The following is a 57671-nucleotide window of genomic DNA, read 5'->3' as shown; positions in this document are numbered from 1 at the left end:
TAGGCGCCTATGGCATGTTTTATGAAACACATGATGGCGGAAAGCAATGGCAGAAACGCTTTTTAGATACATTATTATTTGAAGATGATCGTGATTACTTGAATGATCTAAAAGAATCGGATCCACAGGCTTATGAAGCTGAAACCGCTTCAATTTTACCGCATTTTAATCGTATTGTTGCCACTAATGAAAAGCTTGTTTTAGTAGGGGAGATGGGTCTACTTGCTCATAGCCTTGATAATGGTCAAACTTGGCAACGCGATGATGAAATTTATCCAGGGTCTTTCTTTGCTTATGGCATTAATGAACAAAACGAAGAGTTAGTTGCAGGATTGCGTGGCAATATATTTAGCCGTCATGGGGATGTAATGTGGCAGCCTATCGAAAATATTAAAACGGCTACAGTTAATAGTATTATCCATGATGATAAGGGTAACTGGTTGTTATTGGCTAATAGTGGTGTCATTTTTCATTATAAAGACAGCCAGTTACAAGTAGAACAATTGCCGGATGGTAAAGCCATTTTAGATGCCGTGATTTTTGAGCAACAATTAGTTATGGCCTCAGAAAATGGTATTAAAGTGAAGAGGATAACTCCGTAATGCACAGTATTTTAGATTTTTTAGAGAAGGCCGTTTTTCGTCACCGTTTGGTTATGCTTATCAGCTTTATTTTGATAACGTGCTTTTTAGCTTTCAAAGCGACTAACATCCAATTAGATGCCTCATTTAATAAAAATATTCCGCTTAATCACGACTATATGAAAGTGTATACCAAACATGAAAAACAGTTTGGTGGAGCAAATAGTATTTTAATTTCTGTATGTGATGATAGCGGTAATATATTTAACCCTGAATTTTTTACGCAGTTAAAAGCAGTGCATGATCAGCTATATTTTATACCGGGAATTAATCGACCTCTAGTAAACTCAATTTTTTCACCAAGTGCACGTTTTGTTGAAGTTGTTGAAGATGGTTTTGCAGGCGGGCCAATTATCCCTGCAAATTTCAAAGCAGATGAGCGTGGGCTGGCAGTTGTAAAAGAAAATATTGAGAAGGCTAAAGTTGTAGGTCGTATGATCGCATCCGATTACTCATGTGCAATGGTGAGTGCTCAACTATTGGAAACTGATCCGCAAACTCAAGAAAAATTGGATACCCTGGCATTCGCTCAAAAATTAGAAACTGAAATTCGTCAACCGCTAAGCACTGAAACTGTCAGCATTCATATAATTGGCTTTGCTAAAATGGCTGGCGATATTGCTGAAGGTGCGAAAGGTGTTGTTTTATTCTTTGCAATCGCAATCGCCTTTACTTTCATCATGGTTTGGTTATTTTGTGGTAGCTTAAAGCTCACAATACTGCCGATTGCATGTTCAATTATTGCGGTGATTTGGCAATTAGGGATTTTATCTAGCCTTGGTTTTGGTCTTGATCCAATGTCTATTTTAGTACCATTTTTGGTTTTCGCTATTGGTGTTAGTCATGGCGTGCAAATGATTAATGCGATTGGTAAAAAGGTACTCGAAGGTGCGAGCACACGTTTATGTTGTCAATCAAGTTTTCGCTCCTTGTTAGTTCCTGGTGGGATTGCACTGCTTTCAGATACTGTTGGCTTTTTAACGCTTCTCACTATTGATATTGGTATTATCCGCGAGTTAGCTATAACAGCAAGTTTAGGTGTTGCAGTCATTATTTTCACTAATTTAATCTTACTGCCTGTTTGGGCATCCTATATGCATTTTGAAAACTCAGTTAAAATTCAAAAAGGTAATACAAATAAACCAAACATACTTGACTCAATTCGTGAGGTTTTAGTAAAAGCGACAGATCCAAAGTGGGCTAAGCTTATTATTGTATTTACCTTGGTATTATTTGCATTGGGTTACTGGCAAGCAGATAAAATGCGTATTGGCGATTTACATGCAGGTGCACCTTCGCTTCATCAAGATGCACGTTACAACCAAGACACCTTCTTAATATCGGATAAATACACTATTTCGTCTGACATATTAAAAGTGTTAGTTGAGGCCTATCCAGCAGCGTGTACAGATCATGATGTGATGGAGCGTATTAGTCGCTTTCAGTATAAAGTTGAAAATCTGGCAGGTGTACAGTCAGCTGTAAGCTTGAGTTCAGTCGCTCAATCAGTTAATGCAGGTTACAACGAAGGTAATCTTAAATGGCAAACATTGCCTCGCAATACGGCTAGCTTAGTCCAGTCTACGGCTCGTGTTGAAACCAGTACTGGGTTACTTAATGGTGATTGTTCAGTAATGCCTGTAATCATCTTTTTAGATGACCATAAAGCAGAGACTATTGATAATGTAATTGCAAGTGTGAAGCAGTTTGCCATTGAGGAGCAAACAGATACCTTACAATTCAAATTAGCATCTGGGCCTGTTGGTGTAATGGCGGCAACGAATGAGTCGGTTTCAGCTGCTCAATTGCCTATGATGCTTTATGTTTATGGTGCGGTTATCATTTTATGCTTGATAAGCTTTAAAAGTGTTAAAGCTACTATTGCTGTTGTACTTCCGTTATATATTGTATCAACCCTTGCACAAGCCCTAATGGTGCAATTAGAAATAGGGTTGACCGTTTCAACATTGCCTGTGATCGCGTTAGGAGTGGGTATAGGTGTTGATTACGGAATTTATATTTTGTCCTCGATGATGGGCCAATTAAAGCAGGGGGTTGCGTTACCTATTGCGTATCGAAATGCACTAGTTGAACGTGGCAGCGCTGTTTTATTTACAGGTATTACACTTGCAATTGGTGTGAGCACATGGATTTTCTCTGATTTGAAGTTTCAGGTGGATATGGGAATTTTGTTAACCTTTATGTTTTTGGTCAATATGCTAGGTGCAGTACTGCTTTTACCTGCAATAGGTAGTTTACTCTGGACTGACCAGAAAAAATAATGTGAATAATTGTGCTTCTAAATGGTCAGTAATGGCCATTTATATCTATAATTTGTGAATAGATGACCAAATAGCTGAAATGCTTAAAATGTTTTCATCGAAAGGGCTGTTTATTAATTTTAAAAGGGTTAGAATTTGCCTGACTCCACACAATTAAATTGCTGTACAAATTTCCCATCTAATTTAGATGGTATAGATTTAAGGAACATGTAATGACACGAAATGAAGGGCAAGCCTCGGTTATCTTAGATAATGTCTGTAAGCTGATCCAGAAAAAAGTTCACGCTGATAATGTGTTACTCGTTGAGAAATTCGCCAAATCCTTGTACAGCAATATGTCTAAAGAAGATTTGGCACATCGCAATGATAGTGACTTATATGGCGCTGCACTTAGCCTATGGAACTCGCTGGAAAAAAATACCTCTGATGATGCGGTTATTCGCGTTTTCAATCCTGAAGTAGCAAAAGATGGCTGGCAGTCATCGCATACAATCGTCGAAATTATCGCTAAAGATATGCCATTTTTAGTTGATTCCGTACGTATGGCGATGACCCGCGAAAACATCGCATCTCACTTGCTACTACATAGCCCACTTAAAATTCAACGCGATAAAAACACTAAAATATCAGCTTTGTCTAATTTAAAAGCAGAGCAAGAATCGAGTTCAACAAAAACAGTGTTTTTTATTGAAATTGATCGCCAAACAGATTCGACAGTGATTGACTCGTTTAAAAAAGAGCTTGAGTCTGTATTAACGGATGTATCGACAGCGGTAGAAGATTGGCAGCCGATCCGTGAAAAACTAATTGCAGTCAGTAAAGATTTACCAAAACGTCACCATAATAAAAATGCAAATGAAGTAGCAGAGACAGTCGAGTTTTTAGACTGGTTGGTAAAAGATAACTTCACGTTAATGGGTTATCGTCAGTATGATTTATCTCCTGTTCAAGGTGATTATCAATTAAAAGGAATAATGGAAAGTAGTCTTGGTTTGATGAAAAATTCAACCGAAGAGCATTCACGTTTACTTTCAGAGTTACCAGAAGTTGCTCGCCAAGAAGCGCGTAGCACTAACTTACTTATTTTAACTAAAACGAACTCCGTGTCGCGTGTTCATCGTCCGGCTTATATCGATTATGTTGGTATTAAGCGTTTTGATGAGCAAGGAAATGTGATAGGTGAAGATCGTTTTATTGGTTTGTTCTCATCAAGCTTTTATAACAACAGTGCTACTGATGTTCCAGTCCTTAAAAGTAAAATAACGCGTATTATGGATATGTGTGATTTTGCAAAAGGTACGCATGCTTATAAAGCAGTTTTGAATATTCTTGAAACGTATCCACGCGATGAACTTGTTCAAGCCCGAGAAGGCGAGTTACTTGAAGTTGCAATGGGTGTTTTACAAGTGCAAGAACGTGATATGTGTCGCTTATTTGTTCGTAAAGATGCTTATGGTCGCTTTTTCTCTTGTATGGTTTATGTTCCTCGAGAGCGTTATAACACAGCGTTACGTCGCGAAACTCAAGGTATTTTAGGTAATGCATTTAATTCTGACGATAAAGTCGAATTTACTACTTTCTTCTCTGAGTCAACACTGGCGCGTACTCATTATACCGTACGTGTGACTGACAACAATATAGAATATAACGTGAAAGACATTGAAAATAATTTAATAGAAGCAGCTCGTACTTGGGAAGATAAATTACAATCAGCGCTATTAGAATCGGCTGGTGAAGCGCGTGGTAACGATTTAAATCGTAAATATGCTAATGCATTCGCGCGTTCATATAAAGATGAAGTATTACCAAGTGCTGCAGTTGTTGATATTGAGAAACTTGAATTATTGAACGATGATAATAAGCTGGAAATGCAGTTTTATCGTCCACAAGAAGAAGCAAATAGCAATATTGTACGTTTGAGCTTATTCCATAAAGATGAGCCAATCCATTTGTCAGATGTAATGCCAATGCTTGAAAATTTTGGCTTGCGCGTAATTGGTGAAACACCTTATTCAGTTAAAACCAGCGATGGTCGTATCAACTGGATCATGGACTTTTCAATGCTACTTGATAGCAAAGGGATTGCTGATTTCGATAAAATATCGGCACGTTTTCGCGCTGCATTAACAAGTGTTTGGAATAATCGTTTAGAAAATGATGGCTTTAACAGGCTTGTATTAATGGGTGGATTAACAGGGCGTGAAGCATCAATATTACGTGCGTATGCAAAATATATGCGTCAAGTCGGTGTTACTTTCTCACAAAGCTATATCGAAAGTACGCTTGCGAACTACCCACATATTGCTACGCAAATAGTTAATCTATTCGCTAAAAAGTTTTCTGTAAAAAGCCCTGCGAGTGTTAAAACACTTGATAAATTAATTGCTCAAGTATATTTAGAACTTGAAAACGTCGCTAATTTAGATGATGACCGTATTATTCGTTTATATGTTGATATGATCATTGCAACACTGCGTACTAACTACTTCCAAAAAGATGAGACTGGTCAATTTAAATCGTATGTATCGTTTAAAGTTAAACCAAGTTTGATCCCAGATATGCCATTACCATTACCGGCATTTGAAATATTCGTTTACTCACCTCGTGTTGAAGGTGTTCACTTACGTGGCGGTAAAGTTGCTCGTGGAGGATTACGTTGGTCTGACCGTCGCGAAGATTTCAGAACAGAAGTCCTTGGTTTAGTAAAAGCGCAACAAGTAAAGAATACAGTAATCGTTCCTGTAGGCTCTAAAGGTGGCTTTGTGTGTAAGCAATTGCCAGCTGAGCGTGATGCATTCTTTAAAGAAGGCCAAGAATGTTACAAAATCTTTATTCGTGGTTTATTAGACGTTACCGATAACATTGTTCAGGGTGAGATTGTCCCACCGCAAAATGTTGTTCGCCATGATGAAGATGATGCTTACTTAGTAGTTGCAGCCGATAAAGGTACTGCGACGTTCTCTGATATTGCTAATGGAATTGCAAACGAATATAACTTCTGGCTGGGCGATGCATTTGCTTCAGGTGGTTCAGTAGGTTATGACCATAAGAAGATGGGTATTACAGCAAAAGGTGCGTGGGAATCAGTTAAACGTCATTTCCGTGAAATGGATATTGACTGCCAGACAACTGATTTCACTGTAGTGGCAATAGGGGATATGGCGGGAGATGTATTCGGTAACGGTATGCTGTTATCTAAACATATTCGTTTACAAGTAGCATTTAACCACTTGCATATCTTTATTGATCCAACGCCAGATTCAGCAACATCATACCCTGAACGTGAGCGTTTATTTAATTTACCACGCTCTTCATGGGAAGATTACAATAAAGAATTAATCTCAGCCGGTGGGGGTGTTTTCTCTCGCGCAGCGAAATCAATCACACTAAGCCCAGAGATGAAAAAAATGTTGGGTACTAAAAAAGCCAGCATGACACCAAATGAATTGATCAAAGCAGTCTTGATGATGGAATTTGATCTACTGTGGAATGGTGGCATCGGTACTTACATTAAGAGCAGTAAAGAAAGTGATGCAGATGTAGGCGATCGTGCTAACGATGCATTGCGCATTAATGGTGCAATGCTTGGTGCGAAAGTACTTGGCGAAGGTGGTAACTTAGGTGCTACGCAGTTAGGCCGTATTGAATTCGGGGCTAAAGGCGGTCGCGTTAATACTGACTTTATCGATAATGTGGGTGGGGTTGCATGTTCAGATAATGAAGTGAACATTAAAATCCTTCTTAATGGGTTGGTAACGTCAGGTGATTTAACACGTAAACAACGTGATGAACTGCTGTACTCAATGACTGATGAAGTTTCTGAATTGGTGTTGAAAGATTGTTATCGTCAAACGCATACGCTGTCAATTACTCAATCTAAGGGTTCATCAACGCTTAAAGAAAAAATACGCTTTATTCATGCGCTTGAAAAAGATGGTAAGCTAAATCGTGCCATTGAATTTATTCCAAGTGATGAAGAATTGGCTGAACGTGCTGCCGCGGGTAAAGATTTGACTCGTCCAGAGTTATCTGTGTTGGTATCGTACGCAAAAATGGTTCTTAAAGAGTCATTAGTTACTGATGACATTACAGAGAATCCGTATTATCGTCAGTTATTGGTGAAGTCATTCCCATTACCATTACGTGAAAAATTTAACGGTGCGATGGATAATCACCCACTGCGTAAAGAAATTATTGCGACCAAACTAGCTAATAATATCGTAAATGATATGGGTCTTAATTTCATGGTCCGTATGCATGAAGAGACTGGAGCAACTGAATCTGAAATTGCGTTGTGCTATTCAATCGCAACGGAAGTTTTCCAGATGCGTGATACATGGTCATCGATAGTGGAACTTGATAACAAAGTACCGGCTGCTGTTCAAACGGAAATGCTATATCAATTACGCCGAACAGTTCGTCGCACAACACGTTGGTTCTTACGTCATCGCAATAAAGCCCAAACGATTGAGCAAGCAATTGAATTCTTCACACCAACATTTGCAGATTTAAGTACTAACTTAAATACCTACATGGTTGATAAAGAAGCTGAACGTTTAGCCAAATCAGCAGAAAAGCTGGTTGATAATGGTGTGCCAGTTGCACTTGCTGATCGTATTGTCGCGCTTTCAAGCTTATTCTCAATTATGGATTTAGCTGAAGTGGCAAATAACTCAGGGCGAAGCATTGATATGGTGTCTAACACGTACTTTAAGCTTGGTGCGCGTATGGGCTTACATTGGTTCCTTGATCAAATTACAAATCAACCAGTTGCAAATCATTGGCAAGCACTTGCTCGTGCATCATATCGAGAAGAGCTTGATTGGCAACAACGTACACTTGCTGAAGTTGTGTTAAATGGCTTTGAAGGTGACAATAAGGATGTTGATGGTCAAATAGATCAGTGGATGGACACGCAAGAGCAATTATTGCAACGTTGGAAGCAAATGCTTGCAGAATTTAAAACATCACAAAGTCACGACTTTGCTAAGTTTTCTGTTGCACTTCGCGAACTTATGTTACTTAGTCATAATTGCGATACATCAGGAAAATAAACAATTAGCTTAACTTATATTTTTCTTACGTGAAAATAATGAGTTAATAGTTAAATTTGTTATACAATACCTCAGCCTAGTCTGGGGTATTTTTTTATATAGAGGATTCTTTTATGTTTTACGATCTAGCTCGCCGTTTTATGTTCACCCGTGATGCGGAATGGGCCCATGAATTCGCACTTCATAATTTACGTCGCTTTAGCAATACCCCATTTAGTGCTGCATGGTCGCAATCGGTGACAGATCATCCTGTTGAGTTTCTAGGCTTACAATTTAAAAACCCTGTTGGGCTTGCTGCTGGGCTAGATAAAGATGCGCAGTGTATTGATGCATTTGCGCAAATGGGCTTTGGTTTTTTGGAAGTTGGTACGGTTACCCCACGCCCACAAGTCGGGAATGACAAACCACGTATTTTCCGTTTGCCACAATCTAATGCAATTATTAACCGCATGGGCTTTAACAATAAAGGTGTTGATAATCTCGTTGCTAATGTTAAAGCTGCAAAATACGACGGTATTTTAGGTATCAACATTGGTAAAAATAAAGACACACCAAATGAGCAGGGTAAAGATGACTACATACATTGCATGCGTAAGGTATTTGAGCATGCCTCATACATTACCGTTAATATATCGTCGCCAAATACGCCGGGACTTCGTGATTTACAGTATGGTGCAGCGCTTGATGATTTATTGCAAAGCCTAAAGAACGAACAGCTCGATTTAATCGCAAAGCACGGTAAACAAGTTCCTATGTTGGTTAAAATTGCCCCTGACCTTGATGAGGTTCAAATTAGGCAAGTAAGTGAGTCTTTACTGAATAATAAAATAGATGGTGTAATAGCGACGAACACTACATTAGAGCGAGCTTCTGTCCATGGACAGCAATATGCTGATGAAGCGGGTGGATTATCAGGCCAACCAGTGCGGGCACGTTCAACTCATGTCGTGAAGGAACTAAAGCGACTAACAGGTGGAGCGTTACCAATTATAGGTGTTGGTGGTATTGATGATGCGCCAAGCGCGAAAGAAAAGTTAGAGGCGGGTGCCGATTTATTACAGGTTTACACTGGATTTATTTATAAAGGTCCGCAATTAGTTAAAACGATCCTTAACGACTTATAAGGATCCGTTATCTAAGCTTTTGATCGTTCATTAAATGTTCTAAGCAAACATAGTGTAAATGATCAAAAGCCGCTATACTTCATTATTCGTGTAATTAATTTCTGGGAGCTAAAGGAGAGCATGTTACAAGCATCAAAGCAATGGCAGTGGGTTGCTTGTCAAGTACGGAACCGTTTATTGGTTGATTTAGACCAAGATATGCAGCTGTGCACGCCTTATAAACTCCGTCAATTGACTGATTCTGTACTTACTCAACCTAATTTTAGTTTAGAAGATGCCGCATTTTATCAGCAAGTATATCAATATCTTGATGGTTTTAATATTTGGCAACCAGCAAAGCTATGTCAAATTGCACTCAATGCAACCGCAGCAAAATTTTATTTAAAGCCAATGCTTGCAAAAAGTTGGTTTTTTGAAACTTACACCGGAGCAGAACCGAGTGTTGAAGCTGTTATAAAGCTACAGTCGGCAGCTCAAAGTGGTGAGTTTTTGATCGTTGATCATTGTAAAGAAGCATCTTTATGCATTAGTTTGTCAGAGTGTTTTAAATTAGATGAAAATCTAAGCCTTAACCAATTTGAAGCTATTCGAGTGCTCAATAACCGTGTTTTTCCAATTTATAACCACGCCCAAAATAGTAAAACTGCCTAAGCATATTTTTTGCAGTTCCTCCCATTATCACGTGTTTGTCAGTCAACCTATGGTATAATCCTGCGCAATTAGCTATTAAGGGTTATTACTTTGCAATTTATCGCGCTTACTTCGATCGGAATCGAAAATTTATTGGTTGATGAACTTACTGAAATTGGTGCAACTGTCACCAAGCAAACAGTGGGTTCTGTGCGTTTTGACGCCGACACTACATTAGCACAAAAAGTTTGTTTAATGAGCCGCTTTGCAACGCGTGTTCTGATGTTGATCGAAGAGAAAGAAGGCGTAGATGACAAAGAGAGTCTTTACAATTTTGCTCGTTCGCAACCTTGGCAAGAATGGTTCGGCCCTACACAAACATTTGCTGTTGATTTCAATGGAACAAATGATTCATTGAAAAATACCCAGTTCTCAGGGCTTGTGATTAAAGACGCTATTGTGGATTATTTTAATGACCTTTTCGAACAGCGCCCAAATGTAGATAAACAAAATGCCAATGTGCGTGTTGTTGCACGGCTATCGCGCCAAGGCGTGGCGATGTATATTGATTATTCAGGTCCTCGTTTATCTGAGCGTGGTTATCGTGAAGGCCAAGGCAAGGCACCGATAAAAGAACATTTAGCAGCCGCACTGATTAAACGCAGTGGTTGGCTTGAAAATGTTCAACAGCCGTTATTTGATCCATGTTGTGGTGCTGGTACTATTCTAATTGAAGCTGCAGGTATGGCACGCAATGAAGCTCCGGGTTTATTCCGAGAAGGTTTTGCTTTTGAGCGCTTACCAAGCTTTCGTGTTGCTAAATACAGAGAATTAAAAGAACAACTTACCTCGCAAATTACCGATCCTAAACTATGGCTTATAGGTCATGATAATGATTCTAACGTACTTAGCAAAGCGGTGGATAATGCCCGTAGAGCTGATTTAGGCGATGTGATCAAGTTTAAACAAAGCGATGCGACCAAGTTGACCTCAGTGGCAAAATTGCCGGGTGTGGTCATTTCAAATTTACCGTATGGTGAACGTATCGGCTCTATGGCTGAGTTAGTTAGTTTACACAGTGGTTTAGGGACTGGATTTAAAAAACACTTTAATCATTGGAAACTTGCGTTATTAGGTATGGATGAGAGTTTATTTAAACTACTCAAGTTAGTAAAACTCAAACGCTATAAATTTAAAAATGGCCCGCTTGATGTGGTACTTAACTTATATCAACTTGACGATAAGCAAGTAAGCTTAACAACGGAAGATAAACCAGCATTGAACTTTGAAGGTTCAATGTCGTTTGCTAACCGCGTTAAAAAGAATAAGCAAGGTTTAAAAAATTGGCTTAAACAAAATGATATACACGCATATCGCGTGTACGACGCTGATATCCCTGAATACAATGTTGCCGTTGATATTTATGGTGATTCAGCAGTCATATTTGAATACGCTGCACCAAAAGAAATTGACGATGTGACGGCACATAAGCGTCTTCAAGACGTTATTTCATTGACCGCACAGCAGCTTAATATTGCGCCAGGAAACATTGCCGTAAAAGTCCGTAAAAAGCAAAAAGGCGAAGAACAATACACGCCAATGGCAAAGCAAAATCGTACTCAAGTTATCGAAGAATTTGGTGCTAAGTTTAAAGTTAATTTATTTGATTACTTAGATACGGGGCTGTTTTTAGATCATCGTTTAGCACGACGTTATATTCAAGAAAATTCAAAAGATAAGCGCTTCTTGAATTTATTTGCTTATACAGGTACAGCTTCTGTACATGCTGCATTAGGTGGAGCTAAAGCAATTACGACTGTGGATTTATCGAAAACCTATTTAAAATGGGGCCAAGATAACTTTGATTTAAATAATATTAGTAATACGCGATACCGCTTTGAGCAAGCTGATTGCTTGAAATGGTTAGAGCATGCAACCAGTCAATATGATTTGATATTTTTAGATCCCCCTACATTTTCCAATTCAAAACGTATGAAAGATGCCTTTGATGTGCAAAATGATCATATTAAATTACTGACATGGGTTAAAAAAATCCTCAGTCCATCAGGGACGTTGATTTTCTCGAACAATATGCGTGGCTTTACAATGGATGAAGTCGGTTTAATTGGCTTAGGATTAAAAGCGGTTAATATTTCTGAGAAAACGATTTCACCTGACTTTAAACGCAATAAAAGAATACATAATAGCTGGTTGATTACCCATGGCTAAATGGATTTTATATCATACAGATGGCTGCCATTTATGTGAGCAAGCACATGCTTTGCTTACGCCGTTGCCAGATGATGATTCATTACAGCTAATTGATATTATGAGCGATGAAACGCTAATTTCAAAATATCAGACCAGCATACCGGTTTTAGAAAGCGAACGAGGCCAACAATTTTTTTGGCCTTTTACTGCGCAAGATGTGCGTCAGTTTTTTACGCAAACAGAATAAGAGTAAACAGATAGTATGGATTTAATTAGAATTTCTAAAGCTCAACTCGCATATGGCACGCATCCACTTTTAGATAATGCAGACGCTGTCATTGAAACTGGCGAACGAGTGTGTGTTGTTGGCCGTAATGGTGCTGGTAAATCAACGCTTTTAAAAGTGCTTGATGGCCAAGTGATTTTAGATGATGGTGAAATAAATCAGTTAGGTAGTATCAAAATATCTCGTTTAGAGCAAGATCCACCAAAAGGAGCCAGTGGCTCGGTGTTCGATTATGTTGCTCAAGGGATGCCTGAAATTGCCAATTTATTAATTGATTTTCACCATGTTAGTACTGAGTTACAAACTGACTGTACAGACAAGTTGCTAAATAAACTTGAGCGTTTATCAAATCAATTGGAAGCCGCAGATGGTTGGCGCTTTGATAGCCGTATTCAATTAGTGCTTACACAGTTAGAGCTTTCTCCTGATGCAAAACTTGAATCACTTTCAGGTGGTTGGTTACGCAAAGTCGCCCTTGCACGTGCACTTGTCAGTGAGCCTGATTTATTATTACTCGATGAGCCTACCAACCATTTAGATATGGAAAGCGTCATGTGGCTCGAGCAATTTTTAAAAGAGTTTAAAGGCGGAATTGTCTTTATTTCTCATGACCGTGCTTTTATTCGTGCTGTTGCAACACGTATTTTAGATTTAGACCGTGGTAAATTAATTTCTTACCCAGGTGATTACGCGACTTATTTAGAACAAAAGGCGCACGATTTAAAAGTTGAAGAAACACAAAACGCATTATTTGATAAACGTTTAGCTGAAGAAGAAACGTGGATCCGCCAAGGCGTTAAAGCACGTCGAACACGTAATGAAGGACGCGTTCGAGAGTTAAAGCAATTACGTAATGAACGTAAGCAACGTGTTGATCAAGTTGGTAAAACTGATTTCAATATTGAAACGGCTGACAGATCAGGCAAATTGGTATTTGAAGCTAAGCACTTAAATCATGCGTTCAATAAAGACAAAGTAATTGCTAATGATTTCTCAACACTAGTAATGCGTGGTGACCGTATTGGACTTGTAGGGCCAAATGGTATTGGTAAGACTACCTTATTAAAACTACTATTTGGTGATATAGAAGCGGATGGAGGTATTGTTAAGCAAGGTGTTAATTTAGAGTTTGCCTATTTTGATCAATACCGTCAAAAACTTGATGAAGAGGCGACAGTGCAAGATAACGTCGCCGAAGGTAAGCAAGAAGTGATGATGAATGGTCGTTCACGTCATGTACTTGGCTATTTACAAGATTTCTTATTCCCACCGGCACGTGCTCGTACTCCAGTTAAAGCGCTATCAGGTGGTGAGAAAAATCGCTTATTATTAGCCAAGTTATTTTTAAAACCTTCAAATATTTTAGTGCTCGATGAGCCAACCAATGACTTGGATATTGAAACACTTGAATTATTAGAAGATATTATTAATCAATATCAAGGTACTGTTTTAATTGTAAGTCATGACAGAGAGTTTATTGATAATACCTGTTCGAGTGTGTGGGCATTTGAGGGGAATGGCGTTATTACCGATATCGTTGGTGGTTATAGCGACTATGAAGCTTATGTTAATTATTTAGCTGATGAGCAGAAAAAAAATACGCAACCTGTTATTAAAAAGGTAGAAGTAGCGCCTGTTACACCTGTGGTAAAAAATGATAACAAAAGTAATAAATTATCTTACAAATTAAAACTTGAACTGGAACAGTTACCTAGTAAGCTGGAAAAAATAGAAAAAGCGCTTGAAGCTCAGCAAATTGTTGTCAATGATGGTGATTTTTTTAAGCAAGATGCCAGTGAAACGACGAAACAATTGAACCATTTAGCACAACTTGAGTCTGACCTCGAAGCCGCTTTGGAGCGCTGGGAAGAACTTGAAGATTTAAAGAATCAGTAGTAAGGACTAAAATGAAATATAAATTACTCGCTGCCAGTATTTTAGCGACGATCAGCACATCGGCACTCAGTGCAACGTATAAACTAACGGAATTAGAGTCGTATGATGGAGCTAAATATAATTATGTGACAGACGTAAGTGATAGCGGCCATGTGATTGGGCTTGCTAATGCTCTTTATAAGTTACCAATAGATGTTAGTTATATTGATTTTGAAGACAATTTAATCAAGACGGCATATAGCAATACTAAGACTAACTATGAAGATATTAACAAAGAAATAACGTTTACGCTTGATGAAATAAAAAATGAGAATGCGGCTGCGCTTAACCCTGACGCCCATACTTTTATGCTTTCATTCCTTGCATCACAAGTAAATAATCCGGACTATCAAAAGCTTGGTGGTTCAATCGGTGTGAACTACTTAGAAGGTGGCACACAAGAGCAAGTATTTTTTGATATTGAATCAGTTGATTACGATGGTTTAACTCGCTCTGTAACTAACTTTTACAACTCAGTTGCAGAAGACGGTGTTTCTGTTGGTTGGGCTACAGCGCCTTACGATAAAACAACGTTTACTCCAGATGGAGAAACAGAAGAGAAAACACAGTTTACTCGTGATTTTATTGCGCGAGGCCTTATTTTCTCACCTTCTGGTGCAGAAGTCCCTTTAGTTCCTGAATTTATAGAGCATGGTGGCTATAGTCTCGCCAATGATATTGTTAAAACAAATTCGGGATACATTGTTGTTGGTCAAGTTTCTACAGGGATTTCAGCTGATCGTCAAAAAAATATTGATGATAGATGCGATGGGAAAGATGCGCCTGTTTCCGTCTGTATTGAATCTATAGATAGAGGCTCTAATGGTGAGCTATATGATAACCGTGCTGTTGCGTGGACTTTAGATGATAATCTTAATATTATAAAGACGGAAACGCTAGGATTAGGCTTAACACCAACAGATGATGAAAAGTCGGCATTGATTAGTAATGCAATTGCAGTAAATGATAAAGGCGTTGCTGCTGGTTATTCTGATGTTCGCTATTACGATAGAGCTAGCACCATTATATCATTGCCAGTGTATTATAAAGATGGCAAAGTAGTTGAGATACTTAACCAGGAAGACGGTTGGTTTGCTGGTAAAGCATTGGCGATTAATGAAAATAATACTATAGCAGGCTTTGCATCAAAACAAATTGATGGCGCGCAACGTTTCAAACTTTTTTATCATGATATAGCGAGCAACAGCACAGTGTTCCCTACGGACTACTTTAGTAGCTCAAGCTCATTCGCTAATAGTATAAATGATAATGGCTATATAGTAGGCGAAGGTGAAACGGATGTTTATAATACATCGACGCGCCGCCGAGAGGCTTTTTTATATAAAATTGGTGATGATAAAATTACTAATTTGAATGATTTATTACCTTGTTATGAACTTGATGGTGAAACAAGGTATAAATATACTGTTTCTGAAGCACGAGTTATCAATAATAATAATGAAATTTTCGGTGTTGCAACAAAAACAGTTGAAAAAACTGATTCACTAGGTGGCGTTGTCAGAGATACTAACGGGGACATTGAATACGAAAGTGTATCTGTTCCCGTTAAATTGACTCCAATTAATGGTGAAGTTGAAAGTTGTTCTGATCCTGCAACCGAGACTTACGAGCGCCAATCTGCAAGTTTCCCTTGGTATACATTATTATTGTTACCATTAGTGGGTTTACGCCGCGTATTTCGTTAAGAGAAATCTTATGTGATAAGTAATTATCACAGAGTGATTTAAACAAAAAAGCCCTCCTTTTTATAAGGAGGGCTTTTTTGTTCTATACTTTATTATTATTCAATTAACAGGATTTAAAAGAACCAAAAATTGAATATTAATAATAGTGTGTTAATAACTGTTTATAGATGAATTTATTTATGGCGATTCAACCAAGCTTTACGTACAGAGCGACGCCATAGTAAATCAACACCAAAATAGCCGAGTATTGCCGCCATACTGGCACAAATAATAGAACCAACTAAAAAGGCAGGACCTATGGTCGTCAAACTCTCAATAAACCACTGCCAAGTTGGTTCGAATGCAAAATGTTGCTCAGGATGCCCTAAAGCAATTGCTCCGACTAAATAAGAACAGTAGAAAATAGGCGGCATGGTTAAAGGATTTGTGATCCAGACTACGGCAACAGAAATCGGTAGGTTTACACGTAAAGGAATGGCTAACGCTGCAGCCAAAACCATTTGAAAAGGAACAGGGATGAATGCGAAAAATAAGCCAACTGCAAATGCACCTCGCGCAGAGCGTCGATTTAAATGCCACAAATTAGCATCATGCAATAAACGACCAAAAATTTTTAAAAATTTGTGATGTTTAACTGTATTGTGATCGGGTAAAAACCGTTGGATCGTTTTTTTAGCCATTTAAAGCAACCATTTACATCTGTGTGGTTAAGCATTGGGTTTGTTGTAGGTTGTTTAATAACCGTTTTTTATTATCAGACCCTTGTGTTTATTCTCTTCGCTTCATCTTTAACAATTGCGAGCTTGTATTTTAAGCCGTTTTTACCTGTATTGTTAGGTTTTATTTGCTCAATTTTATGTGTTTGGGTACATTTTTATAGCTTTTATTCAATTAACGCGGAACAGTTGCACGAAAATCAATCGCGACTAAGTACATTTAAAGTTGTAGAGGTAATTTCAAGACGTGATGCGTATTATTTAAAAGTTGAAATTGAATCAATTCACGAGAAAAACGTATCAAAAATTAAGCCCCCCCTGGCGTTAGTGAGTTTAAAGGTAGATGAATTGCTATCTATTGGAGATAGCATCACCACTAAGCTTAAATTGGTTCAATACCGTAGCCAGAAAAATTTTGATGTTTTTGATAAAGAGCAGCATGCTTTTAGCCAGCGTTTATTTTATAAAGCAAAGCAGATAGGCAGTGATATTCAAATTACGCGGCGGCCTAAGGCAACATTACGACAAAGCTACCGTGATTTTATTAAGCAAACTTACCAAGTGACTCAACTTAATTGGCTTTACTATGCACTATTGACTGGGGAAAGAAGTTTAATGTCGTTCGAGCAAAAAAATGAATTACAGCAGTTTGGATTGAGTCATTTACTTGCTATTTCAGGTTTACATATAGGTTTAATTTTCAGTATTGGCTTTTTTGTTAGCAAAACCTTCGTATCGTGTTTTATAAAGTTATTTAGTCAAAAACTTAATTTATCAGTGATCTATAGCTTTTGTGGGTTTAGTTTAGCATTTTGTTATGTTTATTTAAGTGATTTTTTAGTCTCAGCTACGCGTGCATTAATAATGCTAGGTTGTTATTTACTTGTTTATTATTGCTCTAAGCAAACATTAAAATGGCGGAGTATTTTGTTTGCGTTAGTGTGTGTGCTTGTAATTGATCCATTTAGCTTATTGAGTCCTGGGATATATTTTTCATTCATAGCAGTGGCTATTATCTTCTTAATATTTACTGTAAGAACACGTTTTCCAGCTAACTTTTTTACAACAATTAAAATGCTGGTTATTATACAGTTAGCATTAACAATCGGCTTGTTACCGCTATCCTTGCATTACTTTGGTGGAGTAAGCTTTATTGGCTTAGCAGTAAATTTAATAGCTATACCACTGCTTAGTATCGTTATTATGCCTTGCTTGGTTTTTATTAGCTTGCTAAGTTTTTTTGTAGAAGTACGTGAGCTTATAGCGCTATTTGATTTTTTATTGTTTGAAATGTATCAACTACTTTTAACTATCCCTGTAGATTACCGCTGGTATGACACGACAAAACCAAAACTCGCAATAGTATTAGGCTGCTACGTAAGCGCCACAATTATTTACCTATTCCCGCGGTATTTTATTATTGGGCTATTCCCTTTTTGTCTGGTGCTAGTTGATGAATTATTACAAGCTAGGGCTCGTTGGCAAGTAGATATATTCGATGTAGGGCATGGCACCATGGCACTAATAACGATACAGAATAAAGGTTTTATGTATGATCTAGGCCCTATATATTTTAATCAATTCAGTCGAATAGAAAGTACGTTAATTCCTTATCTAAAAAATAATGATATTGAGGTTGAGTATACAGTTATTAGTCATATGGATAAGGATCATGCCGGAGGACTAAATCACTGGTTAAAACATGGTTACGCGGATACGTTTAATTTATTACAACCAGAAGGAGTGGAGCAAATATGTCTTGCTGGTAGTTATGATTTTCATAGTTTAAAAATTAATGTCATTGAGAATAAAGGAAATTTTAGCTCAGATAATGATAACTCTTGTGTCATTCAAATTAGTGATGGCAATTTTAGTGTGTTATTACCTGGCGATATTTCAATAGCGCGTGAGAATGAACTGTTATCTGAAAATTTAGATCTAAAAAGTACTGTGTTATTAAGTCCGCATCACGGGAGCAATACCTCTTCAAGTGAAGAATTTATCGACGCGGTGTCGCCCGATGTTGTTATTCATTCCAGTGCGTATAAGGGGCAGTGGCAACTTCCTCATTTTGAGGTTATTGAGCGCTATAGTAACAAACAAATAAAGCAACATGTTACAGGTACGCAAGGGCAAGTACAGATCCTTTTTTATCAAAATAGTTACCGTGTTCGCGTTGCAAGGGATGAAAGTTATTGGTTTCTAAAAGATTGAGTTTAGTTTTATGTTGCTGGAGGCTACAATACCCATAGACTATGAATTAGAGAGTGTTATGGATCAAACTACATCACAAATTTATAAGCGTTTATTGACGTATGTGGGTGATTATAAAAGCGTTGCAATCTTAGCCGTGGTAGGCATGATCGGCTATTCAGCGATGGATGCTTTATTTATTCAATTAATGAAACCTTTTATTGATCAGGGACTTAATGAGCGAAATAGCGATGTTTTAAAATACGCACCTTTTGTAGTTATTGCACTCGTTATCGGACGAGGGGTTTTTAATTATATGTCATCTTATTGCTTGAGCTATGTAGGCTCTCAGGTCGTACGTTCATTACGTCAGCAATTGTTTGAACATATTCTTCATTTACCTGTGTCATTTCATGATCAAAATTCAACGGGCGATTTGATCTCAAAAATTACCTTTGATACCGAACAAGTCCAACAAGCAATAACAAAAGCATTGTTAGTCGTTGTGCGTGAAGGTGCCTTTGTGGTGTTTTTATTGGCCGTGATGTTTAATACCAGTTGGAAATTGTCTTTAATCTTTTTAGTTATTATTCCTTTGGTTGCGATTATTGTATCTGTAGTTTCAAAACGCTTTCGCCATATCTCTAAGAATATTCAATCCGCAATGGGACAAGTTACCCGTAGCTCAGAACAAATGCTAAGCGGTCATAAAGTTATTCATGGTTTTGGTGGCCAACAACAAGAAATAGCGCAGTTTGCCAAAGTTAATAATCATAATCGCCAACAACGCATTAAAATGGATGCGACTAAAGCTGTAAGTGTATCAGTTATCCAAATTTTAGCGGCCAGTGCAATGGCTGTTATTTTATGGATAGTGTCAATGCCATCAATGATTGACGCCATTACGTCTGGTGATTTTATGGTGTTGATATCTTCAATGATGATGCTTTTACGGCCATTAAAACAACTAGCTAATGTTAATAGTGACTTACAACGTGGCATTTCTGCGGCGCAAAGTATCTTTTTAGTACTGGATCAAGATATTGAGAAAGACACAGGGACAGTTACTGTAGATAAAGTACATGGGTTAATTGAAGTCAAAAATGTAACATTTAAGTATCCGACCAAAGATGAAGCTGTATTACATGATTTGTCTTTAACAATAAAAGCAGGTGAGAGGATCGCGTTAGTTGGGCGTTCTGGTTCTGGTAAGTCGACTATCTCTAACCTTTTACCACGGTATTACGATTTACAACAGCCGAGTGAAATACTATTAGATGGTGTAGCGCTTTGTGATTACAAATTGGCTGACTTGCGTAAACAGTTTGCATTGGTATCACAGCAAGTTGTGTTATTCAACGATACCATAGCGAATAATATTAGCTATGGTATTTCACGTGAATTGGCTGAGGACGAACTACTTGCTGTTGCAAAACAAGCGCATGTTTGGGAATTTGTAAAAGACTTGCCTGATGGTTTAAATACGATGGTAGGTGAGAATGGTGTGATGCTTTCAGGTGGACAACGCCAACGCATTGCCATAGCGCGTGCGATATTAAAAGATGCCCCAATTCTTATCTTAGATGAGGCGACATCAGCACTGGATACTGAATCAGAGAAATTGATTCAGCAAGCATTAGATGTGTTAATGAAAAATAAAACATCCATCGTGATTGCCCATCGCTTATCAACGATTGAACACAGTGACAGAATATATGTAATTGATAACGGGAAAGTGATTGAAAGTGGAGATCATCCGTCTTTACTTGCAAAAGATGGTACCTATGCTGCTTTATGTAAAATGCAGTTTGGTGAACACGGGTGAGTAAAATTGAACAAAGTTGGTATAAAAAATTTAGCTTAATAACATTATTGTTATTGCCTTTAAGTGGTTTATTTTGGCTTATTTCATCTTTGCGGACACTTTGTTATAAATTAGGTGTGCTTAAATCATATCAAGGGGCAGTGCCCGTTATTGTTGTTGGCAATATTAGCGTTGGCGGCAATGGTAAAACCCCTTTTGTAATTTGGCTTGTTCAGCATTTACAACAAAAAGGCTTAAAAGTTGGTGTTTTAAGTCGTGGTTATGGAGGGAAATCAGATTCTTATCCGCTGAATGTTGATAAAACGGTTACGTGTGAGCAAGCGGGTGATGAACCCGTTCTTATCCAGCGTCGATTAGGGTGTCCAGTGGTCGTTGGACCTGATCGTACACAGAATATTAAAATGCTCTGCGCGCAAAATAAATTAGACGTTATCATCTCTGATGATGGCATGCAGCATTATAAAATGGCGCGCAGTATTGAATGTTGTATTGTAGACAGCGAGCGACGTTTTGGTAATGGTTTATTAATGCCCGCGGGGCCATTGAGAGAAACACAAAAACGTTTAAACGCGGTTGATTTAGTGATTGAAAATGGAGGAGAGCATGAATTTAATTATCAACTTCAAGCGTCGCCATTATTACTTGTAGCAAACGGGAAACAAGCACAGCAACCATTACTAAAAGGGCATGCAGTCAGCGCGATAGGTAACCCTAAACGATTTGAACGCACCTTAACAGCCCAAGGTATAGAGTTACTATCAACAGTACATTATCGTGATCACTATGCATATTCGGTGACTGATTTTGAAAAATATAACGAAGAAGCCGTTTTTATGACGGAAAAAGATGCGGTAAAATGCCACACTTTTGCAAAACCAACATGGTACTTTTTACCTGTTGATGCCAAACCATCAACTGCGGTAATTAACAAACTAAACTTATTACTTAAAGAAAAAGGGATCCTTGATGGCCTTTGATACAAAATTACTTGAAATAATTGCTTGCCCTGTAGGCAAAGGAAAGTTGCGCTTAGATAAAGAAAATAATGAATTGATAAGTACAGCGGCAAAACTTGCTTACCCAATCGTTGATGACATCCCTGTATTACTTGAAAACGAAGCGCGTGAATTAAGCCAAGACGAGGTAGACAAGTGGAATTCGTAGTCGTAATACCGGCGCGTTTTGCATCTACTCGACTACCAGGCAAACCACTTGCTGATATTTGTGGAAAGCCGATGATTCAACATGTGTACGAAAAAGCGATCGCTTCGGGTGCCAGCAAAGTAATTATTGCCACCGATCATCAAAAAGTATTTGATGCAGTAAAAGCCTTTACATCTGATGTGCTTATCACACGAGAAGATCATCACTCAGGTACAGAACGCCTTGCAGAAGTGATGGATTTATTGGCATTGCCAGATGATACAATCGTTGTAAATGTGCAAGGTGATGAGCCGCTTTTAGCCCCCGAAAATGTGACACAAGTAGCTGCACTACTGGCTGATTCAATAGCACCTATGGCCACGCTCAGTGTTGCGATTGATGATATAGAGGATGTATTTAATCCCAATGCGGTTAAAGTAGTAAGTGATGTTAATAAAAATGCCTTGTATTTTTCACGTTCAAGCATACCATTTGATCGTGCAAATATGATGGATAGAGCAAACCATGACTTAATTAATACTGCAAATTACCAGCGTCATGTGGGGATTTATGCTTATCGCGCTGGGTTTATCAAAGAGTACATCAAACTGACACCTTCGCCGCTTGAGCAATTTGAGTCGTTAGAGCAGTTACGGGTGCTTTACCATGGACATCAAATAAAAATTGAGCAAGCACAAATAGCACCGCATGCAGGTGTTGACACACCTGAAGACTTAACGCGTGTAGTAAATTATTTACGAAGCAACACACATTGTGGATAAACAACATACCCCATTGCATGTTCATGCGCAACATAATGACTTTTATGTCATAGAAAAACCAGCAGGGCTTAACTTTCATAGTGAAGAGGGGCCCGGATTTGTTGTGATTGCACAGCAGCAGTTAAATGAAAAACTGTATGCAGTACATCGTTTAGATAAAGTTACATCTGGCTTAATTATTTTGGCGCGCAGTAGTGAGGCCGCAGCTGAGTTTACTCGGCAATTCACTGCTCATGAAGTAGACAAATATTATTTGGCATTGTCAGATGCAAAGCCTAAGAAAAAACAAGGCTGGGTAAAGGGTGATATGGCCAAATCTCGCCGTAGCAGCTATAAACTTTTAAATACAACAGAAAACCCGGCTATTACTCGTTTTTATTCGATGAGTGTTGCGGCTAATTTACGCGGCTTTATTTTAAAACCTTACTCAGGTAAAACTCATCAATTAAGGGTTGCTCTAAAAAGCATATCAGCGCCTATCTTAGGTGATGCGCTTTACGGTGGCACGATTGCTGAACGTACATATTTGCATGCTTATGCACTGTGCTTTCTTTGGGATAACGAGCTATATCGTTTTATTTGTGAACCTAATAGCAATACTCAATTTGCACAAATTACTAAACACGAAAACTTTCATTCATGGCAGCAGCCATGGCAATTGGATTGGTAAATGACAGACTCTGTAATAGATATTCGCTTTGGCGGTATAAAGCGCTTATACGGGCAACAACAATTTGAATGGCTACAAAATGCACACTTTTGTGTGATTGGTATTGGTGGCGTAGGTAGCTGGGCTGCTGAAGCATTAGTTAGAACGGGTGTTGGTAAACTAACGTTAATAGACCTTGATGATATTTGCGCGACGAACGTTAATCGGCAAATACATGCATTAACGGGAACTATTGGTGAAGCAAAAGTTGATGCAATGAAAGAACGGTGTCAACTGATTAACCCGGAATGCGAAATTACTGTTATCGATGATTTTATTACTTTGGATAATATTCGTGAACATATTCAAAATTTTGACTATGTCATTGATTGCATTGATGCAGTGAAAGAAAAGGCCGCATTAATTGCCCACTGTAAACGTAATAAGTTGCCGATTATTACTACTGGTGGCGCCGGTGGGCAAACTGACCCTGGTCAAATTACGTTTGGTGATGTTGCTAAGTCAACACAAGATCCGCTGCTAGCTAAAGTACGCTATATTTTACGTAAACAGTACAACTTTAGTAGCAATCCAAAACGCAAGTTTAATATCGATTGTGTTTATTCAACAGAGCAACTTGTGTATCCAGGCAGTGATGGCAGTGTTTGCCATGCAAAACAAAATGCTGATGGCTCCATGAATATGGATTGCAATAATGGCTTTGGCTCTGCGACGATGATCACAGGAAGCTTTGGCTTTTTTGTTGCAGCCAAAGCAATTCGTAAGTATTTAGATAAAAAGCAACGATTAGTTCAAGTTTAAAGCTACTTTTGTGCAGCCATTGTTTGAATTCGCTCGACAATGGCTTTAACACCATTCCCTCTAGATGGGCTTAAATGGCTAATCAAACCAAGCTTCTCAAACTCTTCAAAAGCATTAATTGATAGAATCTGCGTAGGTGTTAAACCATTATATAGTGACAAAATGAGTGCTAATAAGCCTTTGACGATCCGAGTATCAGAATCACCGACAAGTACGATGCAGCTCTCTTCAAGGTCAAAGTCTAAATACAACCATACTTTGCTCTCACAACCAGGTACAAGTGCATCGTGTGTTTTTAAAATGTCAGGCATAGACGGTAATAGTTTCCCTAGTAACATAATCTCACGGTACTTTTGTTGCCAGCCGGGTGCATTTTTCAGGGTTTGTGCTATTTCTTTAAACGTTTTATTCATTGCTTATCTACTTTTAATCTAATAAAGCGATGCATTCGTGCAGAGCATTAATGAAAATATCTATATCTTGGTGAGTATTATAAAAACAAAAACTTGCCCGTACACTGCCGTTGATACCCAGATGTACCATTAAAGGTTGGGTACAATGGTGGCCGCTACGAACGGCAACACCAAATCCATCAAGTAATGTCGCAATATCGAATGGGTGTTCGTCTTTGTAATTAAAACAAATGGTACCAATATTATGTTCTAAATTACTGTAAATTGTGATGCCATCGATTTCGTTTAATTTATTAACCGCATAGTTAAATAGCCCTTGTTCATAGTCGTAGGCTGCATTTTTATCAAGTTCAGAAAGATAATCTAATGCGGCAGAAAACCCGATTACACCTGCAATATTTGGTGTGCCTGCTTCAAACTTGGCAGGTGCATCGCGAAACGTGCTGTTGAAAAGGCTCACCGTTTCAATCATTTCTCCACCCGTTTGATAAGGCAGTAAGGCGTTTAAACGCTCATACTTACCATACAGGCCACCCACGCCAGTTGGACCAAGCATTTTGTGTGCAGAGAACACATAAAAGTCACAATCGAGTATATTTAAATCAGGCTGTAGGTGCATCGCGCCTTGAGCACCATCGACGACAGTGATGGTATTAAAACCTTTTACAGTACTAAGCAGTGGGCTTAGGTTTGTTATATTCCCCAATGCATTTGATGCATGAGTGAGCGCAAGTACGGTTGGTTTTATTTGTTTTAAAAATTCAATACAGGCTGACATATTGAATGTTGCATCCGCTTCAAGCGGTAATATATGTAATTTAGCACCAGTTTTAAGTGCTAATTGTTGCCAAGGGACGATGTTTGCATGGTGTTCAAGTGGGGTAATAACGATACTTGAATTTTTATCAAGTTGTTCAGTTAATCCACAAGCAATTAGGTTTAATGCCTCAGTAGCACCTTTAGTCCAAACAATTTCACGGCTTTGCACATTAAAATATTGGGCAACTTTATCACGCGCTTTTTCGTAGGCTGTTGTTGCTTGTTCACTGAGTGAATGACGACCTCTATGAACATTTGCATTCTGCTGTGTGTAAAAAAGCTCTGTCGCAGCAATAACTGATTGGGGTTTTTGTGATGTTGCAGCAGAATCAAGGTAAACAAGAGGTTGGTCGTTTATTTTTTGTGTTAAGAGTGGGAAATCAGCACGAATTTTTTCAACAGCAAACATAAAAAAACCAAACAGTAAAAGTTGCTGGAATTGTAATGGCTTTAAGATAATTCTCAACTGTTAATAGTAAAAATCAGCAACAAAAAAGGCCGCTAAAGCGACCTTTTTGCGATAATTTAATTATTAACGCTTATCAGTTGATACGTAGTCACGGTGTGTGTAACCCGTATATAGCTGACGTGGGCGGCTGATCTTATGACCAGGCTGAGATAGCATCTCATCCCAGTGAGTGATCCAACCAACTGTACGTGCCATTGCGAAGATCACAGTGAACATACTTGTTGGAATACCAATTGCTTTTAAGATAATACCTGAGTAGAAATCTACGTTAGGGTAAAGTTTCTTCTCTACAAAGTACGGGTCTTCAAGTGCAATTTGCTCAAGTTTCATTGCAATATCAAGCAATGGATCTTGAATATTAAGCTCTGCAAGTACTTCATGACACGTTTGACGCATTACTGTTGCGCGTGGGTCGAAGTTTTTGTAAACACGGTGTCCAAAGCCCATAAGGCGGAAAGGGTCCGCTTTATCTTTCGCTTTAGCGACGTATTCATCGATGCGGTCAACTGAACCAATTTCTTCTAACATGTTTAAACATGCTTCGTTAGCGCCGCCATGAGCAGGGCCCCAAAGAGATGCAATACCCGCTGCGATACACGCATATGGGTTAGCACCAGATGAGCCAGCTAGACGTACTGTCGACGTTGAAGCGTTTTGTTCATGATCAGCGTGAAGCATGAAGATTTTATCCATTGCTTTAGCAACAACAGGACTTACATTGTATTCTTCAGCAGGGACAGAGAACATCATATGTAAGAAATTTTCAGCATAGCTTAAGTCGTTACGTGGGTACACGAACGGTTGGCCAACGTTATATTTGTAAGCCATTGCAGCAATTGTAGGTAGCTTAGCAATAAGTTTTACAGCACTTGTTTTACGTTGTGTCGCGTCCGTAATATCAAGGTCTTCATGATAAAAAGATGACAACGCACCCACAACACCACACAGCATAGCCATTGGGTGAGCATCAAAGCGGAAACCCTGAAAGAAGTTTGCAATTTTTTCATCAAGCATAGTGCTATGAGTGATTTCTTTTGCAAATTCAGTGTATTGCTCTTTAGATGGTAACTCACCGTTCAATAGTAAGTAACATAACTCAACATAATCTGAGTCTTCAGCTAATTGCTCAATTGGGTAACCACGGTGAAGCAAGATACCTTTGCCGCCATCAATATAAGTAATTGAAGATTCGCAAGAACCAGTCGACATGAAACCTGGATCATATGTGAAATGACCGTGTGCACCTAACGTGCGTACATCGATTACATCTTGACCTGCAGTACCTTTGTAAATTGGAAGTTCGATTGGATCTAGACCATCAATATGGACTGTGGCTTTTTTATCCGCCATCTATTTATCTCCTATTAAGATAACAACTCTGATTGTTATGTTCTGAATTTGTTTAAGCACATTCTTTTCATTTTAACGTGAAAGAGGGGGTTAAAGTCAATTTTTATAAACATTATGCACAAATGTATAATAAATATTCTGAGAGGATTAAATATTATACCATTGGCTAATTCGCAAATATCTCTAATTAAACAAGAATTGTAAAAAGACCGTTGGCTATATATACTATCGAAGGTTTTATACCGTATTGTCTGTAGGTAAACGTTATTTTTACATGTGATTTTTGCAAAAATGTGAACTTTTCTTGTGTTAATAAAGTTTATTTAGATAGTTCCATCAGAAAAATTCATTTTTGGTGGGTTTAGAAAAACAAGTAGATGAGCTCCTAAGTGGGCAAGATGGGCAAGTAACTGTGAAAAAGCAAAGACCTGTAAATCTAGATCTAACAACTATATCTATGCCGGCAACGGCTAAAGCATCAATATTTCACCGCGTCACCGGTGTTGCATTATTTTTTGCTTTAACGTTTGTCATTTGGGCTTGGTCAGAGTCTCTTTCTTCAGCTGAAGGTTTTGAATTCGTCAAGGGTCTGTTTAGCGGATTCATTGCCAAATTCATAGCTTGGGGCACCATTTCTGTATTGGCGTATCACCTTATCGGCGGTATTCGTCATATCATTATGGATATGGGACATTGGGAAGAACTTGAATCAGGTAACCTCAGCGCTAAAATTGCTATGGCACTTGGCGTTGTGGCTTCCGTATTAGCAGGGGTGTGGATATGGTGTTAAATCAAGCAACTCTTAAGCGTGATGGCGTACAAGATTTCGTATCTTTACGTACCACTGCACTCGTAATTACCGCGTATGCGATTTTTATTATTGGCTATTTTTTAGCGTCGCCAGAAGTCACTTACGAAGCATGGCAAGGCCTGTTTTCAAACCTAGCAATGAAAGGGTTTACGCTAATTACCCTGGTTTGCATTATGGTTCACACCCGTATTGGCCTTTGGCAAGTACTAACAGACTATGTTAAATGCGCAAAGTTGCGTGCTGCTTTAGGGTTTGTATTAAACCTTATGGCCGCGGCGTACGTAGCTATTGGTCTAATTGTTTTATGGGGTGTTTAAGTGAAATATTCTGTTCGTGAATTTGATGCCGTCGTGATTGGCGCAGGTGGTGCGGGTATGCGCGCAGCACTTGCAATCACTGAATCAGGTAAAACCTGTGCACTTATCTCTAAAGTTTTCCCAACCCGTTCGCACACTGTGTCCGCACAAGGTGGTATTACGGTTGCGTTGGGGAACTCACATGAAGATAACTGGGAATGGCACATGTACGATACTGTTAAAGGTTCCGATTTTATCGGCGATCAAGACGCTATCGAATATATGTGTAAAACAGGACCTGAAGCCATTACTGAATTAGAAAACATGGGTTTACCATTTTCTCGTTTTGAAAATGGCCGTGTTTACCAACGTCCTTTCGGTGGTCAATCGAAAAACTTTGGTGGTGAGCAAGCCGCACGTACAGCAGCTGCAGCTGACCGTACAGGTCATGCGCTACTACACCTTCTTTACCAACAAAACGTTAAAAATAAAACCAATGTATTCTCAGAGTGGTATGCATTAGATTTAGTTAAAAACGACGATGGTAATGTTGTTGGTTGTACTGCGATTGATATTGAGACAGGTGAAGTTGTTTACTTCAAGTCAAAAGCGGTTGTATTAGCAACGGGTGGTGCGGGTCGTATTTTTGCATCAACAACTAATGCACACATCAACACTGGTGACGGTGTTGGTATGGCAACACGTGCTGGCATCTCAATGCAAGACATGGAGATGTGGCAATTCCACCCTACTGGCATTGCTGGCGCGGGTACACTTGTTACTGAAGGTTGTCGTGGCGAAGGTGGTTATCTTTTAAATAAAGATGGCGAGCGCTTCATGGAGCGTTATGCACCGAACGCAAAAGATTTAGCGTCACGCGACGTAGTTGCGCGTTCAATGATGACGGAAATTCGTGAGGGTCGTGGTTGTGATGGTCCTTGGGGTCCACACATTAAACTTAAGCTTGATCACCTTGGTGAAGAAACGCTTAATTTACGCCTTCCAGGTGTTTGTGACCTTGCGAAAACATTTGCACACGTTGATCCTGCTAAAGAACCAATTCCAGTAATCCCTACGTGTCATTATATGATGGGTGGTGTTCCAACTAACGTAAATGGTCAAGCGCTACAAATCGACGCCCAAGGCAACGAAAAAGTAGTTGAAGGATTATTTGCAGTAGGTGAAATTGCCTGTGTATCTGTACACGGTGCAAACCGCTTAGGTGGTAACTCATTACTTGATTTAGTTGTTTTTGGTCGTGCAGCGGGTAACTTCCTTGGCACATACTTAAATGATGTTGAAGTATCAAAAGATGCGTCAGAATCAGATTTAGATGCGGCTCTTGCTCGCTTCAACCGTTGGGAAAACTCAGCTGTTGGTCAAGGTGAAGATCCAGTTCAAATCAAGAAAGACCTACAACAATGTATGCAACTTAACTTCTCGGTATTCCGTGAAGGTGAGTCTATGGCTGCGGGTCTGCAAGAACTTAAAGAAATTCGTGAACGTTTGCAACATGCGCGTCTTGATGATAAATCATCAGATTTCAATACTGCACGTATCGAATGTCTTGAATTAGATAACATGATGGAAACAGCATACTCAACAGCAGTTGCTGCAAACTTCCGCACAGAAAGCCGTGGTGCGCATTCTCGCTTTGACTACCCAGATCGTGATGACGAAAACTGGTTATGTCACTCAGTTTTCAATCCGGTAACGGATGAAATGAGCAAGCGTGATGTAAACTATGCGCCTAAACTGCGCGAAGCATTTCCACCTAAAGCACGTACCTACTAGGAGCGAGACGATGGCACAAGTACAATTTTCTGTTTATCGTTACAATCCAGATGTTGATAACGCCCCACGTATGCAAGAGTATACTTTGCAAACGGAAGAAGGCCACGACATGATGGTATTGGACGCACTTTTATTATTAAAAGAGCAAGATCCAACCTTATCATTTCGTCGTTCATGCCGTGAAGGCGTGTGTGGTTCTGACGGTGTCAACATGAATGGTAAAAATGGTCTAGCATGTATTACACCTTTATCTACGCTGCAAAAAAATGGCAAAGGTAAAATCGTAGTTCGTCCATTACCAGGCTTACCTGTGGTACGTGACCTTGTTATTGACATGAGTCAGTTCTACACTCAATACGAAAAAGTAAAACCATATCTAATTAATGACACGCCAGCGGCGGGTGAACGTCTTCAATCGATCGAAGAACGTGATAAGTTAGATGGTCTTTACGAATGTATTCTGTGTGCATGTTGTTCAACATCGTGTCCTTCGTTTTGGTGGAATCCAGACAAGTTCATAGGTCCTGCTGGCCTTCTTCATGCTTACCGTTTCTTGGCTGATAGCCGCGATACGGCAACAGAAGAACGTTTAGCTGACTTAGACGATGCGTTCAGCGTATTCCGTTGTCACAGTATCATGAACTGTGTTAGCGTTTGTCCTAAAGGTCTTAATCCTACTAAGGCAATTGGACAAATCAAGTCAATGCTATTGAACCGTTCGGTTTAAAAGTATTGTAAAAAGTAAGGTGGCTGATGTAAGTTAGCCATCTTGTTATATAACAATTAATTTCTGCGCTAAAGAAAAGGGCTTATAAATGCACGAAGGTGTGATGAAGGCATGGCTAGAATCTTCACATTTAAACGGCGGAAACGTTGCTTATGTTGAAGAGCTTTATGAAGCGTATTTAGATGATGCGACTTCTGTGCCAGAAGAATGGCGAGAAGTGTTCGAACAATTACCAAAAGTAGATGGTGTGGATGTTGACGTTAAGCATTCAGAAGTTCGTGCACAATTTGCGGCGCTTGCTAAAAACAAGCATAGAGAAGTAGTGGTAACACAAAGCAATGGTGGAGACCTTAAACAGGTTAAAGTACTCCAGCTAATTAATGCTTTTCGTTTCCGCGGTCACCAAAATGCTAACCTAGACCCATTAGGGATATGGCAGCGTGAACGCGTTCGAGACTTAGAACTTGAATACCACGACCTATCTAAAGCTGATTTTGACCGCGAATTTAACGTGGGATCGTTTGCCGTTGGCCGCGATACCATGCCTTTAGGTGAGTTATATCAAGCTCTGATGACCACATATTGTGGCTCTGTTGGCGCTGAGTATATGCACATCACATCCACTGAAGAAAAACGCTGGTTACAACAACGTTTGGAATCAGTGCAGTCGCGTCCGACTTTCAGTAAAGATGAAAAGTTGCGTATCCTAAAAGGGTTAACCGCAGCTGATGGTCTGGAAAAGTATTTAGGGGCTAAGTTCCCTGGTGCAAAACGCTTCTCACTTGAAGGTGGTGATGCATTAGTACCGATGCTAAAAGAATTGATTCATCGAGCGGGCGAAAGCGGTCAACAAGAAGCTGTTATTGGTATGGCTCATCGCGGTCGTCTAAATGTGCTTATTAATGTTTTAGGTAAAAACCCATCAGAGTTATTCGATGAGTTTGCTGGTAAACATAAAGAAACACTGAGCTCGGGTGATGTTAAGTACCATATGGGTTATTCGTCTGATTTTGCTACCAAAGGTGGCAATGTTCATATGGCGCTTGCTTTTAATCCATCTCACCTTGAAATTGTAAACCCAGTTGTAATGGGTTCAGTTCGTGCACGTTTAGATCGTTTAAACAGTGAGAGCGGTTCAAAAGCGTTACCAATTACCATTCATGGTGATTCTGCAATTGCAGGGCAAGGCGTTGTACAAGAAACCTTTAACTTATCGCAAACAAATGCGTTTAGTTGTGGCGGTAGTATTCGTATTGTAGTCAATAACCAAGTTGGATTTACTACAAGTAAACAAGACGATGTTCGTTCTACAGATTACTGTACCGACATCGCAAAAATGGTCCAGTCACCGATTTTCCACGTTAACTCTGATGATCCTGAAGCCGTTGCATTTGTAACTCAAATCGCGCTTGATTTCAGAAATCAATTTAAACGTGATGTAGTCATCGACTTAGTTTGTTATCGCCGCCATGGCCATAATGAAGCGGATGAGCCGAATGCGACTCAACCGATCATGTACCAAAAAATTAAAAAACACCCAGTACCACGTTTAATCTATGCAGATCAACTAACAGCGGAAGGGTCATTCACTGAAAGTGAAATTAAAGCATTAGCTGACGATTACCGTAATAGCTTAGATGACGGTCACTGTGTTGTTGAAGAGATTCAAAAAGAAACATCACATTCTTCTGATTGGGCAAAATATGTAGGCCATGAATGGAATGTAGAATACGATGCAAGCGTATCAATAGAAAAACTTAAAGAACTTGGTACAATTGTCGCTAGCTACCCTGAAGGGCATAAAGCGCAATCACGTGTTAAAAAGATTTATGATGATCGTAAATTAATGGCAACAGGTGAAAAACCACTCGATTGGGGTATGGCAGAAACACTTGCTTATGCAACGATTGCATCTGAAGGCACAGATATTCGCATGACTGGGCAAGATTCAGGGCGTGGTACGTTCTTCCACCGCCATGCGGTTGTTCATAACCAAACAGATGGTTCTACCTATTTACCACTGCAAAACATCAGTAAAGATCAAGGCACTTTCCAAGTATTCGATTCAGTTCTTTCTGAAGAAGCTGTTGTTGCCTTTGAGTATGGTTATGCAACAGCTGAGCCTACATCATTAGTTATTTGGGAAGCTCAGTTTGGTGACTTCGCCAATGGCGCGCAAGTTGTATTTGACCAATTCTTAAGCTCTGGTGAGCAAAAATGGGGCCGCCTATGTGGTCTTACAATTTTGTTACCGCATGGTTATGAAGGTCAAGGTCCAGAACATAGTTCGGCGCGTTTAGAGCGTTTCTTACAATTATGTGCCGATCACAATATGCAAGTATGTGTACCTTCTACACCAGCGCAAGTATATGCAATGCTGCGTCGTCAGTCAGTAAGACCACTTCGTCGTCCATTGATTGTAATGACACCAAAATCTTTACTGCGTCACCCACTTGCAACGTCCACGTTAGAGGAGTTGTCAGAAGGTGTATTCCACAATATGATTGATGAAATCGATGATATTGACGCGGCTAAAGTTGAACGTGTTGTATTTTGTAGCGGTAAAGTATATTACGAGCTACTACAAGAACGTCGTAAACTTGAACTTGATAACGTAGCTATTGTGCGTGTTGAACAGTTATACCCATTCCCACATGATGAAATGGAAGCCATTATGGCCCGTTATCAGCATGTATCTGATTTTGTTTGGTGTCAAGAAGAGCCACAAAACCAAGGTGCTTGGTATTGTTCACAACATCACTTTGTAGAGGCAATCCCACAAGGTGCGAAGCTTAAATATGCTGGCCGTAAAGCATCAGCTTCTCCAGCATGTGGTTATATGTCAGTGCATACAAAAGAACAACAAGCGCTAGTCGCAGACGCGCTTACTATTGAAAATAAAGGATAAGCAATGAGCACAGAAATTAAAGTTCCTGTTCTTCCTGAGTCGGTTGCTGATGCTTCCGTTGCTACATGGCATGTAAGTGTTGGCGACAAAGTATCTCGCGACCAAAACTTAGTAGACATTGAAACAGATAAAGTGGTTTTAGAAGTTGTTGCACCGCATGACGGTGTGATCACTGAGATTTCGCAAGAAGAAGGTGCTACCGTACTTGGTGACCAAGTAATCGGTCTAATTGGTGATGCTGATGCAGCAGCGCCTAGCGAAGACGCGAAGAGTGAAGCAGCACCTGCTTCTGATAAACAAGACAATGCGCCAGTGGCGCCATCAGCACCAGCCTCAGAAGGTAAAGAAGTGGACATTAAAGTACCTGTACTTCCAGAATCAGTCGCAGACGCGACAGTAGCTACTTGGCATGTTCAACCAGGTGACGCAGTTTCTCGCGATCAAAACTTGGTTGATATCGAAACAGATAAAGTTGTTCTTGAAGTTGTTGCTCAAGAAGATGGCATCATGGGTGAGATTATTCATGCAGAAGGCGATACTGTACTTGGTGAACAAGTTATCGGTAAAGTGCAAGCCGGTGGTGTAGCTGCCGCTCCTGCTGCAAAATCTGATGCTGCACCAGCTGCAGAAGCAAGCGATAGCTCAGATGTGTTAACACCATCTGTACGTCGTTTAATTGCTGAAAAAGGCCTAGACGCTGCTAAAATTAAAGGCACAGGCAAAAATGGCCGTGTAACGAAAGAAGATGTTGATACTTTCTTAAAAGCACCAGCACCAGCGGCCAAAAAAGCAGAGGTTTCTGCTCCAGTTGCACCTATGGGCGATCGTACACAAAAACGTGTGCCTATGACGCGTTTACGTAAAACGATCGCAACACGCCTTCTTGAAGCTAAAAATTCAACTGCAATGCTAACAACATTTAACGAAGTAAACATGGAACCAATCATGAGCCTTCGTAAGCAGTATCAAGAAGTGTTTGAAAAGCGCCACGGTATTCGCTTAGGTTTTATGTCTTTCTATGTGAAAGCAGTGACTGAAGCACTTAAGCGCTTCCCTGATGTAAATGCATCGATTGACGGTGACGATATCGTTTATCATAACTATTTTGATATCAGTATTGCAGTATCTACACCTCGTGGTTTAGTGACACCAGTACTTAAAGATTGTGACAAGCTATCGGTTGCCGAAATTGAAAAAGGTATTCGTGAACTAGCCCTTAAAGGTCGTGATGGTAAGTTAACGCTTGCTGATATGACAGGTGGTAACTTCACTATTACTAATGGGGGCGTATTTGGTTCATTACTATCTACACCTATCATTAATTTGCCACAGTCGTCAATTTTGGGTATGCATAAAATCCAAGACCGTCCAATGGCTGTAAATGGTAAAGTTGAAATACTTCCTATGATGTATTTAGCACTTTCTTATGACCACCGTATCATTGATGGTAAAGAATCTGTTGGTTTCTTAGTAACTATTAAAGAGTTACTTGAAGATCCAACACGCTTATTGCTAGATGTTTAATCTAGTTGTATGAAATATGAGCTGTGAATGAACATTCACAGCTTTTTTTTTGCGCCTTTGGTCGTACTGGGGTTTTCATGTTAAGCCTTGGGATCTATACTAGGTGCGCAATTTGGGATAGCTGTCTGTTTATAAAAATAGTCAGCTCTTTTAGTATAAAAAATTGGATAAAGCATCATGAATTTGCATGAGTATCAGGCAAAACAACTTTTTGCCGAATATGGTTTACCAGTTTCTCAGGGTTTCGCATGCGACACACCTGAAGAAGCTGCAGCAGCTGCTGAGAAAATCGGCGGTGATATGTGGGTTGTTAAAACTCAGGTTCACGCAGGTGGACGTGGTAAAGCTGGCGGTGTAAAGCTAGTTAAAACTATCGACGAAGTAAAAGCGTTTGCAGCTAACTGGTTAGGTAAAAACCTAGTTACTTACCAAACAGACGAGAAAGGTCAGCCAGTTGCTAAGATTTTAGTAGAAAGCTGTACTGATATCGCCAACGAATTGTACCTTGGTGCAGTTGTTGACCGTGCATCTCGCAAAGTTGTTTTCATGGCGTCTACTGAAGGCGGTGTTGAAATTGAAACTGTTGCTGAAGAAACACCAGAGCTTATCCACAAAGCTGAGATCGATCCGTTAGTAGGTCCTCAAGCTTATCAAGCCCGCGAATTAGGTTTCAAATTGGGTCTTAACCCAGTGCAGATGAAACAGTTCGTTAAGATCTTCATGGGTCTTGGTAAAATGTTCACTGATTTTGATTTCGCATTACTTGAAATCAACCCGTTAGTAATCACAGACGAAGGTAATCTTCACTGTCTTGACGGAAAAATCGGTATCGATGGTAATGCACTTTACCGTCAACCTAAAATCCGTGAGTTCCACGATCCATCTCAAGAAGATGCACGTGAAGCACATGCAGCAAGCTTTGAGCTTAACTACGTAGCCCTTGATGGTAACGTTGGTTGTATGGTTAACGGTGCGGGCCTTGCGATGGGTACTATGGACATCGTAAACCTACACGGTGGCAAACCGGCTAACTTCCTAGATGTTGGTGGCGGCGCGACTAAAGAGCGTGTTTCTGAAGCATTCAAAATCATTCTTTCTGATGATAATGTTAAAGCTGTTTTAGTAAACATCTTTGGTGGTATCGTTCGTTGTGACATGATCGCTGAAGGCATCATTGGCGCAGTTAAAGAAGTGGGCGTAAACGTTCCAGTAGTTGTACGTTTAGAAGGTACTAATGCTGAACTTGGTCGTGAAGTTCTGGCTAAATCTGACCTTAATATCATCGCTGCTGAATCACTAACAGATGCTGCTGAAAAAGTAGTTGCTGCTGCGGAGGGCAAATAATGTCTGTATTAATCAATAAAGATACAAAAGTTATCTGTCAAGGTTTCACAGGTGGTCAGGGTACTTTCCATTCTGAGCAAGCACTTGAGTACGGTACTCAAATGGTTGGTGGTGTAAGCCCTGGTAAAGGCGGTCAAACGCACCTTGGTCTTCCAGTATTCAACACAGTTCGTGATGCAGTACAAGAAACAGGCGCAACTGCGTCAGTTATTTACGTACCAGCGCCTTTTTGTAAAGATGCAATCTTAGAAGCTATCGATGCTGGCATTGAGCTGATTGTTTGTATCACTGAAGGTATCCCTACACTTGATATGGTTGACGTTAAAGTTAAACTAGATCAAACAGGTACTCGTATGATCGGTCCTAACTGCCCAGGTGTTATCACTCCTGGCGAAACTAAGATTGGTATCATGCCTGGTCACATCCACAAGCCTGGTAAAGTAGGTATTGTTTCTCGCTCTGGTACTTTAACGTACGAAGCAGTTAAACAAACTACTGATGCTGGTTTTGGTCAGTCTACGTGTGTTGGTATTGGTGGTGATCCAATTCCAGGTACTAACTTTATCGACGTTTTAGAAATGTTCGAAAAAGATCCACAAACTGAAGCAATTGTAATGATTGGTGAAATTGGTGGTACTGCAGAAGAAGAAGCTGCAGAGTACATTAAAGCTAACGTAACTAAACCTGTTGTATCTTACATTGCTGGTGTTACTGCACCAGAAGGTAAGCGTATGGGTCACGCTGGCGCGATCATCGCAGGCGGTAAAGGTACTGCTGATGAGAAATTTGCTGCATTAGAAGCTGCGGGCGTAAAAACTGTACGTTCACTTGCTGATATCGGTAAAGCATTGAAAGAAAAAACGGGTTGGTAATAACCAGTTAATTTCTTTTAAAAAGGCTCGCTTTTATCGCGGGCCTTTTTTAATGTAAAAATATTAACGTTAATATTTTGATCTTCATAATCAATTACTTGCTTAGCACCTACCTTACTTTGATAAATAAGCAGAGTAAATGAATAAAACTGTACTTATTAGGTACGCTAGCATTAATTTAAACTGGCGTTATAATAGCCAACTGTTTATTAATAATTCTAAGAAAAAAGCAGTAATGCGAATAATTCATTTTTCATTTTTTTGTGTTTGCGTAGTATTCACTCCGTTTTTATTTGCAATGGGTTCCCAGCATATTGATTTTTTGTCTGTAGAAAAAACAGCGATGGCACACCCTAATGAAGCAATTAAACGTTTAATTTTATCACAAGATGATAAAAGCTTACCTGATACGCAGCACGCCTATAATAATACATTGCTTGCTCGCCTTTATCTTTTTCAGGGGGATATCGATCTCTCTAAAGATACATTTGAACTCGCATATCAACAGCTGCCAAAAACGGATAATTGGATCCATGGTTACTGGCTCTTATATCGCAGTATTTTTTCTCTAGAGCAAGGGCAGTTACCACAAGGGCTTAGGCAAATTAAGCTATCTCAAGAGGCCTTTGCAAAAGCAAATGATTATGAAATGATCGTCAGAGCTATCTCTATTGAAGGTGTACTTTTACTATGGCAAGAGGAATACCCTAAATCAATAGAGATCATTGAAAATGCTTATATTGAAGCAAAAACTGCAAAAATGTCCACAACAACAATGTTGTATATTTATGACAGTCTCGCAGCATACTATTCAACTATGTCGCTATTTGAGCAAGGAATACAGTACGCTGAAATAGCCGCTGAGCTTGCAACAAATAACGGGGATATTGTCAATGGTTTACCAATCCTTTATACATTATGCATAACTTACTCCCGTGCAGAACAGCTGGATTTGGCGTCTGCGTGCTATGAAAAAATGATCACACTTTCGGCAAGTGTAAAAGCACCACGTTATTTATTTTGGGCTCCGGCTGGTAAGGCGCGTGTTGCATTAAAGCAAAAAGATTATACGCAAGCGTTACAGTTGTTGTATCTTGCTAAAAATTACGTTTATAAAGTGATTATTAACCCTGCTCATATTATTGCTTTGAATAATAATTTTGCGCGTGTGTTTTTAGCACTAGAGCAGCCAGAGCAAGCGCTTGAGTATCTACATGAGTCAGATAAGTTACTAGCGAATTATGAGCGACCACTAAATAACCGTTATATGCGACAAACTTTAGCACTCAAAGCGCAGAGTTACGAACAGCTTGAGCGTTTTGAAGAATCGTCAAAATCACTCTGGTTTTATATAAAACTTAGTGATGAAGCAAAAGAAACCACGCAACAAAAATTAGAGCAAGAAGCGCGCTCTAAATTTGAATCAACCCAACAAGAAATTAAATTACAGCTAGCAGAAGAAAAACTAAAAAATCAGCAAATCGCATTAGATAAATTGGCAAAAGAGGGGCAACTAAACACGGCTTACTTGGTTATTGGTTTATTAGTTATTGTGAGTATGTCTATTTTTGGATTTAATCAGCACCGCGCTTATGTAAAAAGCCAACAGCGTGCAAATACAGATCCATTAACGGGTGCGTGTAATCGGCGCTATATACTCGATTTTATTGTTCAGCAGCTCATAGATAAAGAGCGCTTTTTTTCTGTCGCCATTTTAGATATCGATCACTTTAAACAAGTTAATGATAACCATGGCCATGATATTGGTGATCAAGCGTTAATAGGGTTTACCACTTTATTGCAGACTCAATTAGAGAATACAGCATGTAAATTTGCACGTTTTGGCGGTGAAGAGTTTATAGTCGTTATGCCCGATTTTGATTTAGAGGCAGCTCATGAGTTTATAGCTAATTTATGCACTTGTTTAAAATCTTTAAATTTAACAGATAAAAATATCACATTAACCAGTAGTGCTGGAGTTGCACAAAGGCAATCAGGGATGGCACTTAATACGTTATTAAAAGTAGCGGATACAAATTTGTACAAAGCAAAAAATACAGGAAGAGACAAAGTATGCAGCTAACAAATACGGCTTAATGTCGGGGATTGCTTGCTTACTGCTTACTTTCGTATTTTACCACCCCTTTAATTTATCATTTTCATTACTCAATCAATTTTTACTATTGCCCGACTTAAGTCGTCGTTTATCTCAAAACTATTTGCACAATGAATTAGCTCACGTACTGTAGTATTTATTACAATAAAAATGAGTACGGATTATGTTTAATCGAATGACTAGCAAAGTAACGATTTTAAATTATACATTGGCGTTGAGCTCCTTATTTATAACTACATCAGCATTGAGCGAGCAGCTTAACTATCAAGATCAGGAAAAACTACACCGTATTGCTGATGCTGTTTCTGCCAAGCGTATTGAAAATGATATTCAGAGTTTGGTTAATTTTGGTACTCGCCATACATTATCTGATACTCGCTCAAGCACTCGAGGTATTGGGGCCGCGCGACGATGGATCAAAGCTGAGTTTGAAAAAATATCAAAGCAATGTGGTGGTTGTTTGCAGGTTATAGAAGTAAAAGAGACGATCTCAGGTGAAAAGCGGATCCCCACACCTGTTGAGGTCGTAAATATTATTGCAATACAACGCGGCACGTCAGAGCCCAATCGTATGGTAGTGATGTCGGGTGATATAGATTCACGGGTTAGTGATGTAATGGATTTTACTAGTGATTCACCGGGGGCGAATGATAATGCATCGGGAGTTGCAGGTGTCCTTGAGTCGGCTCGTGTTCTATCACAGTATAAGTTTAATGGCTCAATTGTCTATGCTACGCTTTCAGGGGAAGAGCAAGGTTTGTTTGGTGGTAAAATTTTAGCTGAATATGCAAACAAACAAAGGTGGCAAATTCACGGTGTACTAAACAACGATATGATAGGTAATATTACGGGTATTAATGGTGTAACAGATAATACAACAGCCCGAATTTTCTCAGAAGGCACGCGGGTTATCGAAACCAAAGAGCAAGCACATAAACGCCGCTTTACTGGAGGTGAGGTAGATTCTGCAAGTCGTAACTTAGCGCGTTATATCGACACAATAGCCGATCGCTATATCCCTAACCTAGATACTCTATTAGTGTATCGACTCGACCGCTTTGGCCGAGGTGGGCATCATAGACCATTTAATGACATGGGCTACGCCGCAGTGAGAGTTATGGAAACCAACGAAAACTATAATCATCAACATCAAGATTTACGTACTGAAGAGGGTGTTGTTTATGGTGATACAATAAAGGGTGTTGATTTTGATTACACGGCCAAATTAACGGCATTAAATGCTGTAAGTTTGGCATCTATGGCATGGGCACCAGCGCCACCAAAAGCAGTTACTATATCTGGAGCTGTACAGGCGAGCACCACTTTAAAATGGCAAAAAAATCAGGATAAAACGACGACTGGCTACCGTATCTATTGGCGTTACACTAGTGAACCTCAGTGGCAGTTTAGCCGTTATGTAGGCGATGTAAGTGAAGCGACACTCACTAATGTAGTGATCGACAATTATTACTTTGGTGTAGCCACAGTAAATAAGGAGGGTATTGAATCACCTGTTGTATTTCCAGGAGATGTGGGGGCATTTGAACACGTAAATAACTGATAATAGCTTTACCCTAGGCAGTGTTGACCTTTGTGGATTGAACAAATTTCAATCCACAAAGGTCAACACGCGCTAGTTTTAAATATTAACGTCATTAATGAACTATAACCCTATAAAGCGAGGCTATAACAGCGTAGGATCAAGCTACTTTCGAATGAAAAATAGGTTTGCACTTATTGGGTGCATTAACACAAAAAATTATGCAACTAACTGCAAAACCATCACTTCCTAATGCGTTACTCATTTCTATTAGTACACCGCAGTTTAAAGGTGACGAAGCAACTGAATCACTTGCAGAACTTGCTCGTTTGGTGACTACTTTAGGATTTAAAGTAGTGGGCACACAATCACAAAAGCAAAGTTCTACGCAAAAAGTTAATGTACTTGGCTCAGGTAAACTAGCAGAAATAGCACACCTCACCGGTAATAAAGGAATGGTTGAAGACGAACTAGCAGATGATTTACTCGATGAAGTTCCTTTAACTGAAATATCGTCAGAAATTCCATCAGATGAACTTGATTTTGCGTGCGCTGACGTAGTGGTATTTGACTGTGATTTAACCCCTTCTCAACTACGTAATGTTGAGAACCAATTAGGTGTAGAAGTATTTGACCGCACTGGCATAATTATTGAAATATTTAGTCGTCATGCGCGTACTAAAACAGCAAAATTACAAGTGGAAATTGCTCGTCTTAATTATGTAGCACCACGACTTCGTGAAACATCAACAGGTGATAAAGAACGACAAATGGGTAAAGGTGCTGGTGAAACCACGCTTGAGTTAAATCGTCGTAAGGTACGTGATCAGTTAGCAGAACTAAAGCGCGAATTGGTAAATGTTCAAGATGTAATGATGGACAGGCGAACGCAGCGATCTGAGCTATTCTCAGTGGCTTTAATTGGTTACACCAATGCTGGCAAGTCATCCATGATGCGTGCAATTACAGGCAGTGATGTGGAGGGCGAAAACAAACTCTTTGCAACGTTAGATACCACTGTTCGGGCGCTGTATCCAATTACACAGCCTCGTATACTTGTTTCAGATACGGTCGGTTTTATTAAAAAATTACCTCATGATTTAGTTGCTTCATTTCATTCAACATTAGCAGAAGCGCATGATGCGTCATTATTGTTATATGTCGTTGATGCATCTGATCCTTCATTTCGCTCACAGCTTGATGTAGTGCATAAAGTTCTGGCTGAAGTTGGAGTGGAAGGCAGTAAAAAGTTACTGGTACTGAATAAGTCAGATCAATTAAGTATTGAGCAACAGCAATCGCTAATGGATGAATTTCCTGATGCGATGATGACATCTACGCGTAACCCAGATGATATCAGCAAACTGCATAAGTACATTATTGATATTGCTCAAGAGGACATGATTGAAGAAGAGGTTGTTATACCGTATACCGCCAAAGGTATCGTGGGCGAAATTCGATCCAGTATGAGTGTTGTTAAAGAAGAATATGAATACAGCCATATCAAATTAACGGTGCGCTCGAGCGCGATTGATTTAGAACGTTTAAAAAAGAGAATGCTGAATTTATAACAAATTCAATATTTAAAAAGCACAGCTGATTGGCTGTGCTTTGTTGTATTTAGCGTGGTGAAGCTAAGAGAAAGCTTTGTCGTTGAGTTCTGCTTGCATTTGTTCTCGCATTTTAAATTTTTGCAGTTTACCTGTTACAGTCATAGGGTAGTTTTCTACAAAACGGATATGTCGTGGCATTTTGAAGTAGGCTAGCTTGTCTTTTAAAAACACACGAATCGCTTGCTCATCAAGTACAGCATCCTCTTTCGGTTGGATCCACGCACACACTTCTTCACCATATTTTTCATCTGTTATACCAAATATTGCAGCATCTTGAATATCAGGATAGGTATAGAGCACCTCTTCAATTTCTCGAGGGTAAATATTCTCGCCACCGCGAATAATCATATCTTTAATGCGCCCAACAATAGTGACAAACCCTTGCGTATCCATAACACCTAAATCGCCAGAGTGCAGCCAACCGTCTTGATCGATAGTTGCAGCTGTTTTTTCCTGATCATTCCAATAACAACGCATAATTCCTGCTCCGCGACTACATATTTCCCCTGGTAATCCTATTTTTTGCAGTTTTCCGACTTCATCTATTATTTTTACTTCTGTATGCGCTAAGGCACGCCCTACAGTCGTTACTTGTTTCTCAATTGACGAGTCTATTTCAGTTACATTATTAATCGGGCTACATTCTGTTTGCCCATATCCAATCACAACCTCATTCATATGCATGAGTGACTGTACTTTGCGCATCACTTGCTCTGGGCAAGTCGAGCCTGCCATTATTCCGGTGCGTAAACTAGATAAATCAAAACGGGAAAAGTCCTTAAGTTCAAGTTCAGCAATAAACATTGTAGGCACGCCATGCAAGGCAGTACATCGCTCTTTTTCTACTACTTCGAGGGTTATTGTTGGATCGAATGATTCAGCAGGAAATACCGCTGTAGCGCCTTTACTAATACATACCAGATTACCTAACACCATACCAAAGCAATGGTATAAAGGCACCGGGATACATAGCTTGTCATCTGCTGTTAAACGCATGGCATTGGCCATTAGAAAACCATTATTTAAAATGTTTTTATGAGACAGCGTTGCACCTTTTGGACTGCCTGTTGTACCAGATGTAAACTGAATATTGATATCTTGCTCTGGTTTTAAAGTTGCTGCGAGCGTGACAAGCGCTAATTTTTGCGCATCAGTTGGCATATTCATTATTTGGTTAAAACTAAACATTCCTGGGGCTGCTTCATTACCAATCCGAATAATGTTTTTTAGATAGGGGAGGTTTTTTGCATTGAGCATACCTGGCTCAGTATGTTCGAGCTCTGGAAGCAATTCATTTAGCATAGCAAGGTAATTACTCGCTTTGAAACAAGATGCAGTGATGAGTGTTGAGCATTCAACCGTATTAAGCGCAAATTGTAACTCGTTTGGACGATATGCAGGATTAATACATACCATAATGGCCCCAATTTTAGCTGTCGCAAATTGGGTTAAGCACCACTCTAAGTTATTTGGAGACCATATCCCAACTCTATCACCCGGCTTTACACCTATCGATAGTAGACCCATGGCCAATTGATTAATTTTTTGTTGATATTCTCTATAACTTAATCGAATGTTTTGGTGATGAACTACAATTGCAAGATGTTCGGGGTTATTGTCGACAATGCTGTCGAAGTAATTACCTATCGTACTCTCTATCAAATCAGGGGTTTGCGATCCTCGGTACTGGCTAATTACCAAGTCATTCATATTGTTGACTTTATTTTGCGCATTTTTTACAGGTGTATTGTTGTCATTTACTTGCATTGTGCGGTCTCCATGTCATGTTGTGTGAGTATACAAAAACAAGAAAAGCATAAATTGTCGACAAATGAAAGGCTTCTAAGACCAATGTAGCAGGGGGGATGAGCCTAGGACAAAAAACAGGGCAATAAAAAACGCCAATGAGATATGCTGAATAACAGCACACATTGGCGTTGTGTCGTAGGTTAATTTATTTGGCTTCAGATCAAGCAATTATAATCAATAAAGCGCTACTTTGAAAAATTAAAGCTCTTCACTACGATATGTTTTTTTCATCAAGTGTACGTATGCATTCACAAACGCATTTTCTTGATATTTTTTAAGTCCAGTTTCTGCAAAATCGATAGGGATTGGATTTCGCTTTAACTGTTCTTTGACTTCAGTTGTGCTGAATAAATAGACATCTAATTCTTTGATCAATTGGATAGCCGTTTCCATTTTGAAGCCATTTGCACTACCTGCAAATTTACCCTTAGGGGCACGTTGACGAATTGCCACAGAGTCAATTTGGTAATCTTGCATTAATTTTGCAAAATCGAACTGAAATTTACGCATAACTTCAGTGTCGTTACCATTGCCTAAAGTAAAGCGAGTTTGGCGGATATCACGTATATCAAATACATCGTTATCTTTAGTTAAAATACACAGTAGTACGTCACTACCGGTAATTTCTACACCACATGTTCTCATTGTCATTCTCTAATAACTAGTTTAATCATATTATATCAATTAAACGTCTTAAAAACAGCGCATTTTAAAAACCTATTTCAATTGCTATCCCACTATGATCACTTACACAAATATCTTCTTCAACCAATTGGGGGTTCAGATGTGAATCAAAACTTAAATAATCTAAAGACTTTATTCGTGATAAAGCACAGTGCGTATTAAAATGACTTGAGGTCAAAATATAGTCAAGTACATTGCCTTGGCCTTTGTAGTAATGACTGGGAGGCTTTTTCTGTCCCGCATCGCATTGAGTACTTAATTCATATGCATCTGATAAACCAACTACTGGTTGATCGATCTTTAAACACGAATTACTTTGCAACGGGGGGAATCCTGTGGTCATAAATGACAATGCGGGGCTGTGAATGCTATCGTTAAAATCACCCATAACAATTGTGGCACAGTTTTTTTCTCGTTGTGTTTTAAGTGCATCATAGTAAACAATAGACGCTTCTAAAGAGCGAGATATTTGCGATTGCATCATACCCACTGTTTGCTGCAATACATTAAGTAACGGATCTTCTTGATTATGAATATTCAAAATATGCGCCATTGAATGCACCCGTTGTGATTTAAAGTGCACTACATAGCAGGTCAAGTCACCAAATTTAGGAATACTAAAGCTGCACTTGATAGGTGTTCTATTAAATTTAAATTCATTTTGGTTATTTAAATATTCAAGTAATTCAGGACAAGGGGTTAATTCGATACATTGCGTAAAAGGAATTTTTGAAGCAATTGCAACGACAGGGTTAAATAAGACTTGTGGATAAAGATTATCGCTTCGTGGTGCTGCCACAGTAGCGAAATGATCATAGCCTTGGTCTTTACAAAGTGTTTGCAATGCATTTGGACTAAAGACTTCCTGAAATGCGACGATAGTCGCTTGGCTTTGCTGTAAAAAACCAGTAATAAACTGCAGTTTTTGTTGCCATTGAGTTGCATTATAGCGTTCATGCAATTGATAAAATGAATAAGGAGGTACCGCAAAATTAAGTAAATTAAGCGTGGCAAAGCATATACGGTTTGGCGCAGTCATTAAGTAGTCCAACAGCTAAAATTCTATGTAAGTATGAAATGCGAGGGTTATTTGTCAATTTGTCTGGCTAAATACTTGTATTTAACTGCTTCAAACGCGACAATAACTAATTGTACTTGGTAAGACTCAACAAGTGCATTAGCGTTTAACGCTGAATTTAACAATGCTTATTCGTAAAAGCGTTGTAGAGTCATTCATTTTAATTAAATAAATACATGTGATGCATTGTAGGCGTCACCACTGTAGCAAGGATTTATAATGCCAGTTATTACTCTCCCTGACGGCAGTCAGCGTAGTTTCGAAAACCCAGTAAGTACTCTTGACGTAGCGAATGATATCGGACCAGGTCTAGCCAAAGCGACTATCGCTGGTCGAGTTAATGGTACGCGCGTTGATGCATGTGATAAAATTTGTGAAGATTCTCGTCTTGAAATCATTACCGCAAAAGATGACGACGGCCTTGAGATTATTCGTCATTCATGTGCCCACTTAATTGGTCATGCGGTTAAGCAGTTGTTTCCTGATGCGAAAATGGCTATTGGTCCAACAATCGATAATGGTTTTTACTATGATATCGATATGGAGCAATCGTTATCTCAAGATGATTTAGAAGCCATTGAAAAACGCATGTTACAACTAGCTAAAACAAACTACGATGTGGTTAAGAACACCGTAAGCTGGCAAGAAGCGCGCGATGTATTTGAAGCGCGCGGCGAAACATATAAAATTGAGATTCTTGACGAAAACATCAGTAAAGATGATCGCCCTGGTTTATACCAGCATGAAGAATATGTTGATATGTGTCGTGGTCCACACGTACCAAACATGAAATTTTGCCAAAATTTCAAAATCATGAAAGTAGCCGGTGCTTACTGGCGTGGTGATTCAGATAATAAAATGCTACAGCGTATTTATGGCACCGCATGGGGCGACAAAAAACAGCTTAAAGCTTATTTAAAACGCCTTGAAGAAGCTGAAAAACGTGATCACCGTCGTATTGGTAAAGCACTTGATTTATGGCATTGGCAAGAAGAAGCGCCAGGCATGGTATTTTGGCACAACGATGGTTGGAGCATTTACCGTGAGTTAGAAGAGTTTGTACGTGAAAAATTACGTGAATACCAATATGAAGAAGTAAAAGGTCCAATGATGATGGACCGTTCATTGTGGGAAAAATCAGGTCACTGGGATAAATATTCAGATGCAATGTTCACCACTGAATCTGAGAAGCGTGAATACGCTATTAAACCAATGAACTGCCCAGGTCACGTACAAATATTTAATCAAGGCTTAAAATCATACCGTGATTTACCACTGCGTATGGCAGAGTTTGGTTGTTGTCACCGTAATGAACCATCAGGTGCACTACACGGTTTAATGCGTGTGCGTGGCTTTACACAAGATGATGCCCATGTGTTCTGTACTGAAGAACAAATCATGGACGAAGTATCGTCATGTATTAAAATGGTGTACGACACATACGAAACGTTTGGTTTTGAAAAAATTGTTGTTAAGTTGTCAACACGCCCTGAACAGCGTATTGGTGATGACGAAATGTGGGACAAAGCTGAGCTTGCATTAGCTGACGCACTTAAAGCAAATGACATTGAATTTGACTACCTACCGGGCGAAGGTGCCTTTTATGGTCCTAAAATTGAATTTACTTTGTACGATTGCTTAGACAGAGCGTGGCAGTGTGGTACAGTGCAACTAGATTTTGCATTACCAGGGCGTTTAGGGGCAACTTATGTTGCTGAAAATAACGAACGCCGTACGCCTGTTATGATTCACCGTGCTATTTTAGGTTCTATCGAACGCTTTATCGGTATCTTAACAGAAGAGTACGCGGGCTTATTCCCAACGTGGCTTGCGCCTAAGCAAGTTGTGATTATGAATATCACAGATAAACAAGCTGGTTATGTGCAAGAAGTTGTACAAAAATTAAATAAAATTGGAATTAGAGCCACTGCTGACTTGAGAAATGAGAAGATTGGCTTTAAAATCCGTGAACATACATTAAAACGTATTCCTTACTTACTTGTTGTTGGCGATAAAGAAGTTGAACAACAAGAAGTAGCGGTGCGTACCCGCACAGGTGAAGATCTGGGCAAATTTAATGTTGATGAATTTGTCGCTAAAATTAGCGAAGAAATTAAAAATCGACTATAAAAATCCAGCGTGTAGGGCATTTACAAAACAGCTAACTACACGCTTATTATTTGATATTCTTGGAGGAACGTACTATTAGAGGCGGCAAGAAAGGGCAACAAACAGCCCAAAAAAATCGTATTAACGAAGAAATTACAGCTCAAGAAGTTCGCTTAATTGACATTGAAGGCGAACAAGCTGGAATTCAGTCATTAAAAGACGCGCAAACAATGGCTGATGCCGCGGGTGTTGATCTTGTTGAGATTAGCCCTAATGCAGAGCCGCCTGTTTGTAGAATCATGGACTACGGTAAGTTCATCTTTGAAAAAAGCAAAGAACTGAAAGAGCAGAAAAAGAAGCAAAAGCAGATCCAGATAAAAGAAATCAAATTCCGTCCGGGAACGGATGAAGGCGATTATCAGGTTAAGCTTCGCAACTTACGTAAGTTCTTAGAAGGTGGCGATAAAGCTAAAATTACCATCCGCTTCCGTGGTCGTGAAATGGCCCACCAAGAAATTGGTATAGAATTACTAAACCGTATCAAAGCCGATTTAGAAGAACTTGCAGTTGTTGAGTCTTTCCCAAATCGTGTTGAAGGTCGCCAAATGGTTATGATGATGGCACCTGTTGCTAAAAAGCAATAAACGCGCTAAGATATGCACCGAATTTAGCTCAGGTCTGCAAGTAATATGTAAATATTCACCTGAGTTAACCGGTATTAAAGTAAAACTGCGGCATTTATGCTGGGTTTTCACCGGAACATGGCAGTAAGTTAGGCCTAAAAGTGGAGCTATAGAAATATATCTCACGCCTGCTTACTAATTTTAAAGCAATACATTTGGAGTTATTGCAATGGCTTATAAGCTAAAAAGTCACAGCGGCGCAGCTAAGCGCTTCAAAAAGACTGCTTCTGGCGGTTTCAAGCGTAAACAAGCGCATCTTCGTCATATTCTGACTAAGAAAACTTCTAAGCGTAAACTACACCTACGTCCTAAGATGATGGTTCATAAAAATGACCATGGTCTAGTTTCACGTATGTTACCGTTCGCTTAATAGGGGTTTTTAGAAATGGCAAGAGTTAAACGCGGCGTTGTCGCACGTGCACGTCACAAAAAAGTTTTAAAACAAGCAAAAGGTTACTACGGAGCACGTTCACGTGTTTACCGCGTAGCTTTTCAGGCTGTTACTAAAGCGGGTCAATACGCTTACCGTGACCGTCGTGCGAAGAAACGTACTTTCCGTCAATTATGGATTGCACGTATCAATGCTGCTTCACGTCAAAATGGTCTGTCTTACAGCCGTTTTATCAATGGTCTTAAAAAGACATCTGTAGAAATCGATCGTAAGATCCTTGCAGATATCGCTGTTTATGATCAAGTTGCATTCGCAGCGCTTGTTGAAAAAGCAAAAGAAGGCCTAGCGGCAGCTTAAGCTTTTTAAATAAGTACTAAAAGGGAGCCTATGGCTCCTTTTTTTGTGGCTAAAATAAAGTATGCTCAAATCATCTGTAGATATCTTTGCGGTAAGGCTCGTGAAAAGCGAGATAGTTGGTAGTGATCCCATCCTAGCTAACGCTATATAATAATTATAAATTAATGAGGTAATTAACTATTTTGAATTGGCAATCATTAGTCGACAACCGCCAACGTTTTTTCTGGGTATTACAGATCGCGGGCTGGATTGGTTATGCACTAGTAAATTATATTGGCTCAAAAGTCTTTGAAATGCGCGACATCTACGTATTCGTCATTGTACTCAATGCATATGCGGGTTGCTTAATGACTGTGCCACTGCGTTATATGTATCGCAAAGCATGGAATGCATCCCCTTGGGTGCTCATGCTTGTTGTATTTAGTGCTTCCTACGTAACAGGCACTTTATGGGCAGTTGTACAAAAGTTTAATCTGTGGGAAATATATCGACATGGTTATCGTCCTTCAGAATGGTTTTATTATTTTCAGCAAGGCTTAGACTCAGTCTATATTGTATTGTGCTGGAGTGGTTTGTACTTTGGTATAAAGTATTATCAGTTATTGCAAAGTGAGCGTCAAAAAGCATTAAAGGCTACGACGATGGCCCATGAAGCGCAATTAAAAATGCTGCGATACCAGCTTAATCCTCACTTTTTATTTAATACCTTGAATGCTATCTCAACCTTAATATTGGTAAAAGAGAATAAAGATGCCAATTTAATGGTGTCTAAGTTAAGTGACTTTTTGCGTTATACACTTAATACTGATCCAATTAAGAAAGTGCCATTAGAGCAAGAGTTGCATGCACTTATGTTGTACCTTGAGATAGAACGAGTGCGTTTTGATGAACGTTTAAAGCTCAATGTGCAAGTAAGTGATGAAGCAAAGCAAGCATTAGTCCCTAGTTTGATATTACAACCTATAATAGAGAATGCGATTAAATACGCGATAGCTCATTTAGCGCAAGGTGGAGTGATTGATATCAAAGCACAGGTATTTGCTAATGAACTATTGTTGGAAGTAGGTGATAATGGCCCTGGCACTGAGCTAGTTAATGGTCAATTAGTTAATGCACAAGGGGTAGGGGTGGCAAACACCAAAGATCGCCTAAAGACTTTGTATGAAAATAACTATTCGTTTGTATTATCACATAATACGCCAAGTGGATTGAAAGTAAATCTGCGTGTTCCGTTTGAAAAGGCTGTGAAAAATGAGCAAGATTAAAACCCTGATTGTAGATGATGAACCGTTAGCTCGTAGAGGATTAGCGGTGAGATTAGAAGACTTTGACGATATCGAAGTGATAAAGTTGTGTAGCTCGGGCCAAGAGGCAATTGATGCATGTCTTGCAGGGAATATAGATTTAGTTTTTTTAGATATCCAAATGCCAGGTATGAATGGCTTTGAAGTTGCTAGAACATTAAGCAGTAGCGTAAGGGCGTTACCTGCTATTGTATTTGTAACCGCATTTGATCAGTTCGCAGTCAAGGCATTTGAAATTCATGCTTTAGATTATATTCTTAAACCAGTCGATGACAACAGACTAAAACAGGCGGTAGAAAAAGTGCATACTTACTTGAAGACGCAACAAGACAACGCACATAAAAAGAAATTGGCGAGTTTTGTTGCTGGAATTACGGGTAATAATTGTGAAGAGATTTTGAAAAAGTTGGCGACGGGAGATACGTTAACAGATCGTCGCTATCCAGAGTCTTTAGCCGTGAAGGAGCAAGGGGAAATAATCCGTGTGCCTGTGGCGACAATTCAATGGGTGGATGCAGCTGGCGATTATATGTGTTTGCATTGCCAAGATGGGCAAACGCATATTCTACGTAAAACGATGAAAGAACTAGAACAAGAGCTCGATCCACAATTATTTGTGCGCGTTCATCGTAGTGCCATTGTAAATACAAAACAAATTAATAAATTAGTAACGCAAGTAAGTGGTGAGTATTTACTTGTACTTGATAATGGGCAAGAGTTAAAAGTAAGCCGTAGCTACCGCGATAAAGTCAAGGCAGCTTTAGCTAGCTAAATTTATTACCCAGAATTAGGGGATTAAGTTGAGTATTTTATACGCTGTGTTTTAACTAAGAGCCTTAACGTAAAAACGCGAGCAAAAGCTCGCGTTTTTGTAGGACTAAGATTTAACTAAGCAACAGTAACTATTTTCATCGTATTGGTTGCGCCAATAGTCTCCATCGTATCACCATGAGTGATGATAACGGTGTCGCCTGATTGCAATGAACCAGCGGCAACTAAGGTGCTAAGTGCATCTTTTACCATATTATCTTTTTCACATTTAGTCGAATCAAAGAACACCGGGTAAACACCACGGTAAAGCGCTGTCTGACCGAGTGTACTTGCATGACGAGATAATGAGAAAATAGGTAAACCAGAGCTAATACGAGACATTAGTTTAGCTGTGCTACCTGACTCAGTTAATGTAACGATTGCTTTTACTGAATCTAAATGGTTTGCTGCGTACATTGCAGATAAAGCGATTGACTCAGCGTTTGAAGAGAAACGGCTATCTAAACGATGTTTAGAAACGTGCGTTTCTTTTTGTGATTCAGCACCTAAACAAACACGTGCCATAGTTGCTACGGTTTCTTCAGGGTAATCGCCGGCAGCAGTTTCAGCTGACAGCATTACTGCGTCAGTACCATCAAGTACAGCATTAGCAACATCCATCACTTCTGCACGAGTTGGCATTGGGTTATCGATCATCGATTCCATCATTTGCGTTGCAGTGATCACAGTACGATTTAGTGAGCGAGCGCGGCGGATAATTAGTTTTTGCTTACCCATTAAAGCAGCATCGCCAATTTCAACACCTAGGTCACCACGGGCAACCATCACAGCGTCTGAAGCGAGAATAATATCATCAACAGCTTCAACAGTTTCAACCGCTTCAGCACGTTCAATTTTTGCTAAAAGCTGTGCATTAGAACCCGCAGCTTCAGCAAGTGAACGTACATAACGCATATCATCGCCACTACGTGGGAATGATACTGCGATGTAATCAACGTTAATTTCAGCAGCTGTTAATAAATCTTCTTTATCTTTTTCAGTAAAAGCGGGTGCTGTTAAACCACCGCCTAAACGGTTGATACCTTTATTATTTGATAACACACCACCGACAGCAACTGTGGTATGTACTAAATGGCCTTCAACACTTACGACTGTTAATTGAATTAAACCGTCGTTTAAAAGGAGTAAATCACCAGGGGCAACATCTTGTGGTAATTCTTTATAATCAATACCTACGCCATTAATATCGCCTAGGCCTTTTTCCATTTTTGCATCAAGAATGAATTTAGCACCAACAGTCAAACTTACTTTGCCTTCTTTAAACGTTGATACACGAATTTTAGGGCCTTGTAAGTCAGCTAAAATAGCAATGTGCTTACCCAATTTTTTTGCAATATCACGTACAGCTTGAGCGCGATCTTTATGATCTTGTGCAATACCGTGTGAGAAGTTTAAGCGCACTACGTTTGCACCGGCACGAATTATTTTTTCTAAGTTGTTATCTCGATCGGTTGCAGGTCCAAGGGTCGCGACTATTTTTGTGCGTCTAAGCATCAAATTCTCCTGTGAGCTTACGATGTAAGCAGGTTGACGGTTATTTTCATTATTTATATTCATAGGCTTTAGCGCAATGAAATATACAGTTTGAATAACAGGGAAGAATAGTAATTAGTTATTCTTTTGCTGTCATTATTTATACAAAATTAATATGACGACATTATGACACCGGTGTCAGGTTCCGTCAATGCACGAATAATGAAATCCCAACCGTGAAATTATCACCCTGCAACCACGGTTGTTTGATATAATCCCTGCAATGTGCGCATTTGTTTTGCGCTCGGCGTTGTATCTAATGTCTAAGTTCGCAATTTTAAGCTGCTTGGGTATAATGCGCGCGGTATTATTTTCATTTTCTAACCAATAGTTGTTACCGAGGAGGACACTAAATGCAAGTTGCATTAGTCGGGTTAGGCGTTATGGGTAAAAATCTTGCTCTCAATTTGATTGAGCAAGGAATGACACTAGTAGCTTATGATAAAAACCCGGATGCGGGCGAAGAATTACTAAGCTGTGCTAAATTACAAGGCATGGCAGATCGTTTGCACATTGTCTCTGATTTAGGTGATATGGTTAAACGGTTAACGCCACCTCGCTCAATTTTGTTATTAGTGCCAGCGGGTGAGTTAGTTGATAAAGTTTGCAGTGAACTAGTTGAAGCGGGCGTTGATTGTGACGATATTATCGTTGATTGCGGTAATAGTAATTATAAAGACGGCATCACTCGGAAGCTGAAATATCAAAACAAATTTGAATTTGCAACGATGGGAATTTCTGGCGGGGCAGAAGGTGCTCGCCATGGTCCTGCGATGATGGCAAGTGGTTCAGAAGGTGGCTGGGAGCGTGTCGAGCCATGGTTTGAAAAAGTAGCAGCAAGTTACAAGGGTGAGTCGTGTTTTGCCCGTGTAGGTCAATCTGCTAGTGGCCATTTTGTCAAAATGGTGCATAACGGTATTGAATATGCACTAATGCAGTTAATTGCAGAAATGTATCAATTACTACGTTTAGGGACTAAGCGCAGTCCGCACGAAGTAGCTGAGATCTTTAATCAATGGTCTGAAGGGTCACTTAATAGTTACTTATTATCTATCTCAAGCCATATTTTATCGCTTGAAACAAATGCAGATGAAGCATTAGTTGATTTAATTGATAATAAAGTTGGCGCAAAAGGCACAGGCTTGTGGACGGCACAGAATGCGTTAGAGCTAGGCATTGCGGTTCCTTCGTTGGTTGCAGCAGTTCAAGCACGTCATTTAACAAACACAGGTGATACACACGCCGCAAAAGAAATGGCCTATGCTGCTAAATCAACCACACATGTTGAATTAGATTTAGACGAACTTAAAGATGCTTTTTTGTTTGCTAGTTTATTAGCATATCGTCAAGGTCTTGCGCTTATCAAGGGTGCATCGCGTGCGCATCAGTGGAAAGTCGACCTGTCTAAAACATTACAAACATGGCGTGCTGGTTGTATCATTCGTGCAGATTATTTAGATAATATTGCCGAAGGTGTTGAGTTTATCGATACACTAGAAAAAGAGTCGTTAGCACTGCGTAAGATCTGCGGACAAGCAATGATGACAGGGTTAGCATTTCCGGTACTGAGTTCTACACAAACGTATTTTGCGACGCTTACTACACCAAGTAATGGTCACTTAGTGCAAGCTCAACGCGATTATTTTGGTGAGCATGGTATTAAAACCCACAGCGGTGAAGTGTGCCATTTAACTGATTTAGTAGAGATTGACGCGAAAGTACGTTAATTGCTGTTTAAGTACGAAAAAGGCGCGCTAAATAGCGTGCCTTTTTCGTTTAGAAAGCTATTTGTTACCGGCTTAATTCACCACGTAAATTATCTTGCATTAAATGACGAATAGTTTCTACTTCTAGTTTTTGACTAAGTAGGTAATGTAGTTTCGTTAAGCATGCTTCTAATGTCATATCGTAACCGCTGATCACACCAATATTGAGTAATGCGTTACCTGTTGCGTAACCACCCATATTAACATGGCCTTTTAAACATTGAGTAAGATTGACGATAACCATACCTCGTTTACTGGCGCTGGAAAGTATTTCTAGAAAATCTGGATCTTGTGGCGCATTACCAACACCAAAGCTTAATAACACTAAGGCTTTAATATTATCATTTACTAAGCTTTTTACAACAGCGTGGCTGATCCCAGGATATAAATATAAAACCCCAATAGGCTGTGGTGTTATTTTAGTTATTTGAAGTTCGTTCTCAACGTAAGGGCTTAGCTGTCCCTTTAGTAATTGAATGTTAATACCGGATAATGCCAATGGATCAAGGTTAGGGGATGCAAACGCATCAAATCCGTCAGCGTGTGCCTTAGTGGCGCGATTACCACGAAATAGTTGATTATTAAAAAAGAGACTTACTTCTGCGATAGGGTAATTAGCCGCTAAATACATGGCATTGAGTAAATTTACTTGGCCATCAGATCGCAGTTGCGAGAGCGGAATCTGTGAGCCAGTAACGATGACAGGTTTTGTTAAGTTCTCAAACATAAACGACAATGCTGATGCAGTATACGCCATGGTATCGGTACCATGAAGCACCACAAAGCCATCGTAATCTTGGTATTTGCTTTTAATATCGTCAGCAATTAATTGCCAATGAGCAGGGGACATATCTGAAGAGTCGATTAGTGGGCAATACTCGTGAATATCGAATAGGGGCATTTCATCACGATTAAATTCAGCATTGTTTTCTACGGTTTGCGTTAAAAAACCTTCAGCGGGAATATAGCCTCGGCTCGATTTTTTCATCCCAATCGTACCGCCAGTGTATGCGATATAAATACGTTTACGTTTCATAAAAAAGCCCAGTAAAAAAACTGGGCTTAGTATAACGGTTAGTGGCTGCGATTACAGCTTATATACCTAAACTACCTCAAGATGCAGAATTCAGCGTTTCACAGGTGCTTAATATCAAGGCGTTACTTTGCAAGAATGGCAGTCCCTTTTAAGAAGTAACAACGATGAGAGTAAGTACCTGTGAAACGCCCAACGAGTTGGTTTAAAAGCGATTTATACCGCGTTATTGATTTTAACAAGGGAATAACCATTCTTTGCAATCAATGCCTTGTCTAAATCGCTTTTAATTCCAACTGAAACTCGCATTATTGTGAAATATTACACACTAAACAACGAGCATAAATACCTTGCGGATCGTTATAATCCTGTAAGCTTTCAACTTCAGCAGTTAATTGCTTAACTAAACCAGTGATTGATGCTTTATTTGATAAGGCATTTTGCAATGTACTTTGTGAGCCAATCAGTGATTTGATAGATGCATTTCCAAAAATATCTTGCATTAGTTGCTCTTCAGCAGACAGACTATGCTTAATAGTTTTAACTTCATAAAAGTCAAGCTTAGCGAGTTCTGCCGCCGCTTTAATTGCATCTTGTTTATTACCTAGTTTATCGATTAAACCAAGTTCTTGTGCCTGGCTTGCAATCCAAACGCGGCCTTGAGCAATATTATCTACTTGCTCTGGGGTCATGTTACGCGCTTCACCAACCACCTCTAAAAAGCGTTGATAAGCATCTTCAACACTTAATTGAATTACTTGTGCCATTTTTGCATTAAGTGGGCGTGCGATTGATAAACCCGCCATTTCCGTTGTAGCTACACCATCCGAGTAAACACCTAATTTAGCCATGGTATTTTCAAATGTCATAAAGTTACCGAATACACCAATTGAACCAGTGATGGTGCTAGGCGCAGCCCAAATTTCATTGGCCGCAGAAGCAATCCAATAACCACCAGACGCTGCAACTGAGCTCATTGAAGCGATCACAGGCTTACCTGCTGCTTTTAGTGCGAGCACTTCGGCACGAATAACTTCAGAGGCAAACATACTACCGCCACCTGAATCAATTCGTAGCACAACCGCTTTCACTTTTTCATCTAAACGCGCTTTACGAAGTAAGGCTGCGGTTGAATCACCACCAATTTCACCGGCTTTACGTTCACCATCAGAAATAGTGCCGCGTGCAATAACAACAGCTACTTTCTCTGTCATTGGGTTATCAAATGTAATGGGAGGTTTAATTAATGATAAATATTCTTTAAATGATACTTGATTAAAGGTCTTGCCTGTTTCTTCAGTACCGACTAACGCGATAAGTTCTTGACGAACTTGCTGATTAGTTTTTAATGAATCTACCCATTGATGCTCAAGCGCATATTTACCTGAATCACCATTGACAGCTTGCATTTTTGCAAGGAACACATCCATTGTTTCATCAAAATTTGTTTCATCAAACGGACGAGCAGCGGCCACATCTTGTTTGTATTCTTTCCACA

At 39.5% G+C, this 57671-nt stretch carries 44 protein-coding genes (2 of these 44 cut by a window edge); 34 read left to right on the top strand and 10 right to left on the bottom strand.

Going from position 1 to position 57671, the window contains the following annotated elements:
- The 9 genes from HH219_RS10420 to HH219_RS10380 form a co-directional block, all read left to right on the top strand.
- Positions 1–602: the 3' portion of a YCF48-related protein gene (locus tag HH219_RS10420; RefSeq protein ID WP_169327405.1), read on the top strand. Its footprint begins 400 nt before the window's first position; only the last 602 of its 1002 coding nucleotides appear in the window; the start codon falls outside the window, past its left edge; it ends in the stop codon at positions 600–602.
- Positions 602–2923 (top strand): MMPL family transporter, encoded by a 2322-nt coding sequence (locus HH219_RS10415; protein ID WP_169327404.1) that lies wholly within the window; start codon positions 602–604, stop codon positions 2921–2923. The genes HH219_RS10420 and HH219_RS10415 overlap by 1 nt, the downstream gene beginning before the upstream one ends.
- Before the next feature lie 212 nt (positions 2924–3135).
- Entirely contained in the window at positions 3136–7977 is a 4842-nt protein-coding gene (locus HH219_RS10410; RefSeq protein WP_169327403.1) for an NAD-glutamate dehydrogenase, read from the top strand.
- Between the two features lie 113 nt (positions 7978–8090).
- A complete protein-coding gene (gene pyrD / locus HH219_RS10405; protein ID WP_169327402.1) occupies positions 8091–9101 on the top strand; it encodes a quinone-dependent dihydroorotate dehydrogenase in 1011 nt (336 codons plus the stop codon).
- Positions 9102–9221: 120 nt separating this feature from the next.
- Positions 9222–9752 carry a cell division protein ZapC domain-containing protein gene (locus HH219_RS10400; protein WP_169327401.1) on the top strand — a complete coding sequence of 177 codons (531 nt, stop codon included), beginning with the start codon at positions 9222–9224 and terminating at the stop codon, positions 9750–9752.
- Positions 9753–9842: 90 nt separating this feature from the next.
- On the top strand, positions 9843–11960 hold the full coding sequence (rlmKL, locus tag HH219_RS10395; protein ID WP_054204728.1) for a bifunctional 23S rRNA (guanine(2069)-N(7))-methyltransferase RlmK/23S rRNA (guanine(2445)-N(2))-methyltransferase RlmL: 2118 nt from the start codon (positions 9843–9845) through the stop codon (positions 11958–11960).
- Complete coding sequence (locus tag HH219_RS10390) at positions 11953–12189, top strand: glutaredoxin family protein (RefSeq protein ID WP_169327400.1); 237 nt, start codon at positions 11953–11955, stop codon at positions 12187–12189. The genes rlmKL and HH219_RS10390 overlap by 8 nt, the downstream gene beginning before the upstream one ends.
- Before the next feature lie 15 nt (positions 12190–12204).
- Positions 12205–14124, top strand: a complete 1920-nt coding sequence (locus HH219_RS10385; RefSeq protein WP_169327399.1) for an ABC transporter ATP-binding protein — start codon at positions 12205–12207, stop codon at positions 14122–14124.
- Between the two features lie 11 nt (positions 14125–14135).
- Positions 14136–15869: a DUF3466 family protein gene (locus HH219_RS10380; protein ID WP_169327398.1), complete on the top strand. Its 1734-nt coding sequence runs from the start codon at positions 14136–14138 to the stop codon at positions 15867–15869.
- Between the two features lie 173 nt (positions 15870–16042).
- On the opposite strand, the gene HH219_RS10375 is transcribed toward HH219_RS10380, so the two are convergent.
- Positions 16043–16549, bottom strand: coding sequence for a DUF2062 domain-containing protein (locus HH219_RS10375; RefSeq protein WP_054204724.1), 507 nt, complete (start codon positions 16547–16549; stop codon positions 16043–16045).
- Positions 16550–16570: 21 nt separating this feature from the next.
- Here HH219_RS10375 and HH219_RS10370 point away from each other — a divergent pair, with 21 nt between their 5' ends.
- The 7 genes from HH219_RS10370 to tcdA are packed head-to-tail and all read left to right on the top strand — an operon-like array spanning position 16571 to position 23999.
- A complete protein-coding gene (locus tag HH219_RS10370; RefSeq protein ID WP_349251614.1) occupies positions 16571–18799 on the top strand; it encodes a DNA internalization-related competence protein ComEC/Rec2 in 2229 nt (742 codons plus the stop codon).
- Positions 18800–18857: 58 nt separating this feature from the next.
- Entirely contained in the window at positions 18858–20603 is a 1746-nt protein-coding gene (gene msbA, locus HH219_RS10365; RefSeq protein WP_054204722.1) for a lipid A export permease/ATP-binding protein MsbA, read from the top strand.
- On the top strand, positions 20600–21580 hold the full coding sequence (gene lpxK / locus HH219_RS10360) for a tetraacyldisaccharide 4'-kinase (protein WP_169327396.1): 981 nt from the start codon (positions 20600–20602) through the stop codon (positions 21578–21580). Before msbA ends, lpxK begins: the two co-directional genes overlap by 4 nt.
- Complete coding sequence (locus HH219_RS10355) at positions 21570–21767, top strand: Trm112 family protein (RefSeq protein ID WP_054204720.1); 198 nt, start codon at positions 21570–21572, stop codon at positions 21765–21767. The genes lpxK and HH219_RS10355 overlap by 11 nt, the downstream gene beginning before the upstream one ends.
- Entirely contained in the window at positions 21755–22528 is a 774-nt protein-coding gene (gene kdsB / locus HH219_RS10350; RefSeq protein WP_054204719.1) for a 3-deoxy-manno-octulosonate cytidylyltransferase, read from the top strand. Before HH219_RS10355 ends, kdsB begins: the two co-directional genes overlap by 13 nt.
- Positions 22521–23198, top strand: a complete 678-nt coding sequence (locus HH219_RS10345; RefSeq protein ID WP_054204718.1) for a TIGR01621 family pseudouridine synthase — start codon at positions 22521–22523, stop codon at positions 23196–23198. Before kdsB ends, HH219_RS10345 begins: the two co-directional genes overlap by 8 nt.
- Entirely contained in the window at positions 23199–23999 is an 801-nt protein-coding gene (gene tcdA, locus HH219_RS10340) for a tRNA cyclic N6-threonylcarbamoyladenosine(37) synthase TcdA (protein ID WP_054204717.1), read from the top strand.
- Positions 24000–24001: 2 nt separating this feature from the next.
- Here tcdA and HH219_RS10335 read toward each other — a convergent pair whose 3' ends face one another.
- From HH219_RS10335 to HH219_RS10325, 3 genes are all read right to left on the bottom strand, one after another.
- Positions 24002–24412 (bottom strand): SufE family protein, encoded by a 411-nt coding sequence (locus tag HH219_RS10335; protein WP_054204716.1) that lies wholly within the window; start codon positions 24410–24412, stop codon positions 24002–24004.
- Between the two features lie 13 nt (positions 24413–24425).
- A complete protein-coding gene (locus tag HH219_RS10330; protein ID WP_054453068.1) occupies positions 24426–25640 on the bottom strand; it encodes a SufS family cysteine desulfurase in 1215 nt (404 codons plus the stop codon).
- Between the two features lie 123 nt (positions 25641–25763).
- Positions 25764–27050, bottom strand: a complete 1287-nt coding sequence (locus HH219_RS10325; protein WP_054204714.1) for a citrate synthase — start codon at positions 27048–27050, stop codon at positions 25764–25766.
- 412 nt (positions 27051–27462) lie between these two features.
- On the opposite strand from HH219_RS10325, the gene sdhC reads away from it, so the two are divergent.
- The 11 genes from sdhC to hflX all read left to right on the top strand — a co-directional run bounded on the left by sdhC (position 27463) and on the right by hflX (position 42553).
- Positions 27463–27840 carry a succinate dehydrogenase, cytochrome b556 subunit gene (sdhC, locus tag HH219_RS10320; RefSeq protein WP_082355599.1) on the top strand — a complete coding sequence of 126 codons (378 nt, stop codon included), beginning with the start codon at positions 27463–27465 and terminating at the stop codon, positions 27838–27840.
- Complete coding sequence (gene sdhD / locus HH219_RS10315; protein ID WP_054204713.1) at positions 27831–28178, top strand: succinate dehydrogenase, hydrophobic membrane anchor protein; 348 nt, start codon at positions 27831–27833, stop codon at positions 28176–28178. The genes sdhC and sdhD overlap by 10 nt, the downstream gene beginning before the upstream one ends.
- Positions 28179–29951 carry a succinate dehydrogenase flavoprotein subunit gene (sdhA, locus tag HH219_RS10310; protein WP_054204712.1) on the top strand — a complete coding sequence of 591 codons (1773 nt, stop codon included), beginning with the start codon at positions 28179–28181 and terminating at the stop codon, positions 29949–29951.
- A 10-nt stretch (positions 29952–29961) separates the two neighbouring features.
- Entirely contained in the window at positions 29962–30678 is a 717-nt protein-coding gene (locus HH219_RS10305) for a succinate dehydrogenase iron-sulfur subunit (protein ID WP_058558735.1), read from the top strand.
- A gap of 88 nt (positions 30679–30766) precedes the next feature.
- Entirely contained in the window at positions 30767–33586 is a 2820-nt protein-coding gene (locus HH219_RS10300) for a 2-oxoglutarate dehydrogenase E1 component (RefSeq protein WP_054204710.1), read from the top strand.
- Between the two features lie 3 nt (positions 33587–33589).
- The gene (gene odhB, locus HH219_RS10295) at positions 33590–35110 is read left to right on the top strand and encodes a 2-oxoglutarate dehydrogenase complex dihydrolipoyllysine-residue succinyltransferase (protein WP_054204709.1); all 1521 of its coding nucleotides are present in this window, start codon (positions 33590–33592) and stop codon (positions 35108–35110) included.
- Positions 35111–35287: 177 nt separating this feature from the next.
- Entirely contained in the window at positions 35288–36454 is a 1167-nt protein-coding gene (sucC, locus tag HH219_RS10290; RefSeq protein ID WP_007375754.1) for an ADP-forming succinate--CoA ligase subunit beta, read from the top strand.
- Positions 36454–37326 (top strand): succinate--CoA ligase subunit alpha, encoded by an 873-nt coding sequence (sucD, locus tag HH219_RS10285; protein WP_054204708.1) that lies wholly within the window; start codon positions 36454–36456, stop codon positions 37324–37326. Before sucC ends, sucD begins: the two co-directional genes overlap by 1 nt.
- A gap of 139 nt (positions 37327–37465) precedes the next feature.
- Positions 37466–39409, top strand: a complete 1944-nt coding sequence (locus HH219_RS10280) for a diguanylate cyclase (RefSeq protein WP_054204707.1) — start codon at positions 37466–37468, stop codon at positions 39407–39409.
- Between the two features lie 196 nt (positions 39410–39605).
- Entirely contained in the window at positions 39606–41003 is a 1398-nt protein-coding gene (locus tag HH219_RS10275) for a M28 family metallopeptidase (RefSeq protein ID WP_249118496.1), read from the top strand.
- A gap of 200 nt (positions 41004–41203) precedes the next feature.
- Positions 41204–42553 (top strand): GTPase HflX, encoded by a 1350-nt coding sequence (gene hflX / locus HH219_RS10270; protein ID WP_169327395.1) that lies wholly within the window; start codon positions 41204–41206, stop codon positions 42551–42553.
- Positions 42554–42616: 63 nt separating this feature from the next.
- On the opposite strand, the gene HH219_RS10265 is transcribed toward hflX, so the two are convergent.
- From HH219_RS10265 to HH219_RS10255, 3 genes are all read right to left on the bottom strand, one after another.
- Complete coding sequence (locus tag HH219_RS10265; protein WP_169327394.1) at positions 42617–44362, bottom strand: AMP-binding protein; 1746 nt, start codon at positions 44360–44362, stop codon at positions 42617–42619.
- A gap of 240 nt (positions 44363–44602) precedes the next feature.
- Positions 44603–45049 (bottom strand): DUF3010 family protein, encoded by a 447-nt coding sequence (locus HH219_RS10260; RefSeq protein ID WP_054204704.1) that lies wholly within the window; start codon positions 45047–45049, stop codon positions 44603–44605.
- A 64-nt stretch (positions 45050–45113) separates the two neighbouring features.
- Positions 45114–46127: an endonuclease/exonuclease/phosphatase family protein gene (locus HH219_RS10255; protein ID WP_169327393.1), complete on the bottom strand. Its 1014-nt coding sequence runs from the start codon at positions 46125–46127 to the stop codon at positions 45114–45116.
- A 258-nt stretch (positions 46128–46385) separates the two neighbouring features.
- Here HH219_RS10255 and thrS point away from each other — a divergent pair, with 258 nt between their 5' ends.
- From thrS to HH219_RS10225, 6 genes are all read left to right on the top strand, one after another.
- Positions 46386–48296 carry a threonine--tRNA ligase gene (thrS, locus tag HH219_RS10250; protein ID WP_169327392.1) on the top strand — a complete coding sequence of 637 codons (1911 nt, stop codon included), beginning with the start codon at positions 46386–46388 and terminating at the stop codon, positions 48294–48296.
- Between the two features lie 59 nt (positions 48297–48355).
- Complete coding sequence (infC, locus tag HH219_RS10245) at positions 48356–48919, top strand: translation initiation factor IF-3 (RefSeq protein ID WP_082355596.1); 564 nt, start codon at positions 48356–48358, stop codon at positions 48917–48919.
- Between the two features lie 208 nt (positions 48920–49127).
- Complete coding sequence (gene rpmI / locus HH219_RS10240; RefSeq protein WP_002960713.1) at positions 49128–49328, top strand: 50S ribosomal protein L35; 201 nt, start codon at positions 49128–49130, stop codon at positions 49326–49328.
- Positions 49329–49343: 15 nt separating this feature from the next.
- The gene (gene rplT, locus HH219_RS10235) at positions 49344–49706 is read left to right on the top strand and encodes a 50S ribosomal protein L20 (protein WP_004587841.1); all 363 of its coding nucleotides are present in this window, start codon (positions 49344–49346) and stop codon (positions 49704–49706) included.
- A gap of 182 nt (positions 49707–49888) precedes the next feature.
- Positions 49889–50971, top strand: coding sequence for a histidine kinase (locus HH219_RS10230; RefSeq protein WP_054204701.1), 1083 nt, complete (start codon positions 49889–49891; stop codon positions 50969–50971).
- Entirely contained in the window at positions 50958–51782 is an 825-nt protein-coding gene (locus tag HH219_RS10225) for a LytTR family DNA-binding domain-containing protein (RefSeq protein ID WP_054204700.1), read from the top strand. The genes HH219_RS10230 and HH219_RS10225 overlap by 14 nt, the downstream gene beginning before the upstream one ends.
- Before the next feature lie 116 nt (positions 51783–51898).
- Here HH219_RS10225 and pyk read toward each other — a convergent pair whose 3' ends face one another.
- Positions 51899–53335: a pyruvate kinase gene (gene pyk / locus HH219_RS10220; RefSeq protein ID WP_054204699.1), complete on the bottom strand. Its 1437-nt coding sequence runs from the start codon at positions 53333–53335 to the stop codon at positions 51899–51901.
- A 392-nt stretch (positions 53336–53727) separates the two neighbouring features.
- Between pyk and gndA the strand changes: the two genes are divergently transcribed.
- Positions 53728–55101 (top strand): NADP-dependent phosphogluconate dehydrogenase, encoded by a 1374-nt coding sequence (gene gndA / locus HH219_RS10215; protein WP_054204698.1) that lies wholly within the window; start codon positions 53728–53730, stop codon positions 55099–55101.
- A gap of 64 nt (positions 55102–55165) precedes the next feature.
- Here gndA and ansA read toward each other — a convergent pair whose 3' ends face one another.
- Positions 55166–56176 (bottom strand): asparaginase, encoded by a 1011-nt coding sequence (gene ansA / locus HH219_RS10210; RefSeq protein WP_054204697.1) that lies wholly within the window; start codon positions 56174–56176, stop codon positions 55166–55168.
- 305 nt (positions 56177–56481) lie between these two features.
- Positions 56482–57671, bottom strand: the 3' portion of a protein-coding gene (sppA, locus tag HH219_RS10205) for a signal peptide peptidase SppA (RefSeq protein ID WP_169327391.1). 676 nt of this gene lie beyond the right edge of the window; only the last 1190 of its 1866 coding nucleotides appear in the window; its start codon lies beyond the right edge, outside the window; its stop codon occupies positions 56482–56484.

The sequence above is a fragment of the Pseudoalteromonas sp. NEC-BIFX-2020_015 genome, assembly GCF_012952265.1.
In the GTDB taxonomy this organism is placed as follows: domain Bacteria; phylum Pseudomonadota; class Gammaproteobacteria; order Enterobacterales; family Alteromonadaceae; genus Pseudoalteromonas; species Pseudoalteromonas neustonica.
The sequence above is the reverse complement of the archived record's forward strand: the minus strand, read 5'-3'. Positions and strand labels throughout refer to the sequence as shown.

Excerpts from the sequence above, each read along its gene's own strand:
- HH219_RS10260 (WP_054204704.1), bottom strand. The coding sequence starts at position 45,049 with ATGAGAACATGTGGTGTAGAAATTACCGGTAGTGACGTACTACTGTGT.
- gndA (WP_054204698.1), top strand. The coding sequence starts at position 53,728 with ATGCAAGTTGCATTAGTCGGGTTAGGCGTTATGGGTAAAAATCTTGCT.
- HH219_RS10325 (WP_054204714.1), bottom strand. The coding sequence starts at position 27,050 with ATGGCGGATAAAAAAGCCACAGTCCATATTGATGGTCTAGATCCAATC.
- HH219_RS10400 (WP_169327401.1), top strand. The coding sequence starts at position 9,222 with ATGTTACAAGCATCAAAGCAATGGCAGTGGGTTGCTTGTCAAGTACGG.
- HH219_RS10415 (WP_169327404.1), top strand. The coding sequence starts at position 602 with ATGCACAGTATTTTAGATTTTTTAGAGAAGGCCGTTTTTCGTCACCGT.
- thrS (WP_169327392.1), top strand. The coding sequence starts at position 46,386 with ATGCCAGTTATTACTCTCCCTGACGGCAGTCAGCGTAGTTTCGAAAAC.
- rpmI (WP_002960713.1), top strand. The coding sequence starts at position 49,128 with ATGGCTTATAAGCTAAAAAGTCACAGCGGCGCAGCTAAGCGCTTCAAA.
- HH219_RS10335 (WP_054204716.1), bottom strand. The coding sequence starts at position 24,412 with ATGAATAAAACGTTTAAAGAAATAGCACAAACCCTGAAAAATGCACCC.
- HH219_RS10390 (WP_169327400.1), top strand. The coding sequence starts at position 11,953 with ATGGCTAAATGGATTTTATATCATACAGATGGCTGCCATTTATGTGAG.
- ansA (WP_054204697.1), bottom strand. The coding sequence starts at position 56,176 with ATGAAACGTAAACGTATTTATATCGCATACACTGGCGGTACGATTGGG.
- msbA (WP_054204722.1), top strand. The coding sequence starts at position 18,858 with ATGGATCAAACTACATCACAAATTTATAAGCGTTTATTGACGTATGTG.
- odhB (WP_054204709.1), top strand. The coding sequence starts at position 33,590 with ATGAGCACAGAAATTAAAGTTCCTGTTCTTCCTGAGTCGGTTGCTGAT.
- pyrD (WP_169327402.1), top strand. The coding sequence starts at position 8,091 with ATGTTTTACGATCTAGCTCGCCGTTTTATGTTCACCCGTGATGCGGAA.
- HH219_RS10275 (WP_249118496.1), top strand. The coding sequence starts at position 39,606 with ATGTTTAATCGAATGACTAGCAAAGTAACGATTTTAAATTATACATTG.
- HH219_RS10225 (WP_054204700.1), top strand. The coding sequence starts at position 50,958 with ATGAGCAAGATTAAAACCCTGATTGTAGATGATGAACCGTTAGCTCGT.
- HH219_RS10385 (WP_169327399.1), top strand. The coding sequence starts at position 12,205 with ATGGATTTAATTAGAATTTCTAAAGCTCAACTCGCATATGGCACGCAT.
- hflX (WP_169327395.1), top strand. The coding sequence starts at position 41,204 with ATGCAACTAACTGCAAAACCATCACTTCCTAATGCGTTACTCATTTCT.
- HH219_RS10300 (WP_054204710.1), top strand. The coding sequence starts at position 30,767 with ATGCACGAAGGTGTGATGAAGGCATGGCTAGAATCTTCACATTTAAAC.
- HH219_RS10255 (WP_169327393.1), bottom strand. The coding sequence starts at position 46,127 with ATGACTGCGCCAAACCGTATATGCTTTGCCACGCTTAATTTACTTAAT.
- rplT (WP_004587841.1), top strand. The coding sequence starts at position 49,344 with ATGGCAAGAGTTAAACGCGGCGTTGTCGCACGTGCACGTCACAAAAAA.
- HH219_RS10305 (WP_058558735.1), top strand. The coding sequence starts at position 29,962 with ATGGCACAAGTACAATTTTCTGTTTATCGTTACAATCCAGATGTTGAT.
- HH219_RS10330 (WP_054453068.1), bottom strand. The coding sequence starts at position 25,640 with ATGTTTGCTGTTGAAAAAATTCGTGCTGATTTCCCACTCTTAACACAA.
- HH219_RS10380 (WP_169327398.1), top strand. The coding sequence starts at position 14,136 with ATGAAATATAAATTACTCGCTGCCAGTATTTTAGCGACGATCAGCACA.
- tcdA (WP_054204717.1), top strand. The coding sequence starts at position 23,199 with ATGACAGACTCTGTAATAGATATTCGCTTTGGCGGTATAAAGCGCTTA.
- HH219_RS10375 (WP_054204724.1), bottom strand. The coding sequence starts at position 16,549 with ATGGCTAAAAAAACGATCCAACGGTTTTTACCCGATCACAATACAGTT.
- sdhD (WP_054204713.1), top strand. The coding sequence starts at position 27,831 with ATGGTGTTAAATCAAGCAACTCTTAAGCGTGATGGCGTACAAGATTTC.
- HH219_RS10265 (WP_169327394.1), bottom strand. The coding sequence starts at position 44,362 with ATGCAAGTAAATGACAACAATACACCTGTAAAAAATGCGCAAAATAAA.
- sucD (WP_054204708.1), top strand. The coding sequence starts at position 36,454 with ATGTCTGTATTAATCAATAAAGATACAAAAGTTATCTGTCAAGGTTTC.
- pyk (WP_054204699.1), bottom strand. The coding sequence starts at position 53,335 with ATGCTTAGACGCACAAAAATAGTCGCGACCCTTGGACCTGCAACCGAT.
- HH219_RS10280 (WP_054204707.1), top strand. The coding sequence starts at position 37,466 with ATGAATAAAACTGTACTTATTAGGTACGCTAGCATTAATTTAAACTGG.
- HH219_RS10355 (WP_054204720.1), top strand. The coding sequence starts at position 21,570 with ATGGCCTTTGATACAAAATTACTTGAAATAATTGCTTGCCCTGTAGGC.
- HH219_RS10410 (WP_169327403.1), top strand. The coding sequence starts at position 3,136 with ATGACACGAAATGAAGGGCAAGCCTCGGTTATCTTAGATAATGTCTGT.
- sucC (WP_007375754.1), top strand. The coding sequence starts at position 35,288 with ATGAATTTGCATGAGTATCAGGCAAAACAACTTTTTGCCGAATATGGT.